51 protein-coding genes, 2 tRNA genes and 1 pseudogene (1 of these 54 only partly in view) are annotated in these 55,946 nt (G+C 72.4%); 32 read left to right on the top strand and 22 right to left on the bottom strand.

All coding sequences use genetic code 11. The annotated features are described in order from the left end of the window. Positions 1–72: 72 nt before the first annotated feature. From AB0B39_RS07120 to AB0B39_RS07110, 3 genes are all read left to right on the top strand, one after another. Positions 73–146, top strand: a tRNA-Ile gene (locus AB0B39_RS07120). A gap of 42 nt (positions 147–188) precedes the next feature. Next, positions 189–317, top strand: coding sequence for a DLW-39 family protein (locus AB0B39_RS07115; protein WP_007453934.1), 129 nt, complete (start codon positions 189–191; stop codon positions 315–317). Positions 318–359: 42 nt separating this feature from the next. After that, a tRNA-Ala gene (locus tag AB0B39_RS07110) sits at positions 360–435 on the top strand. 192 nt (positions 436–627) lie between these two features. Here the strand turns inward: AB0B39_RS07110 and AB0B39_RS07105 are convergent. Together AB0B39_RS07105 and AB0B39_RS07100 are read right to left on the bottom strand one after the other, a co-directional pair. Further along, positions 628–1,299 (bottom strand): hypothetical protein, encoded by a 672-nt coding sequence (locus AB0B39_RS07105; RefSeq protein ID WP_357573708.1) that lies wholly within the window; start codon positions 1,297–1,299, stop codon positions 628–630. 124 nt (positions 1,300–1,423) lie between these two features. Then, positions 1,424–2,152 (bottom strand): LPXTG cell wall anchor domain-containing protein, encoded by a 729-nt coding sequence (locus AB0B39_RS07100; protein WP_357491693.1) that lies wholly within the window; start codon positions 2,150–2,152, stop codon positions 1,424–1,426. A gap of 114 nt (positions 2,153–2,266) precedes the next feature. Between AB0B39_RS07100 and AB0B39_RS07095 the strand changes: the two genes are divergently transcribed. Beyond that, positions 2,267–2,593: a hypothetical protein gene (locus AB0B39_RS07095; RefSeq protein ID WP_357573707.1), complete on the top strand. Its 327-nt coding sequence runs from the start codon at positions 2,267–2,269 to the stop codon at positions 2,591–2,593. 41 nt (positions 2,594–2,634) lie between these two features. Continuing rightward, complete coding sequence (locus AB0B39_RS07090) at positions 2,635–2,943, top strand: hypothetical protein (RefSeq protein WP_357491689.1); 309 nt, start codon at positions 2,635–2,637, stop codon at positions 2,941–2,943. Between the two features lie 12 nt (positions 2,944–2,955). On the opposite strand, the gene AB0B39_RS07085 is transcribed toward AB0B39_RS07090, so the two are convergent. The 3 genes from AB0B39_RS07085 to AB0B39_RS07075 are packed head-to-tail and all read right to left on the bottom strand — an operon-like array spanning position 2,956 to position 8,779. Continuing rightward, the gene (locus tag AB0B39_RS07085; protein WP_357573706.1) at positions 2,956–3,414 is read right to left on the bottom strand and encodes a hypothetical protein; all 459 of its coding nucleotides are present in this window, start codon (positions 3,412–3,414) and stop codon (positions 2,956–2,958) included. A gap of 9 nt (positions 3,415–3,423) precedes the next feature. Further along, positions 3,424–4,260: an MBL fold metallo-hydrolase gene (locus AB0B39_RS07080; RefSeq protein ID WP_357573705.1), complete on the bottom strand. Its 837-nt coding sequence runs from the start codon at positions 4,258–4,260 to the stop codon at positions 3,424–3,426. 49 nt (positions 4,261–4,309) lie between these two features. Further along, complete coding sequence (locus AB0B39_RS07075; protein ID WP_357573704.1) at positions 4,310–8,779, bottom strand: HAD-IC family P-type ATPase; 4,470 nt, start codon at positions 8,777–8,779, stop codon at positions 4,310–4,312. Between the two features lie 162 nt (positions 8,780–8,941). Between AB0B39_RS07075 and AB0B39_RS07070 the strand changes: the two are divergent. The 6 genes and pseudogenes from AB0B39_RS07070 (at position 8,942) to AB0B39_RS07045 (ending at position 13,119) form a co-directional block, all read left to right on the top strand. Further along, positions 8,942–9,258, top strand: a pseudogene (locus tag AB0B39_RS07070) (hypothetical protein). Between the two features lie 58 nt (positions 9,259–9,316). Further along, entirely contained in the window at positions 9,317–10,705 is a 1,389-nt protein-coding gene (locus tag AB0B39_RS07065; protein ID WP_357573703.1) for an MFS transporter, read from the top strand. Between the two features lie 52 nt (positions 10,706–10,757). Next, a complete protein-coding gene (locus AB0B39_RS07060; protein WP_357491679.1) occupies positions 10,758–11,411 on the top strand; it encodes a GAP family protein in 654 nt (217 codons plus the stop codon). Positions 11,412–11,475: 64 nt separating this feature from the next. After that, entirely contained in the window at positions 11,476–12,255 is a 780-nt protein-coding gene (locus AB0B39_RS07055) for an NAD(P)H-binding protein (RefSeq protein WP_357573702.1), read from the top strand. Positions 12,256–12,292: 37 nt separating this feature from the next. Next, positions 12,293–12,487 (top strand): hypothetical protein, encoded by a 195-nt coding sequence (locus AB0B39_RS07050; protein ID WP_234584465.1) that lies wholly within the window; start codon positions 12,293–12,295, stop codon positions 12,485–12,487. 83 nt (positions 12,488–12,570) lie between these two features. After that, positions 12,571–13,119: a YbaK/EbsC family protein gene (locus tag AB0B39_RS07045; protein ID WP_234584466.1), complete on the top strand. Its 549-nt coding sequence runs from the start codon at positions 12,571–12,573 to the stop codon at positions 13,117–13,119. Between the two features lie 52 nt (positions 13,120–13,171). On the opposite strand, the gene AB0B39_RS07040 is transcribed toward AB0B39_RS07045, so the two are convergent. The 6 genes from AB0B39_RS07040 to AB0B39_RS07015 are packed head-to-tail and all read right to left on the bottom strand — an operon-like array spanning position 13,172 to position 18,791. Continuing rightward, the gene (locus AB0B39_RS07040; protein ID WP_357573701.1) at positions 13,172–13,807 is read right to left on the bottom strand and encodes a DsbA family oxidoreductase; all 636 of its coding nucleotides are present in this window, start codon (positions 13,805–13,807) and stop codon (positions 13,172–13,174) included. A gap of 20 nt (positions 13,808–13,827) precedes the next feature. Then, entirely contained in the window at positions 13,828–14,256 is a 429-nt protein-coding gene (locus AB0B39_RS07035; protein ID WP_234584468.1) for a SufE family protein, read from the bottom strand. A gap of 25 nt (positions 14,257–14,281) precedes the next feature. Next, the gene (locus AB0B39_RS07030) at positions 14,282–14,707 is read right to left on the bottom strand and encodes a CBS domain-containing protein (RefSeq protein ID WP_357492087.1); all 426 of its coding nucleotides are present in this window, start codon (positions 14,705–14,707) and stop codon (positions 14,282–14,284) included. A gap of 57 nt (positions 14,708–14,764) precedes the next feature. Next, positions 14,765–16,534: a proline--tRNA ligase gene (locus tag AB0B39_RS07025; RefSeq protein ID WP_357573700.1), complete on the bottom strand. Its 1,770-nt coding sequence runs from the start codon at positions 16,532–16,534 to the stop codon at positions 14,765–14,767. 53 nt (positions 16,535–16,587) lie between these two features. Beyond that, positions 16,588–17,766, bottom strand: coding sequence for a hypothetical protein (locus AB0B39_RS07020; RefSeq protein WP_357573790.1), 1,179 nt, complete (start codon positions 17,764–17,766; stop codon positions 16,588–16,590). Further along, complete coding sequence (locus AB0B39_RS07015) at positions 17,652–18,791, bottom strand: transporter substrate-binding domain-containing protein (protein WP_357573699.1); 1,140 nt, start codon at positions 18,789–18,791, stop codon at positions 17,652–17,654. The genes AB0B39_RS07020 and AB0B39_RS07015 overlap by 115 nt, the downstream gene beginning before the upstream one ends. A gap of 238 nt (positions 18,792–19,029) precedes the next feature. Between AB0B39_RS07015 and AB0B39_RS07010 the strand changes: the two genes are divergently transcribed. From AB0B39_RS07010 to AB0B39_RS06995, 4 genes are all read left to right on the top strand, one after another. Beyond that, complete coding sequence (locus AB0B39_RS07010; protein WP_234584472.1) at positions 19,030–19,797, top strand: SGNH/GDSL hydrolase family protein; 768 nt, start codon at positions 19,030–19,032, stop codon at positions 19,795–19,797. Positions 19,798–19,799: 2 nt separating this feature from the next. Next, the gene (locus tag AB0B39_RS07005) at positions 19,800–20,246 is read left to right on the top strand and encodes a hypothetical protein (protein ID WP_357573698.1); all 447 of its coding nucleotides are present in this window, start codon (positions 19,800–19,802) and stop codon (positions 20,244–20,246) included. 198 nt (positions 20,247–20,444) lie between these two features. Continuing rightward, positions 20,445–22,502 carry a hypothetical protein gene (locus tag AB0B39_RS07000; RefSeq protein ID WP_357573697.1) on the top strand — a complete coding sequence of 686 codons (2,058 nt, stop codon included), beginning with the start codon at positions 20,445–20,447 and terminating at the stop codon, positions 22,500–22,502. A 115-nt stretch (positions 22,503–22,617) separates the two neighbouring features. Further along, complete coding sequence (locus AB0B39_RS06995; protein ID WP_357573696.1) at positions 22,618–23,520, top strand: sulfurtransferase; 903 nt, start codon at positions 22,618–22,620, stop codon at positions 23,518–23,520. A 49-nt stretch (positions 23,521–23,569) separates the two neighbouring features. Here the strand turns inward: AB0B39_RS06995 and AB0B39_RS06990 are convergent, their stop codons facing one another. From AB0B39_RS06990 to AB0B39_RS06980, 3 genes are all read right to left on the bottom strand, one after another. Next, on the bottom strand, positions 23,570–24,751 hold the full coding sequence (locus AB0B39_RS06990; protein WP_357573695.1) for a hypothetical protein: 1,182 nt from the start codon (positions 24,749–24,751) through the stop codon (positions 23,570–23,572). After that, complete coding sequence (locus tag AB0B39_RS06985; protein WP_234584477.1) at positions 24,748–25,305, bottom strand: SigE family RNA polymerase sigma factor; 558 nt, start codon at positions 25,303–25,305, stop codon at positions 24,748–24,750. Before AB0B39_RS06985 ends, AB0B39_RS06990 begins: the two co-directional genes overlap by 4 nt. Before the next feature lie 68 nt (positions 25,306–25,373). Then, positions 25,374–25,955, bottom strand: a complete 582-nt coding sequence (locus AB0B39_RS06980) for a TetR family transcriptional regulator (protein ID WP_234584478.1) — start codon at positions 25,953–25,955, stop codon at positions 25,374–25,376. Positions 25,956–26,062: 107 nt separating this feature from the next. On the opposite strand from AB0B39_RS06980, the gene AB0B39_RS06975 reads away from it, so the two are divergent. Beyond that, entirely contained in the window at positions 26,063–27,220 is a 1,158-nt protein-coding gene (locus AB0B39_RS06975) for an FAD-dependent oxidoreductase (RefSeq protein WP_357573694.1), read from the top strand. A gap of 17 nt (positions 27,221–27,237) precedes the next feature. On the opposite strand, the gene AB0B39_RS06970 is transcribed toward AB0B39_RS06975, so the two are convergent. After that, positions 27,238–28,494 carry an MFS transporter gene (locus tag AB0B39_RS06970; protein WP_357573693.1) on the bottom strand — a complete coding sequence of 419 codons (1,257 nt, stop codon included), beginning with the start codon at positions 28,492–28,494 and terminating at the stop codon, positions 27,238–27,240. A 121-nt stretch (positions 28,495–28,615) separates the two neighbouring features. Here AB0B39_RS06970 and AB0B39_RS06965 point away from each other — a divergent pair, with 121 nt between their 5' ends. The 5 genes from AB0B39_RS06965 (at position 28,616) to AB0B39_RS06945 (ending at position 36,612) form a co-directional block, all read left to right on the top strand. Continuing rightward, the gene (locus tag AB0B39_RS06965) at positions 28,616–30,403 is read left to right on the top strand and encodes an HSP90 family protein (protein ID WP_357573692.1); all 1,788 of its coding nucleotides are present in this window, start codon (positions 28,616–28,618) and stop codon (positions 30,401–30,403) included. A 2-nt stretch (positions 30,404–30,405) separates the two neighbouring features. Then, complete coding sequence (locus AB0B39_RS06960; RefSeq protein ID WP_357573691.1) at positions 30,406–33,291, top strand: hypothetical protein; 2,886 nt, start codon at positions 30,406–30,408, stop codon at positions 33,289–33,291. Between the two features lie 115 nt (positions 33,292–33,406). Then, the gene (locus tag AB0B39_RS06955) at positions 33,407–34,006 is read left to right on the top strand and encodes a TetR/AcrR family transcriptional regulator (RefSeq protein ID WP_357491650.1); all 600 of its coding nucleotides are present in this window, start codon (positions 33,407–33,409) and stop codon (positions 34,004–34,006) included. A 142-nt stretch (positions 34,007–34,148) separates the two neighbouring features. Beyond that, positions 34,149–35,486, top strand: a complete 1,338-nt coding sequence (locus AB0B39_RS06950) for a biotin carboxylase N-terminal domain-containing protein (protein WP_357573690.1) — start codon at positions 34,149–34,151, stop codon at positions 35,484–35,486. Positions 35,487–35,691: 205 nt separating this feature from the next. After that, positions 35,692–36,612 carry a hydroxymethylglutaryl-CoA lyase gene (locus AB0B39_RS06945; RefSeq protein WP_357573689.1) on the top strand — a complete coding sequence of 307 codons (921 nt, stop codon included), beginning with the start codon at positions 35,692–35,694 and terminating at the stop codon, positions 36,610–36,612. Positions 36,613–36,666: 54 nt separating this feature from the next. Here AB0B39_RS06945 and AB0B39_RS06940 read toward each other — a convergent pair whose 3' ends face one another. Then, positions 36,667–37,239 carry a snapalysin family zinc-dependent metalloprotease gene (locus AB0B39_RS06940; RefSeq protein WP_357491644.1) on the bottom strand — a complete coding sequence of 191 codons (573 nt, stop codon included), beginning with the start codon at positions 37,237–37,239 and terminating at the stop codon, positions 36,667–36,669. Between the two features lie 162 nt (positions 37,240–37,401). Between AB0B39_RS06940 and AB0B39_RS06935 the strand changes: the two genes are divergently transcribed. The 3 genes from AB0B39_RS06935 (at position 37,402) to AB0B39_RS06925 (ending at position 42,997) form a co-directional block, all read left to right on the top strand. Continuing rightward, complete coding sequence (locus AB0B39_RS06935) at positions 37,402–38,934, top strand: acyl-CoA carboxylase subunit beta (RefSeq protein WP_357573688.1); 1,533 nt, start codon at positions 37,402–37,404, stop codon at positions 38,932–38,934. A 77-nt stretch (positions 38,935–39,011) separates the two neighbouring features. Further along, positions 39,012–40,160: an acyl-CoA dehydrogenase family protein gene (locus tag AB0B39_RS06930; RefSeq protein WP_357491640.1), complete on the top strand. Its 1,149-nt coding sequence runs from the start codon at positions 39,012–39,014 to the stop codon at positions 40,158–40,160. Between the two features lie 146 nt (positions 40,161–40,306). After that, positions 40,307–42,997: a helix-turn-helix domain-containing protein gene (locus tag AB0B39_RS06925; protein WP_357491638.1), complete on the top strand. Its 2,691-nt coding sequence runs from the start codon at positions 40,307–40,309 to the stop codon at positions 42,995–42,997. 429 nt (positions 42,998–43,426) lie between these two features. Here AB0B39_RS06925 and AB0B39_RS06920 read toward each other — a convergent pair whose 3' ends face one another. Next, positions 43,427–43,933, bottom strand: coding sequence for a MarR family transcriptional regulator (locus AB0B39_RS06920; protein ID WP_357491636.1), 507 nt, complete (start codon positions 43,931–43,933; stop codon positions 43,427–43,429). A gap of 99 nt (positions 43,934–44,032) precedes the next feature. On the opposite strand from AB0B39_RS06920, the gene AB0B39_RS06915 reads away from it, so the two are divergent. Together AB0B39_RS06915 and AB0B39_RS06910 are read left to right on the top strand one after the other, a co-directional pair. Then, positions 44,033–44,614 (top strand): YceI family protein, encoded by a 582-nt coding sequence (locus AB0B39_RS06915; protein WP_357491634.1) that lies wholly within the window; start codon positions 44,033–44,035, stop codon positions 44,612–44,614. Between the two features lie 285 nt (positions 44,615–44,899). Beyond that, the gene (locus AB0B39_RS06910) at positions 44,900–46,378 is read left to right on the top strand and encodes a glutamate--cysteine ligase (RefSeq protein ID WP_357573687.1); all 1,479 of its coding nucleotides are present in this window, start codon (positions 44,900–44,902) and stop codon (positions 46,376–46,378) included. 45 nt (positions 46,379–46,423) lie between these two features. Here the strand turns inward: AB0B39_RS06910 and AB0B39_RS06905 are convergent, their stop codons facing one another. Beyond that, complete coding sequence (locus AB0B39_RS06905; RefSeq protein WP_357573686.1) at positions 46,424–47,950, bottom strand: hypothetical protein; 1,527 nt, start codon at positions 47,948–47,950, stop codon at positions 46,424–46,426. A 122-nt stretch (positions 47,951–48,072) separates the two neighbouring features. On the opposite strand from AB0B39_RS06905, the gene AB0B39_RS06900 reads away from it, so the two are divergent. Both AB0B39_RS06900 and AB0B39_RS06895 read left to right on the top strand, forming a co-directional pair. Next, positions 48,073–48,771 carry a PASTA domain-containing protein gene (locus AB0B39_RS06900; RefSeq protein ID WP_357491628.1) on the top strand — a complete coding sequence of 233 codons (699 nt, stop codon included), beginning with the start codon at positions 48,073–48,075 and terminating at the stop codon, positions 48,769–48,771. A 165-nt stretch (positions 48,772–48,936) separates the two neighbouring features. Further along, the gene (locus tag AB0B39_RS06895) at positions 48,937–49,764 is read left to right on the top strand and encodes a PASTA domain-containing protein (RefSeq protein WP_357573685.1); all 828 of its coding nucleotides are present in this window, start codon (positions 48,937–48,939) and stop codon (positions 49,762–49,764) included. A 7-nt stretch (positions 49,765–49,771) separates the two neighbouring features. Here AB0B39_RS06895 and AB0B39_RS06890 read toward each other — a convergent pair whose 3' ends face one another. After that, complete coding sequence (locus AB0B39_RS06890) at positions 49,772–50,212, bottom strand: hypothetical protein (RefSeq protein WP_357491624.1); 441 nt, start codon at positions 50,210–50,212, stop codon at positions 49,772–49,774. A 96-nt stretch (positions 50,213–50,308) separates the two neighbouring features. After that, entirely contained in the window at positions 50,309–50,593 is a 285-nt protein-coding gene (locus tag AB0B39_RS06885) for a hypothetical protein (RefSeq protein ID WP_234584496.1), read from the bottom strand. Positions 50,594–51,219: 626 nt separating this feature from the next. Between AB0B39_RS06885 and AB0B39_RS06880 the strand changes: the two genes are divergently transcribed. The 3 genes from AB0B39_RS06880 (at position 51,220) to AB0B39_RS06870 (ending at position 52,899) form a co-directional block, all read left to right on the top strand. Beyond that, positions 51,220–52,095: a helix-turn-helix transcriptional regulator gene (locus AB0B39_RS06880; RefSeq protein ID WP_234584497.1), complete on the top strand. Its 876-nt coding sequence runs from the start codon at positions 51,220–51,222 to the stop codon at positions 52,093–52,095. Continuing rightward, positions 52,065–52,286: a DUF397 domain-containing protein gene (locus AB0B39_RS06875; RefSeq protein WP_007454112.1), complete on the top strand. Its 222-nt coding sequence runs from the start codon at positions 52,065–52,067 to the stop codon at positions 52,284–52,286. Before AB0B39_RS06880 ends, AB0B39_RS06875 begins: the two co-directional genes overlap by 31 nt. A gap of 211 nt (positions 52,287–52,497) precedes the next feature. After that, a complete protein-coding gene (locus tag AB0B39_RS06870; protein WP_234584498.1) occupies positions 52,498–52,899 on the top strand; it encodes a hypothetical protein in 402 nt (133 codons plus the stop codon). Here the strand turns inward: AB0B39_RS06870 and AB0B39_RS06865 are convergent. Then, on the bottom strand, positions 52,867–53,466 hold the full coding sequence (locus AB0B39_RS06865) for a hypothetical protein (RefSeq protein ID WP_357491621.1): 600 nt from the start codon (positions 53,464–53,466) through the stop codon (positions 52,867–52,869). The two genes, AB0B39_RS06870 and AB0B39_RS06865, sit on opposite strands and share 33 nt — an antisense overlap. A 216-nt stretch (positions 53,467–53,682) precedes the next feature. Here AB0B39_RS06865 and AB0B39_RS06860 point away from each other — a divergent pair, with 216 nt between their 5' ends. Further along, positions 53,683–55,239, top strand: coding sequence for a S8 family serine peptidase (locus AB0B39_RS06860; RefSeq protein ID WP_234584500.1), 1,557 nt, complete (start codon positions 53,683–53,685; stop codon positions 55,237–55,239). A 71-nt stretch (positions 55,240–55,310) separates the two neighbouring features. On the opposite strand, the gene AB0B39_RS06855 is transcribed toward AB0B39_RS06860, so the two are convergent. Continuing rightward, positions 55,311–55,946, bottom strand: partial view of a WecB/TagA/CpsF family glycosyltransferase gene (locus AB0B39_RS06855; RefSeq protein WP_234584501.1) — the 3' portion only. It continues 186 nt past the right edge of the window; the window shows 636 of its 822 coding nt (coding positions 187–822); the start codon falls outside the window, past its right edge; the stop codon is at positions 55,311–55,313.

Genomic DNA, 55,946 nt, shown 5'->3' with positions numbered 1-55,946 from the left:
GCCCGGCTCGCAGGTTCGGACCCCGATTTGGGGCCGGCAGAGCGGATGGGTTAATCTTGCTCGTCGCAACGCGGGGCTATAGCTCAGTCGGTTAGAGCGCAGAGCTGATAACTCTGAGGTCGATGGTTCGATTCCATCTAGCCCCACCGCACATCGTCCGACGCTAGTCGAGCGCGAGGGGTCGACCCATGTTCAAGAAGCTGCTGATCCTGGCCGGCGTCGTCGGCGTGGCTGCCGTCGTCTTCAACAAGGTCAAGGCCGCCAACGACGAGCGTGCCCTGTGGCACGAGGCGACCACCGCACCCGACCTGCGCTGACGTCCGACCGGCGGTGAGCGACGCATCGCCGCCGCCGCTCACGGGGCCCTAGCTCAACTGGCAGAGCACTGCCTTTGCAAGGCAGGGGTTAGGGGTTCGAGTCCCCTGGGCTCCACCAGCACTTCCCTTGGTTGATCTCGGGTCCGAGTACAGCCAAGCCGTCACGCCGTCCCCTCCTCGCCCAGCACCCGGTCGATGGCGAGGCAGCCTGACGAGCCCGCGCCGGCAGAACGTGGCCATAGGTGTCGGCCGTCATCCGAATCGCGGAGTGCCCGAGCAGCTCCATCACCGTCCGCAGCTCACCGAATCGTCAGCTGTCGCCCTCAGCAACGCCGCCGCGTAGGCCCCACTCATCAAGCCCTGAGTAGATCCGTGCGGTGCGACCCGCAGGGAAGGAAAGGCACTGTGCTTCCCCTGTGTAGATCGCCACCAGCGAGTCAGTGCCCCGCCACCAGGTGTCCGCCAGCCCCATGACCTCTCGCACCGGCTCGTGGTCCTCCAACGCGATGTCATCCACCTCATCGCCGTTGACCTTCGTGATTTGCTTTGCCCATCTGGCTGCATGGTCAGCCAATGCAAGAGACTCCACCCAACCCTCGATGGAGGCATGTAGAGGAACCCAATTCCCTGCGTGAATCCCGAACTCTCCGGCAGGTCCGATCATGAAGGCATACGGAACGGCTGTCCGCTGTGTGCCAGCTTCAAACCGCCATCCCTCAGTTGTCGACCCTTCCGGCGTATGGGCACCGAGGTACCTGGGGCCGCCGTCGTACTGCGGGGCTGGAGGCAAGACCAGACCACCCCAGCGCTCTTGATACACCGCCACCCGGTCGACCTCTGTCGAAGGAATCCCCAGCGCAACCCATCGCTCCCGGCACTGCTCGACCTGCAGGCAGTCGACCTTGACGCCGTTCGCGCGGATGAAGGACCGGGCCCGTAGCGTCAGGCCCTCGGGCACATCGTTGTAGAGATTCAGATTCACCGGGCCGACCCTACTCAGCGTGTCCGGTCAAGAGGATCAACGGACGACACCAACGGCGCGGTAACGCCCTTCAACGCAACGCGCCCGGCCCGACGAGGTGTCGGACCGGACGCGTCAGGTCGAGCTACGCCACGAAGCGGGCACGGCGCCGGCGTGCGGCCACGAAGCCCACACCGCCGACGAGCAGGAGCGCACCGCCGATGCCGGCGATGGTCGCGGTGTCGGCGCCGGTCAGGGGCAGTCCACCGCCCTCACCGCCGCCAGCGACCGGGCTGGTGGAGGTGGCCGCGGTCGGCGGGACGGTCGACGTCGCGCTCGGCGTCGCGGTGGGCTGCGTCGTCGGCGTCGTCGTCGGCGTCGGGGTGGGCTGGGACGCGCAGTCGAGCGCACGTGCGGCGTACACGCCCTCGTTCAGGTAGGCCAGGAAGGCGTCGACGGATCCGTCGTCGAGCGTCGTCTGCGCGGCCTTTTTCACGTTGGGACCGGCGCCGGTCATCGTCTGCCCCACCTTGATCCGCAGATCCACCTCCCAGATGTTCTGCACGTCCTTCTTGAGGAAGGCGCGCAGGTCGTCCGAGGCGCCGTCCAGCCGCTTCTGAACGGCGTCAGGCAGGGTGGTCAGGGATTCCTTCTTCGCCGTGGCCTGGATCTGGTTGGCCAGCACGCGGAGCTGGGTGTCGGTGGCGGTGTCCAGGTCAACGGTGAACAGCTCGCGGATGTCCTTGAACGTCTTGCGCTCGACCGTTTGGCAGCTCTCGTTGAGGCCGGGCGTAACGCTCTGCGCCACCGCCGGTGCCGCCGGGACCATGAAGGCCAGCGCTATCGCAACGCCGGCCGGGATCTTCCATCGCATGTGGATCTTCCTCCCCGCTGTCGATCAAAGCCCGGAGATACTACCGTCGTGGGTGGATCGGCAGGACCCCGAGAAGCTCGCGTTTACCTGGATCGGCGGCGGGGATCCGCGATCGTGCGGATTGACGTGGACGACCCGAATTCAGCCGAGAACTTCTGGGATGGGATGCGGGAAGCGGCCGCTGCCGCTACGCGGCACCAGGACCGCGACCTCTTCGAGGCGATCATCAAGATCGGCCGGGCGGCCCTGGCTCAGGGTGTCGAACTGGTGCCGTCGAGCGGGTTCTTCCTCCTGTGCCCAGTGTGTGCTGCCCTGTCGGGCCAACGCTGCATAAACGTTCCAGGCCACCCCCTGGACGACAGCAGGCTCCACCCGGAGCGCGTCGAGTTGGCCGAGAAGGCTATGCGAGGAGAGGTGCCGCTTCCCAGACCGCTTCGGTAATGACCTGTCGGGTCGCACATCGGGCTTGCCATGATCCGCGGATGGATGAGCAACCAACTCCCGTCACCGTGCACATCTACTGTCGGGTCGAGGTGGTCGTCACCGACCCGGCAGCGGTTACCGGTCGTGCCGTCGCCGAATTGCGGGGAGCCGACATCGACTGGTCCCAGGAGGAGGGCGACGTCGAGTCGGCGGCCGAGGAACTGCGGTCGGACCTCGTCACCTCGTTGGCGGGCGTGGTGGACATCAGCCGACTCGGTGACGGCATACCGGGGGTGGAGTTTCGTGGCGGTCTCTGTTGGGCCGAGCAGGGGCCGGCTCGGGACCCGTTCCGTGCCGAAGAGCGGTGACTGTCGCATCAGTCAGGAGCGGGAGCGCCGCCGGCGGGACAGCCGCTGGAAGCGCGGACCGGCCCAGAGCCAGAGGAGCGACACCGTCAACCCGATGGCCCCCATGGCGACGATCACGCCTCGGGGCATCTCGGTGTTGACCGGCTTCGGCATGCACCTGGCCGGGGTGTAGTCGACGGTCAGTCGCTCGTCCAGCGGCGGCAGCCGTCGGTCCGGGAACGACCGCTCGTAGATGCCGCAGGTGGTGGGACCGTCGACCGGATTGACGCGCAGCAGCACGTAGGGGCCGTCAGCGGTCTGGGCCGGTTCCACCGCGATCACCGTCGCCGGCAGCAGCACGCCGACCGGTGGGGGCGGCTCGCGGTCGTCCGTGACACCGAGCAGAATCAGCAAGCTGCACGGCAGCAGCAGCGCGAGCGGCAAACTGGGCCAGGCCTTCGGGCGGGTTCCGTTGGCCAGGAGCGACGGCATGGCGTCAGGCTAGTCAGCGAGATCAATCTCGTCGGAACGACCTTCGACGAGAGTCGGGGCGAGCGACGCGGTCTCGCCGCGCGCGATGGTGCGTACCTGCTTGACCCAGCCCCGGCGGCGGGCCTCGTCGACGAAGTGCGCCAGCGGGGAGCGGAAGACCCGGTAGTCGTCGTAGTGGATCGGCACCGTCAGCTTCGGGCGGATCAGCTCCACCAGGTCGGCGCCCTGGCGGGCGTCCATGGTGAGCAGGATTCCGGCGACCTTCGTGCCACCGAGGTGGATCAGCATCGCGTCGATGTCCGGATAGCGCTCAGGGATGTCGGTGAGCAGCGGACGGTTGAGCGTGTCGCCGGTGACGTACAGCCGGAACCCGCGCCGCCCGTCGCGTTCCACGTCGATCATCGTGCCCATCACGTCGGGCAGCAGCCGGTCCAGCGGGCCGGGGCCGTGCTTGCCGGGCATCGAGGTCAGCCGCACTGTCGTACCGTCGCGGTGCAGCTCTCGTGACGACCAGGTCGGCAGGCCCTCGGCGGCGTGGAAGCCCCAGCGGCGCAGTTTGCGTTCGGCGGCGGGCGTGGTGACGATGGGCAGGTCCCGGTCCAGCTCCCGGCGGGCCACCCGGTCGAAGTGGTCGCCGTGCAGGTGGGACAGGACCACGGCGTCCAGGTGGGGAAGCTGGGCGATCCGCAGCGCCGGGTCCGTGCGTCGGCGCGACCACAGACCCTTTCCGAGGTACGCCCGCTGGCCGCGGTGCAGGAAGTTCGGATCGGTCAGCAGGGTGAACCCGCCGATCCGCAGCACAGCCGTCGCGGTGCCGATGAATGTCACCTGTGGATGCTCGGCCATCATGCCCACCTCCCCCGGCTCCCGTACCCCAGCCGGCCCCGCTCAAGCGTCAGCCGTCCGTGGCCGTCTCCTCGGCCGCGGAGGCGGGCCGCGCGAGGTCGGGTCGTGCCGACGGAAGGTGCTCCACCAGTCTGGTGAGCGCGCCGTTGGCGAAGGTGGCACCGAGCGCCGATCCGGCGCCGATGGTCCAGCCGACCGGGCCCAGCGGCGTGCAGCCGAAGAACTGGCTCACCCCCGGCGTCTGCACCACCACGACCAGCACTCCCAGCGACGCCGCCGTGGACGCCAGCACGGCGGGGCTGGTGCCGCCGGCCAGGATGGTCTGGCCGAGCTGGGTGCCGACGAGCGAGACGAGGGCGACAGTTCCGGCCCGGCGCTGGCGGCCCGTGTACCGGGCCAACGTCCAGCCGACTGTCGCGCCCAGCGTGGTGGACGCCGCGCGGAGCCCGATCTCCCGGCTGAGGGACGCACCGAGCGACGCGTCCGGGCCCTCCCGGAGCAGAGCGTCGGTGCGGTCCGAGGCGGGTGGGCGGACCGCGATGGCCAGCGCCGGCGCCAGGTCGGTGAGCAGGTTGACCAGCAGCAGTTGCCGGCCGGTGAGGGCGGAACGGCCGGTCACGGCGGCGCTGAGCACGCTGAACGCGATCTCGCCGAGGTTGCCGCCGACGAGGATGCTCAGCGCGTGGCGGACCGACGACCACATCGCGCGACCCTCGACCAGGGTGGCGATGATGGTCTCCAACCGGTCGTCGGTGACCACCAGGTCGGCGGCGGCGCGCGCCGCCGGCGTGCCGCGTTGGCCGAGGGCGATGCCGACGTCGGCCAACCGGATCGCCGGGGCGTCGTTGGCGCCGTCACCGGTCATCGCCACGGTCCGCCCGCACTTCTGCAACGCCTGGATGATGCGCACCTTGTGCGCCGGGGTGCAGCGGGCCACGACGTCGGTGTTGGCCAGCCGTTCGGCGAGCGCGTCGTCGTCCAACTGGTCGAGTTCGGTGGCGGTGACCACCCGCTGCTCGTCGTGTTCGCTGATGGTGGCGGCGATCGCCTCGGCGGTGGCCGGGTGGTCACCGGTGATCATGATGGTGTGGACCCCGGCCTGCCGGATCCGGCGTACCGCGGGGGCCGCGCTCTCCCGGACCCCGTCCGCGAGGGCCAGGAACCCCACGAAGGTCAGACCCCGGACGTCGGAGTCGGTGATGTGCGCGGCGTCCACCTGGCACTCCGCGACGGCGAGGATCCGGTGCCCCGCCCCGGCCCGGTCGGCCAGCAGGCGGTGCAGTTCCGCGCGACCGGCGTCGTCCAGAGGCTCCTGCCGGCCGTCGACACGCCGCGTCGCGCAGCGTGGCAAGACCGTCTCCGGGGCGCCCTTGACGCTCAGCAGCAGGCGACCCCCGGTCTCACCGATGCTCGCGTGGTAGCCGCGCGACGGTTCGAACGGCAGCCCGCCGGCAGCCCGCCAGCCGGCGGCGCCGGTCTGCTCCACCACGTGAGCCGTGGCGGCGCCCCGCCGGACCGCCCGGTCGGTCTGCAACGCCAGGTCCTCCGGATTGGCCGCGGCGGGCGTGGCCCGCAGCGCCGTGGCGAGGGTCAGTCGGAGCCGGTCGTCGAGCCGGTCCACCGGGGCGTACCGGTCGCCGACGCCGTCGCCGACCCCGGCGAGCAGCAACTTGCCCTCGGTGAGGGTGCCGGTCTTGTCGAAGCAGAGCACGTCCACCCGACCCAACGCCTCGATCGTGCGTGGGTTGCGGACCAACGCGCCGTGCTCGGCCAGCCGCCGGGCGGCGGCCAGCTGCGCGGCACTGACCAGGAACGGCAGGCCCTCCGGCACCGACGCGACGGCGAGGTTCGCGGCGGTCGCCGCCGTTTCGGCAAGTGGTACGCCCCGGAGCAGCCCCGCACCGGCCACGGCGATCGCCGAACCCGCCGCCAACGGAATGGCGCTGCTGGTCAACGAGCCGAGCCGGGCCTCCACCCCGCTGGTCGGGGGCGCCTGCCGGATCAGCGCCAGGCTGCGTCCGGACTCGGTGTCCACGCCTGTCGCCACCACCACGGCGGTTCCGTGGCCGGCGGCGACGGTGGTGCCGTCGTACAGCATCGAGTGCCGGTCGGCGATGGCCGCGGCGACGACCGCCCGGCTGCTCTTGGCGACCGGCAGCGACTCGCCCGTCAACGACGACTCGTCCGCCTCCAGCCCCACCGATTCGAGCACCCGGCAGTCGGCCGGCACCGCGTCTCCCGGTTCGAGGCTGATGACGTCTCCGAGGACGAGGTCCTCGGCTGCGACGACCCGCTCGGCGCCGTCGCGGCGGACCCGCGCGGTCACCGCCGAACGGGACAACAGCTCCGCCAGCGATCGTTCGGTGTTGCGTTCGTGCACCGCCCCGATCAGGGCCGACCCGCCGACGACGCTGCCCACCAGCGCGGCGTCGACGAGCGAGCCGAACGACGCGGAGAGCACCGCCCCGGCGGCCAGGACGGGGGTGAGCGGATTGGACAGCTCGTCCAGGAACGCCCGCAGCAGGCCACCGCCGGCGGGTGAGTTGCCGCCGCCAGCCCCCTGGCCGTCGTGTCGGCGCTGCGCCTCCGCGCTGGTCAGCCCGTCCGGCGTGGTGCCCAGGCGGTCGAGCACGGTCCGGACCGGCATCAGGTGCCAGGCGGTCGCCACCGGCGCCGGCGTGTCCGACCGGTCGGGCAGCCGGTGGGCCCGCCAGACCCCGTTCGCGAAGGCCAACCCGGCCGCGCCGTTGACCGCGACAAGCGTCCGGAAGGGAAGATCGGCAGGTGGGGCGGTGAACGCCCCCAGTGCCCCGAGCCCGGTGCCCGCCATCGAGAGCCGGATGTTCTGCTGCGTCATCCGCCGGGCCGCCCCGGTCGCCTCGATCATCAGGGACACCACCCGCAGGTCGCTGCCGACCAGCAGGTGCGCCCCCCACGGCGGCAGGTCGTCCGGAGCGGACATCCCCAGCCCGCAGTCGGACGCGCCGAGCGCCGCCCGGTCCCCGGACACCAGCATCACGACCGCCCCGTCGCGCTGCAACGCGCGTACGGAGTCGGCCAGCCGATCCCCGCCGGGCAGCAGCGCGTCGGCGAAGCCGTACCGCTGCTCGTCGCCGCCGGCCACGATCAGCTTCAGGCCGGCGTGGCGGGCAGCGGCCGGCAGGCCGTCGACACCCGGCGCGGGTTCGGGTTCGACCCGCAGCAGCGCCGTGAACCGACCGGAGTGGGTGAGCCCCAGCAGTTGCCCGCCGGCCGTGCGCAGCCGCTCGCCGTCCGGCACGTCGCCGGGACCGCCCGCCTGGAGTTGGTCCAGTGGTGCCAGCCGCCAGCCGTCCCGCTCCTGTGCACCTGTCGGGTCGCTCGGATCGAACAGCGCGAACGCCCGCTCCGCCACCTCGTCGACGTCCGCGTCGGCCGCCGGGGCGAGGTCGGCGAGTACGCCCCGCTCCGAGCCGAGCACCGCGGCGTCCAGCACCAGCGTGTCGATCCGGTCCAGTTCCCGCAGCACGCTTCGGTCCATCGCGATCACCCCGCGCCGGGCGAGGACCCGGCCGAGCTGTGCCGCGTACCCCTCCCGTCCGCTGCCCGGGGCCTTGGGCAGCGCGGACAGGCCGAGCGCGGTGGCTCGCTTGCGTCCGGCGAGCGGTGTCGCCGCCACGCCGGCGGCCACGCCAGCGGCCAACATCCGGTTGATGTAGCGCTCGGCCGGGCCGTCCGGTTTCGGGCGGGGACGTTCAGCCGCCGGCCACCGAGCGATGGCGCGCTCGGGGTCGCCGGTCAGCTGCGGCTCGGCCTTCTCCCACGCGGCGAGTTGGGCCCGCGCCTCACCCCACTGCACCAACCGTTGGGCACCGTCGAGAACGATCCCCGTCCAACGGCCGGTCAGGCCCTGCGCCACCGCCTCGGCCAGCGGAAAGATGATGTCGGCACGGGGGTCGGAGCGCAGCCGCCTGCCCACGAACGCGTGCAGCTTCGGTTGCAGGTCCGCGGCCGTCAGCAGGCCGGCGATCTCGGCGGGCATCGGCGCGAACGGCAGGAGCCGGGTGGCCGCCGAGATGGTCAGGCCCAGTGCGTCCGAGGCGAGGCCGCCCAGGGTGCGCGGAGTGCGCGGCCCCTCCTCCGGCGGATGCGGGGGCGGGATCTCCGGATCCGGTTCGTGGTCGCAGGTTCCCTCGATCTGCCCGATCGTGGCGATGAGGTCCCGCAATTTTGGTTCGGGGGCCTGCACGGCCACCACCACCCGGCCGGACGGGGCGTTCACCCGGGCCCAGGCCACCCCGGGCAACCGTTCCAGCGCGGCCTCCACCTGCCGGGCCAACCGGTCGCCACCGTCCTGGCAGACGCCGTGCACCTCGATGTGGTGCCGGCCGGGGCGGGACCAGACCCGCCGCCGGGTCAGCCCGACGGTCCGGGCCAGCCGGGTCGCCGCCGACCCGAAGGTCCGGGACGCCTCCCCGACCAGGTGCGGCACGCCGATGGACGGCAGGAGGCGGCCGGCGGCGCGACCAGCCGCCGTCATCGAGGCGTACGGCCGGACGGACGCCGACCCGACTCTCCGTTGTCGCTGCTGGTGCCGTCGGTCATCTCGTCCTCCCACCGCCTCGCGTCCGGCGGCCTGGCTTCCCGACCTGCCGTCCGTTATGCCCCTTCGAGCACCGGAACTTTGCGGGCCGGGCCGCGCATGGACGGGGTGGGTGGTGGAACCCGACAGCCATCACCGGACACGGGGAGGCCGGAATGAGCACCTTCACGCGACACCTCAACGGTTCACGCGAGAACATCCGGATGTATCGCCGCCGGGTCGCTCTGCCAATGCTGGGTGAGATGGCGGTGCCACCACCGGACAAGATCGCCTATTACGCCGGGCTCGGCGTGCTGGCCGCGTTGCAGGTGATCGAATGGCCGCTCGCCGTGGTGGTCACCGCCGGGCATCTCCTGGCGGACCAGCACCTGTCGGGACTGGTACGCGGCGTCGGAAGGGCATTCCAGGACGCCTGACGAGAGCCGGGTCACCGCCGGTTGACATGAATCCGGGTTGAGGTCGCAGGCTCGGTGCATGTCGAGCCGAACCGTCACCCCCGTTCCGATCCCCGCCGGGCTGTTCGCACCCCGGCTGCGGGCGATGACGGTGGGCAGCGTCGCGCTGGTGTCGCTGCTGGCGTTCGAGGCGTTGGCGGTCGGCACGGCCATGCCGACGGTCGCGCGCAGCCTGGACGGGCTGGCGCTGTACGGGATCGCGTTCGGTGGCCCGTTTGCCGCAGGTGTGCTGGCCATGGTGGTTTCCGGGATCTGGTGTGACGCACGGGGGCCCAGCGGGCCGATGTGGCACGGCGTCGGCTGGTTCGTGGTCGGGCTGCTGATCGCCGGGACCGCGCCGATGATGACGGCGCTGGTGGTCGGACGGGTCGTGCAGGGGTTCGGCTCCGGGTTGCTCTCGGTGGCGCTCTACGTGATCGTCGGGCAGGCGTACCCCGAGGAGTTGCATCGGCGCATCTTCGCCGCGTTCGCCGCGGCGTGGGTCGTACCGTCGCTGGTCGGGCCGGCGTTGGCCGGCCTGATCGTCGAGTACCTGGGCTGGCGGTGGGTCTTTCTCGTGGTGCCGGCGGTGGCCGTGCCGGCGGTGTTGCTGATCCATCCGGGCTTGCGGTCGCTCGACCGGACCGTGCCGACCCGGCCGCCGGCCGGCGCGATGGCCCGCATCGGCTGGGCCTGTGGGGCGGGCGTGAGCGCCGCACTGCTGCACATCGGGGGTCAGCAGCGTGGCGTGGTGGCCCTGGCGGTGATCGCGCTCGCCCTGGCCGGCCTGCTGGTCTGCGCTCCGCGCCTGCTGCCGCCGGGGTTCCTGCGGGCGGCCCGCGGGCTGCCCACGGTGGTCGGTCTGCGTGGGCTGGCGTCGGCGGCGTTCGTCGGCGCCGAGGTGGTCATCCCGTTGATGCTCTCCCGGGAGCGGGGGTTGTCGCCGACCGCCGCCGGGCTCGTCCTCACGGTGGGCGCCCTGGCCTGGTCGGTGGGCTCCTGGGTGCAGGGCCGTTTTCCCGTGCCGGCCTCCCGGGCCAGCTTCCCCCGCGTCGGGTTGTGCTGCATCACGGCCGGCACCGCGACTGTGGCGTTGGCCGTACGGCCGGAGCTGCCGGTGGCCGTCGCCGTGCTGGGCTGGGCGGTGGCGGGGCTCGGTATGGGGCTGCTGTACCCGTCGTTGTCGGTGCTCACCCTGGAGCTGTCCGCGCCCGGCGAGCAGGGGCGCAACAGCTCGTCGCTGCAACTGGGCGACTCGCTCTTCGCGGCGACCGTGCTGGCGCTCACCGGTGCCGTCCTGGCCGCCGGGAGTGCGCCCGGACCGGCCAGCTACGTGGTGACCCTGGTGGTGGCGGCCGGTCTGGCGCTTGTCGGCGCGCTGCTGGCGGGTCGCGTGGTGGTGGGCGGGGCCACCCGGCCGGGCGGGTGATCGGCTGAGGATCCGCCATGGCGGTACCGGGCGGGCGCGAGGATGGCAGGCGATGAACTTCCTGACCGTCCTGCCGCTGGCCGTGGTGATGGTCGCCGGGACCCAACTGGTCGTGGCGGTCTTCCTCGCCTCGTCCGACCGGCCCCGGGCCGCGTCGCTGGGCTTCCTCGCCGGCGCGGGCCTGGTGGTCGCCGCCGGGGTGACCGTGAGCTGGTTGTTGACCCGGTTGCTGGGCGGGTTGGCGACCGACGCCAGCGCGGCCGCCAGCAGGATCGATCGCGGTCCGGTCATCGATCTGGTGGTGCTCGCGCTGCTGGTGAGCCTGGCCCTGGTGGTCTGGCTGCGCCGTAACCGGTCCGGGCCGCCGCGCTGGCTGGGCAGCGTGGGCCATGCCGATCCGCGCTGGGCCTCGCGGATGGGTGCCCTGCTCTTCGTGGTGACACCCACCGACGACCTCACCATGGCGACGGTCGGCGCGACAGTGGCCCGACACAACCTCCCCTGGTGGCACCTGGTGCCGTTCGTGCTGCTCACCGTGTTCCTGCTCGCGGTGCCGCTGCTGGCGTTGGTGCTGCTCGGGCAGAAGGCGGCGCGCGTGCTGGCCCGGATGCGGAAGTGGGCCGAGGGGCACTCCTGGATCGTCAACGAGATCGTGATCGCGTTCTTCGCGCTGCTGACCGTGCTGGACCTGATCCGTTCGAAGTGAGCCGTCACGTGTGGCGTCGCGCGGCCGTCATCAGCACGACGGGTCCGCGGAACAGGAGGGGACGATGAGGGTTCTGGTCACCGGGGCGGGTGGTCGACTCGGGAGCCACGTGCTGGCGCGGCTGAGCGACGACGGGATGAGCGTCCGGGCCAGCAGCCGCCGGCCGCGTACCGGCTCGGACGTGGAGTGGGTCGTGGCCGATCTGGCCAGCGGTGCCGGGGTGGCCGAGGCGGTGACCGGCGTGGACGCGGTGCTGCATCTGGCGTCCTCGCCCCGGGGGCGTACCTACCAGGTGGACGTGCTGGGCACCCGTCGGCTGGTGGTCGCTGCCGGCGCGGCCGGCGTGGGGCATCTGGTCCACATCTCGATCGTCGGGGTGGACCATGTGCCGTTCCCGTACTACCGGCACAAGCTGGCAGCCGAGCAGGTGGTCGCCGCCGGCCCGGTGCCGTGGTCGGTGCTGCGCGCCACCCAGTTTCCCCAGTTCCTCGACGATCTGCTGACCACCAGCGCGCGGCTGGGCCCGGTGGTCGGCGACCGTGCGGTGCTCGCCCAGCCGGTCGACCCGGGTGAGGTGGCCGCCCGGCTCGCGGCCCGGCTGGCCGCCGGCCCGCTCGGGGGTATCGAGGAGTTCGGTGGGCCGCAGGTGCTCCGCTTCGACGAGGCCGTCCGTGCCTGGCGGGAGGCACGCGGGTCACGCCGGCCCCTGCTGCCGGTACGGATTCCCGGCCGGCTCGGCCGCGAGCTGCGCGCCGGTGGACTGGTCACCGAGGCGCTGCCTCGCGGTGTGCGTACCTGGGCCGATCACCTCGCGGACACGTACGGGGGAACCGAGCGGAGATGAGAGGGATGCCGGTTCACGTTCGTCTTACGGTGACGCCATGTTCGTTGTCGTCACCACGGTGATCCTCTACGTCTTCGGTTTCGTCTTCCTCTACGGCGTGATCCGGCTGGGTGTCCGGCACGCGCTGGAGGACCTGGAGCTGCAGCGGGCCCGAGCCCGACGCGAGGAGGAGTTGGCGGCCGCCCGCGACCGTTCCTTCCTGCGCGACAACGCCTTCCTCGCCGGCAGTTGAGTCGCGACGTGGAGGTGGCGTCGCGGGACGGCTCGGGAGTCGGCGGGCGGTCCGGCGGTACGGGTGCGAGGATCGCACCCGTGATGGGAACGCTGAAGACCGAACCGGCCCGTGCCCGCCTCGATCTGCTCGCCGCGCCGGTGGCGGAGGCCATCGCCCAGTGGCCGGCCAGCGCGCCGGTGGACGTGGACGACGTGCTGGTCGCGCCGATCGACGCCGACCTCGCCGACACGGCGGCGTTCTGCGAGGCGTACGAGGTGGGGCTGGACGTGTCGGCCAACTGCGTGGTGGTGGCCGGTAAGCGCGAGGGCGTGGTCCGCTACGCGGCGTGCATCGTGCTGGCCACCACCCGGGCCGACGTGAACGGCGTGGCCCGGCGGGCACTGGACGTGCGCAAGGCGAGCTTCGCCCCGATGACCGACGCGGTCGAGTTGACCGGCATGGAGTACGGCGGCATCACCCCGATCGGGCTGCCGGCCCAGTGGCCGATCCTCGTGGACGCGCGGGTGATCGCCACCCCGCACGTGATCATCGGGTCCGGCGTACGGCACAGCAAGATCGCGCTGCCGGGCCCGGCGCTGGGCGCGCTTCCCGGCGCGCAGGTGGTCGAGGGCCTGGCCAGACCTGCCTGACCAGGCACCGACATCGATACCGTTGCACGTGAAACATCACGCCGGTCAATGTCTACCGCGCGGTGGCCTCCCGCTGCTCGACCTCGGCCAGCGCGGCGAGGAGCGTGGACGTCTCCTGGGCGCCGCTGACCGCGTACTTTCCGGCAAGCACGAACGTCGGGACGCTCGTGATGCCCAGGTCGCGGGCGGCGGCCAGCTCGGCGGCGAGTTCGGCGGTCCCCTCGTCGGAGTCGAGGAAGCGTCGGGCGTCGGCCGCGTCCAAGCCGATCCCGCCGGCGACAGTGGCCAGCGCCTCCCGCGAACCGAGGTCGACGCCCTCGGTGAAGTGCGCCCGGTAGAGGGCGTCCACCATCTCGGCCGCCCGGCCGTGCTCGGTGGCGTAGGCCACCAGCCGGTGGGCGTCGAAGGTGTTCGCGGCCACCGCACGGTCGTAGTCCAGCCGCAGCCCGTCACCCGCCGCGGCCTGGGTCACCCGCGCGACCATCTGCCGGGCACGCTCCGGGCCGCCGAACTTGTCCCCGAGCGCGTCGAGGATCGGGCGGGGCTCGGGAACCGGCGACGGGTCGAGTTGGAACGGCCGGTACCGGACGGTCACCTCGCCCTCGTAGCGGGCGAGCGCCTCATCCAGTCGGCGCTTGCCGAGGTAGCACCACGGGCAGACGACGTCGGCGTAGATCTCGATCTCCATGATCGGTGCCAACTGCCCGCTCAGTCGAGTTGTTCCCGGACCTGCCGCTTGAGCCGGCCCAGGATCGCCGTGCCGCCACGCACCCGCAGCGGGCTGATCGCCTGCGCCAGGCCCATCCGCTGATAGAGGTCGTCCGGCACGGCCAACACCTCCTCGGCGCTCGCGCCGGCCAGACCCTCGGCGAGGATCCCGGCGAACGCCCGGGTGGTGGGCGCCTCGGGCGGGCAGTCGAAGAGGGTCTCGACGGTCCCGTCCGGCGTCACCCGGGCGCGCAGGAAGAACGCGGTCTGGCACTCGGGCACCTGCTCCATGCCCTCGTGCCCGGCGGCGTCGGCGGGCAGCGGCGGGATGACGTCGGCGTACTCCAGCAGCATCTCCAGCACCAGGTCGCGTGGCGCGGCAGCGAACTCGTCGACGATCTCGGCCAGTCGGGCCGGCATGTCAGCCATGTGTCGAGGCTACCGCCGGCGATTTCTAAACCGTCGGTGACTGTTCGCTGATCTCACTCAGGGCGCTGGTCGGATCGAGCTGCATGGCCAGGTCACCGAGCGAGACGATCCCCACCAGCTTGCGGTCGCTGTCGCAGACCAGCACCCGACGGATGCCCCGGTCCCGCATGAGGGCCGCGGCCTCACCCGCCGTGCAGTGCTGCTCGATCATGACCACCTCGCGGGTGACGATCGAGCCGATGGTGGTGGCCGCCGGCGAGCTGTTCTCGGCCACCGCCCGCACCACGATGTCCCGGTCGGTGAGCATGCCGGCGAGGGTCGCGCCATCGGTGACGACCACGTCGCCGATGTCCGCCTCCTTCATCACCCTGGCCGCCTCGTCCAGGGTGGTCTCTGCCGACAGGTACACGACCTGCTTGGTCATCACATCGCTGACCCGGTAAGCGGTCATGAGGTCCTCCGAAGACGTATCCACCCGATCCCCTTGCACTACCCCGTGACGCGGTGGCTACACCAGGTTCGCACGCTCGCGGCGAGCCTCGTCGACGATCCGCTCCACCACGGCGTCCACCGGCAGCTCCGCGCGCCCGTTTCCGGCCCGCTCGCGCAACTCCACGTACCCGTCGGCAAGTCGGCGCCCGACCACTACGGTGCGGGGGATGCCGATCAGCTCCGCGTCGGTGAACTTCACCCCGGCCGAGACGTGCGTCCGGTCGTCGACAAGCACCCGCAGGCCGGCGGCGGCCAGGCGCCCGCCGAGGTCCAGCGCCGCGTCGAGCTGGGGGCCCTTGCCGGCGACCACCAGGTGTACGTCACACGGGGCGACCGCCGCCGGCCAGATGAGTCCCCGCTCGTCGTGGTGCTGCTCGGCGATGGCCGCGACCGCTCGGGAGATCCCGATGCCGTAGCAGCCCATGGTCGGCCGCACCGGCTTGCCGGCCGGGCCGAGCACGTCGACCGCGAACGCGTCGGTGTACCGGCGACCGAGTTGGAAGATGTGCCCGATCTCGATACCCCGCCGGATGGTCAGCTCGCCGTCGCCGCAGGCGGGGCACGGGTCACCGGCGCGCACCTCGGCCGCCTCGACAGTGCCGTCGGGCGTGAAGTCCCGCCCGCAGACCACACCCGTCGCGTGTCGACCCGGCTCGTTCGCCCCGGTCAGCCACGCGGAGCCGGCCACCACGCGAGGATCGACCAGGTAACGGATGCCCAGCTTGCCGAGCATCTGCGGCCCGATGTACCCGCGCACCAGCTCCGGATGCTCGGCCCACTCCTCGAAGACCGCCACCTGGGCCGGCTCCAGCGCGGCACCCAGCCGCTTCAGGTCGACCTCCCGGTCACCGGGCAGCCCGACCACCAGGGGTTCGGCTCGCTCGGCGCCCGGCTGACGCACTGTCAACACGACGTTCTTCAGGGTGTCGGCGGCGGTCCAGTCATCGCGGTCCCCGAGCCGGCGGCTGTTCGCCAGCTCGACCAGGCTGGCGATGGTCGCGGTCTCCGGGGTGTCGTGCACCTCGGCCTCGGGCGCGCTGGTGGGGTCGCCGGCGGCGGGTGCCCGGGTGACGACGGCCTCGGTGTTCGCCGCGTAGTCGCAGGCGGTGCAGCCGACGTACGTGTCCTCACCGACCGGGGTCGCGGCCAGGAACTCCTCCGACGCCGAACCGCCCATCGCACCGGACATCGCGTGCACCACGGTGTGCTCCAGGCCCAGCCGGTCGAAGATCCGCTGGTACGCCGCCCGGTGCCGGGCGTACGCATCCCGCAGCCCCGCCTCGTCCAGGTCGAAGGAGTACGCGTCCTTCATCAGGAACTCCCGGCCGCGCAGCACGCCGGCCCGGGGTCGCGCCTCGTCGCGGAATTTCGTCTGCACCTGGAACAGCGTCACCGGGAAATCCCGGTACGAGGTGAACACGTCCTTGACCAGCAGCGCCGCCATCTCCTCGTGGGTGGGCGCCAGCAGGTGCTCGGCGCCGCGCCGGTCGGCCAGGGTGAAGAGGAGGTCGCCGTACTCCGTCCACCGGCCGCTGGTCCGGTACGGCTCGGCGGGCAGCAGAGCCGGGAAGTGCACCTCCTGGTCTCCGATCGCGGTCAGTTCGGCGCGTACGACGTCGGTGATCCGGTCCAGCACCAGCTTGCCCAGCGGCAGCCACGTGTAGCCGCCCGGCGCGGCGCGACGGAGGTAACCGGCGCGCAGCAGCAGCCGATGGCTCGGCACCTCCGCGTCGGCCGGATCCTCGCGCAGGGTCCGCAGCAACAGAGTCGACATGCGTAGCAGCATTCGCGCAGCCTAAGACCGCCGGTCCCGCTGCGGCGATCCAATTCGGTGGTGGGTCACGTGTCGCCGGGAAGGCGGCCCTCGCAGCGGACGTCCGGGTCGGCCACCGGACGCCGGGGCATCATCCAGTTCAGCGCGGTCTCCTCCACCGGCCAGCCCCGCACCGACACCAGGCTGTACGGAACGGCCGCGGGCTGGGGGCAGAGGACCTGCGACTCGACCCACCCATTCGGCAGGAACCGCACGGTGGCCGTCCGGTCCAGCACGATCGTCGACGTGTCGGTCACCGTGATGAGCGCGCCGAGCACCACCTTCCGGCCGCCGTCGGCCTTCGGCGGGCCGTCCCCACCGGCCAGGCTCGCCGTACCGCCGCCCGTCGGGGCAGCGCCCGGGGTCGCCGGGGCCGGGACGTCCGGGGCTGTCGAGGTCGACTGCTTCGGGACCACCTCGACCGCGGCGGTGGGCAGCAGCGGCACCCGGAGGAAGACCGCGCCCATCACCACCGGGAGCACGGCGGCGACCGTGAACGCCAGACCGTGGGTCAGCGTCGGGGCGATCCAGCCGGGGATCGGGCCGGTGAGCAGCACGGTGGCGGCGGGCGGCACCGCCAGCAGCGCGGCCGTGGCAATCTCGCCATCCTGGTACGCCGTCCAGATGGCCGGGCCCAGCACGGTGTACGCCAGAACCGCCGCGGCCAGCGGCAGGGCCACGCTTACCAGCAGGACCCGGGTCGGCTGGTCAGGATGCAGGTAGCGGGTGCGCAGCGCGAGCAGCCAGAGGCCGAGCATCAGCAGTGACGGCAGGAAGCGGAGCTGCCAGGTGAGCGCCCCCAGCGCGACCGCCGCGCTGATCACCCAACCGGGGGTACGTGCCGTCCCGGAGGCCAGTAGTGACCGTTCCGGGTCGAACCGGTCCGGAGCGCTGAGCCGGAGCAGCCGACCGAGGACACCGAAGGTGAGCACGACCACGGGGAACGCCCACACCAGGGCGATCAGCAGGGCACTGAGCAGGCCGAGCGGACTGACGTACTGGACCAGCAGCAGCATCGTGGACATGTCCTGTTGGCTGAGCTGCCACAGCCGCAGCACCAGGAGCAGGACGGGGAAGGTGGGAAGGAGGGTCAGCAGCCACTGCTGCGCCTGCCGCGCCCCCGCCATCCGGCGCGGGCGGACTGCCTTGGCGGAGCTGGTGGTGAGCCGGGGTACGCCGGGGGCGGTAGCGCGATCCTCTCCCACGGCCACTGTCGCACCTCCACCTTCCTCGGATCGGGTTGCTGCTGTTCCGCGACCGGCTGCGGGAGGTTGTATCCCTGCTGCCAACGGAGGTTGGCGTTGTACGCGTTCTCCCAGGCCGAGTCGTTCTCGTCGTTGGCCGACTTGTAGAGCGCGAGGTCGACCAGGTCGAGCAGCGCCTGGTTGGGGCCGGTGTTGATGCCCCACCGCTCCTGGGGCGACGAGCCGATGTCCCAGTGCCGCAGCGGTTTGACGTTCTTGAGGGTCACCGGGAAGTGTTGACCGTCGTCGTCCGGCTGATCGCCGGTGACGAAGCCGGCGAGGATCGCCGCGTCGGTGGTGACGGCCTGCACCTTGCCGTCGTACAGCTCCTGGATGCATTCGCTGATCCGGTTTCGACCCACCGGGGAGGCGCCGGCGTCGGCGAGGCGCTGGATGGACGTCGACGTGGTCAGCGAGCAGACCGTCAGCCCACGCAGATCCTCCAGGCTGCTCACCTGCTTCTGGTAGCTCTTCAACGTCACCACCGACTGCTCGGTGTTCAGGTAGGGGGCCGAGAAGACGGCGCCCTCCTCCCTGCGCTTGTCGTTGATGCTGTACGAGGCGATGACCAGGTCGACGATGACGAACCCCTCGCCGTCCTGGGCCTGTCGACGGGCCCGGTCCTCGCTCTCGATCGGCACGAAACGCACCTGGGAGTGGTCGAACCCGAGGTAGCTCGCGATCATGTACGCGATGTCGACGTCGAAGCCCTTCCAGACGTTGTTCGTAAGGCGCTGCGAGATGCCCGGCTGGTCGTCCTTCACGCCGATGACGAGCTGCTGCTTGCCCTTGAGGTGGGCGTCCTCCAGCAGCTCGTCCCGGGTCGGTGGGCCCGCCGCGAGGACGATCGGGACCAGGGCGGCGGCCAGGACGGCCAACGCGACGATCAGCCCGACGAGTCGGATCTGACGGGTCCGTACAGTGCGCGGCGACACGGGTGCCGCCGGGGCTGGCCCGGCGGGGCTCGGCTCGCTTGCCTGACTCACCTGGGCCCTCCCCACTGCGCGGTCCGGTGACCGGCCCCTCATTGTGAGGCCTCAATGCGAGCCACGGCACTCCACCACCAGCCGGATAGCCGACACGCCGCCCGGCGTCGCGGGTGATTGTCGAAACTGGTCCGCTGACGCATGACGTCCGCCACCTCGGCCGGTCGGGGCACCGGCCGCCGTGCCTCCGGTGACAGACTGGTCGCCGCAGGCAACGGGTGGCGTGAGGGGGGCGCGGGTGCGCTGGCGCAGTTTTGTCGCGGTCGGGGACAGCTTCACCGAAGGTATGGACGACGCGTACCCGGACGGCACCTACCGGGGCTGGGCGGATCTGGTGGCGACCCGTCTCGCCGCCGAGGCGGGCCCCGACTTCCGGTACGCGAACCTGGCCATCCGGGGCCGGCTCTTCCCCAGCGTGGTGGCCGAGCAGGTGCCCTCGGCGGTGGCGATGAAGCCCGACCTCATCAGCTTCGCGGCCGGCGGCAACGACGTGCTGCGCCGCACCTTCGACCCGGACACGTTGGTCTCCCGCTTCGACGAGGTCGTCCGGCAGCTGCGCTCGGGTGGCGCGGACGTGCTGCTCTTCCGGTTCGCGGACGTGATGGCGCGGCTGCCCGGTCAGCGTCTCGTCGCCCCCCGGGTGGAGCTGCTCAACCAGGCGGTCGGTGAGACCGCCGAGCGGCACGGCGCGATCCTGGTCGACCTGTACGCCGACAACACGTTCCTCAACCCGATGCTCTGGAGCACCGACCGGCTGCACCTCTCCGCGGCGGGGCACCGGCGGGTCGCCGGGCAGGTGCTGAACGCGCTCGGGGTGGGCTGCGACGAGGAGTGGCTGATGGTCCCGCCGCACCCGGCGCCGTCGCCGTGGCTGGCCGCCCGCGCGGCCGACCTGCGCTGGGCCGGGCAGCACCTGGCCCCGTGGATCAGGCGGCGACTCACCGGCCGGTCGTCCGGCGACACGGTGACGGCGAAGCGTCCGCTGCTCGGCCCGCTCGTCGACTGAACGTGCGCACCCTGCACACCGCGCCGCTGCTGCGGCGTACCCCCGACGGCGAACCGGTGCCGGGCCAGGCCGTGCTGGTCGGCGGCGACCGCGTCGAGGCCGTCGGTCCGCTGGCCGAGCTGAGCGAGACGTACGCGGGGGTGCGGGTACGCCGATGGCCCGGCGTACTGGGTCCGGGCCTGCTCCACGACGGCCCGCTGCCGGCGGCGCCCACCCCACGCGAACGGGTGTACGCGTTGCTGCGTACCGGGGTGACGGCGGTGCTGGCCGAGCACCTGGCCGACCCGGTGCTGCGGGCCGCCGTCGACCGGAGCGACCTGCTGGTGTTGCCCGCCGCCGTGGCACCGACGCTGCGTCCGGGCGGGCGGGCCGACCTGGCGGTCCACGACGCCAACGGCGCCTGCCTGGTGACCGTGATCGCCGGTCGGATCGCGCACCGTCGCGCCTGAACGGACCGTCGTAACTCCTCTGTGGAGGCCGTTCATCGAATCGGGTTCGCCCGATGTCCCCCGTCCCCGATAGCATCCGCTGCCCCCGCTGATCGGAAGGCGGGGACATCGGGGAAAGGTGGATGGGGGATGGCCCTCATGCGCAGCACGACGACATCCGGAAGACCGGTCCGAGCCCTGCTGGCCACAGCGCTGTCCATGACTGTCGCTGGCGGGATGCTCACGCTCACGGCCACGCCGGCCGCGGCCTACGACATGCGGTACGAGAAGAACACCTCGTGGGCCTACACGGACGCGCACCGGCCCACGAAGATCACCATCGACCAGGCCGGCGACGTGCCGGTCGGGTCCTGGAAGGACGCCCAGGGGCGCAAGCACACGGCCCGCGCCTACTTCACGTTCGACATCTCCCGCTACCGGGGGGCGGAGATCGAGTCGGCCGTGTTCTCCGTCAAGGAGACCTCGGTCATCGATTGCACCAAGCGGCCGGCGGTGGAGCTGTGGCGCACCGCGGCGTACACCGCCACGTCGAGTTGGGCGAAGCCGCCGGTCGAGGTGGCGAAGCTGCACACGACCACGCTGCCGGCCGAGGCCGGCTGCCCGGCGCCGTACGTGGAGTGGAACGCGGTCGAAGGGTTGCGGCAGGCGGTGGCCGAGGGCGCTTCGACGCTCACCCTGGCGCTCCGGTTGCCGGCCGGGGCGGAGGCCAATCCCGCGTTGGGTCGCCGCTACGCCAGTGCGGCAGGCATCTCCATCGACTTCAACTACCCGCCGGGCGTGCCGACCGAGCAGCAGACCTCCGGCACGCCGTGCACGACTGCCGAGCCCTACCAGTTCCAGCGAAGCGGTGATCTTGCGCTTTCGGCGATCCTGCACGACCAGGACAAGAACGCCTCCGGTGGCACCGACATGCTGACGACCACCTTCGCGCTCTGGCCGGTCGACGAGCCGTCGGCCCGGGTCGAGCGGATTGGAAACGGTCGGGACGGCGAGCGGGCCAACGTCATCTTCGACCGCGACACCCTGACGCACGACCGTGTGTACGCCTGGCAGGTGCGGGCGGCGGACAGCCGGGCAACCGGTGGGTGGAGCGGCCTCTGCTACTTCCGTACCGACTTCCAGGGCCCGGCGACCGCGCCGATCGTCTCCTCCACCGACTTCCCCGCCGACGGGAGCTGGCATCCGGCGCTGCCCGGCCAGTTCACCTTCGACGCCGGTGCGGCGGCGGACGCGGTCGGCTTCCGGTACCGGCTCGACGGAGGCGTCGAGGGGACGGTGTCGGCGGATCGCCCCGGCGGCACGGCCACGGTCACCATCACCCCGGACGCGGGGCCCAGCAGCCTCACGGTGGTGAGCGTGGACGCGGCCGGAAACCGTTCGCCCGAGTCCCGCTACGAGTTCCGGGCCAGCGACGTCGCGCCGACCGTCACCGGCAACCTGACCGCGATCGGCGTGCCGACCACGTTCACCGTCGCGCCGCAGATGCCCGGGGTGGTCAGCTACCGCTTCAACCTGGACGGCGACCCGGAGCAGACGGTGCAGGCCGGGGCCGACGGCACCGCCACGCTTACCGTCACCGCGACCCGGGCCGGCAACCGCACCCTCTCGGTGACCAGCGTCACCGCCGACGGCGTAACCGCGACGGCGACGCGAACCTTCCGGCTGAGCACCGCGCCGACGATCTCCGCGACGGTCTACGAGCAGGGCGGCACCAGCGGAGGTCAGGGTGTTCCCGGGATCTTCACCTTCACCCCGCGTCAGCCCGACGTGGTCAGCTACCGCTACCGCTTCGGCACCGTGACCAGCACCGTGGCCGCCGCAGCCGACGGGACCGCGTCGGTGACCTGGACGCCGACCACGCCGGGCTTCACCTCCCTCACGGTGTGGAGCGTCAATCGGGACGGAGTCCAGTCGGACTCGACCAGCTTCGTCTTCTTCGTGCGTGACCTGCTGCCGGTGATCCAGGGTTTCCTCTACGACCCCGGCTACCCCGCCGGTGGCCCGGGTCAGCCGGGTGACTTCTGGATCAACTCGGAGGTGGCCGGCACGACCGAGTTCCGGTACCGCTTCGACGACGGCCCCGAACAGGGGATCGCCGCCGACGTCAATGGCAGCGCCATCGTCACCTGGACCCCCGAGCAGGCCGGCACGCACACCCTGACCGTTCGCAGCCTCTTCGCCGACGGGACGGCGTCCCCGGAGCGGACGTACACCTTCCTGGTCGCCGACGCCCCGGAGGCCACGTCGGGGCACTGACCGAGACGCGCTGGGAGACGTACGTCCCAGTGGCCCGGCCCACCATCCCGTGCCCGGTGGTGGGCCGGGCCCGTTACAGCGGTCGCGGGCGGCGATCCGGCGTACCTTGGGGATCATGTCTGTGCCGAACGATCCTGATCCCCGCCTCCAGTCGTACGCCGACCCGCAGCGGTTGGTCACCACCGACTGGTTGGCCGAGCACCTGGGCGACGAGGGCCTCGTCGTGGTCGAGTCCGACGAGGACGTCCTGCTCTACGAATCCGGTCACATTCCCGGTGCCGTCAAGGTCGACTGGCACCTCGACCTGAACGACCAGGTCACCCGGGACTACCTCGACGCCACGAGCTTCGCCGAGATGTGTGCCGCGAAGGGCATCGGCCGGGGCGACACGGTGGTCTTCTACGGCGACAACTTCAACTGGTGGGCCGCGTACGCCCTCTGGGTGTTCTCGCTCTTCGGCCACGCGGACGTGCGCCTGCTCGACGGCGGCCGGCAGAAGTGGATCGCCGAGGGGCGCGAGGTGACCCGCGACAAGCCGGCCCGGCCCCGCGCCGACTACCCCGTGCCGCTGCGGGACGACGCGCCGCTGCGGGCGTTCCGCGAGCAGGTCATGGCGCACATCGCCGTGGGGCGGCCGCTTGTCGACGTCCGCTCCCCGGGCGAGTACACGGGCGAGATGCTGCACATGCCCGACTACCCGCAGGAGGGCGCACTGCGCGGCGGGCACATCCCGGGCGCGGTCAGCAAGCCGTGGAAGTCCGCCGCGAATGAGGACGGCACGTTCAAGTCCGCCGACGAGCTGAAGGCCATCTACGCCGACCAGCTCGGGCTGAGCCCGGACGACGACGTGATCGCGTACTGCCGCATCGGCGAGCGCTCCAGCCACACCTGGTTCGTGCTGCGGCACCTGCTGGGCTACCCGCAGGTCCGCAACTACGACGGCTCGTGGACGGAGTGGGGCAACCTGGTCCGGGCACCCGTCGTCAAGGGCGACCAGCCCGGCGGCATCGTCGCCTGAGCGTCGCGCGGGAGCTGGCCGGCTGAGCGTTCGACCCGTTCGACGGCCCTCAGCCGGCCAGCGCCAACACGCCGCGCAGGTCCCGGATGACCCCGGTGATCTCGCCGGTCTCCGGGTCCCACCGCGCGAGGGTGGCCGGTTCCAGGCGGAGCAGCACCGCGCCCTTGTTGTCCCAGCCCAGCACCGGGCAGCAGCCCTTGCCACGCTCCCGACCGAGGTCGAGCAGATGGGTCACCTCGCCGGTACGGGAGTCCAGCACGGCCACCCCCTCGGCGCCGTCGATCTCGTTGCTGGTGATCCACGCGGCGCTCGCCAACCGGCCGCCGTGCAGCCAACCCCGGCCGTAGAACTCGTTGACCTGGTACGGCGGGGGCAGCGCGTCGTGGGTGATCCGTTGTTCGGAGCGGATCGTGGCCTCGCGGGCGCTCCGACTCCGCAGCGTCAGGCCACCCCGTTCGCCGGTCAGCTCGATCAGCGCCGCCTCGCGGCCGGCCTCCGGGTCGGGTGCCACCACGTCCCAGGCCGACACGTCGATGGTGCCCGCCGCCTCGGTGTCGCGCTCCACCGCGTACGTCCGGTTGTCGCCGCCGACCAGCACCCGGTCGTGCGCCCAGACCACCAGCTCCAGGTAGCCGTCGAGCGGGATCCGGCGTACGCCCGCAGTGGTGAGATCCACCATGATCAGCTCATTGGTCTGCGCGAAGGCCGCCCACCGGCCGTCCGGCGACAGGACTCCCGGCTTCACGGCGGTCGCCTCGTTGCCGCCGGCGTCCCGGGTGGGGGCCAGCGTCACCACGTCGAGACCGCGCACGACACCGTCGTCGCCGAGGATCCGGACCGGTCCGTCCGCGCGGTTCTCCTCGTCCACGGGCTGGAACAGCGCCAGCGCCCGCTGGACCGGTCGCTCGGACAGCGGCACCGTCGCCGGGCCGCTCAGCCGGTTCAGCGGATCGGGTGGGAACGTCAGCTCGGCCGGCGGACGCTGCACGGGATCGGCGTGGGTGGGCTCGACACTCGGCGCCACCGTGTGGTTCAGGGGCGGATCGGGGGACGGTTGGCGGACGGCCATCGTGCCACCGCCGAGCAGCGCCACGGCCAGGACGGCCGCGCCGAGCACCCGTCGGGTACGACGCGTGCGCCGCGCCCGGTCCCAGCCGGCCGTCGCGGGTCTGCTGGGCAGCACGTCCTCCACGCTGACGGCGAACAGTCGACGCAGATCCTGCTCGTTCACTGGTTCACCTCCAGGCCGGCGGTCGGGTCGTCGGAGCGGGTCGCGCCCCGGCTCGGTCGGCCATCTCCGGTGAGATCGGGGGCGACCTCGCGGAGCCGGCGCAGCGCCATGTGGCACTGGCTCTTCACGGTGCCGACGGTCACCCCGAGCGCCTCCGCGGTGGCGACCTCGGTCAGGTCCTCGTAGTAGCGCAGCACCAGCACGGCCCGCTGCCGGGGCGGCAGCAGCCCCAGCGCGTCGTGCAGGGTGAGCCGCAGCGCGCCGTCCCGGTCGGGGGCCACCTGCTCCGGCGGTGCGGCGCTGAGCCATTCCCGGCGTCGACGCCGCCACCACGACACCGCGTCGCGGTAGAGGATGGCCCGCACATACGCGGCGGGATCACCGTCGCGGACCGAGGGCCAGCGCAGCGCCAGCTTCAGCAGGGCGTCCTGGAGAAGGTCCTCGGCCTGGTGCCGGTTGCCACAGATCAGGAAGGCCGCACGCAGCAGACGGTGCTGGTTGCTCTCCACGAAGGCGAGGTAGCCGTCGCGGCCGTCGTTCGCCGTCGATCCCATCCGCACCCCTTCCGGCCGCCGCGGTGCGCGTCACCCGACAGACGCATGGGGAGGGGGAAAAGGTTGGGTCAGGTCTGCGGCAGCCCGGTCAGGTAGCGCTGGAGGGTCGGCGCGATCCAGGAGACCAGCTCCTCGGGCTCGGCGTCCACCATCGGTGGGAGCCGGACGACGTAGCGGGTGAAGGCGAGGCCCAGGATCTGGCTCGCCACCAGGCCGGCACGTCGGGCGGTCAGCGCCGGGTCGGTGCCGAAGGCGGCCACTGCCGCGGTGAGCTGGTCGGCGAAGATGCCGCGCATCCGTTCGGCAGCGCCCGGGTTGGTGCTGGCGGCCCGCAGCAGCGCCACAAGCGTCTCGTCGCCCTCCCACCGGACGAGGAAGTGCCGCACCAGCACCTCGCCGAGCTGCTCGGGTGACACGGCGGTCAGGTCGGGCAGGCGGAGGTCGAACTCGGCCGCCGCCGCGAACAGGCCCTCCTTGCTGCCGTAGTACCGCATGACCATCGATGGGTCGATCCGGGCGTCGGCGGCGATGGCCCGGATCGTGGCGCGCTCGTATCCGTCGGCGGCGAACCGCTCGCGGGCGGCGCGCAGGATCGCCGCGCGGGTGGCGTCCGAGCGGCGCGGCTGGGTCGGGTGGGCGGGCGCGGTCATGCCAACGACCGTATGCCAACGGCTGTTGACACACAACGACAGTGGTCCTAGCGTTGCCAACAACCGTTTGCCAACACCCGTTGGCAACAGTCGTCGCGGAGGTGGCCATGCTCCCCACGAGCACCGACGTCCTGGTGGTGGGTGCCGGCCCCACCGGCCTCGCCGCCGCACTGACGCTGGCCCGGCGCGGGGTCGACGTGACAGTGCTGGACCAGCAGGCCGAACCGCCACAGACGTCTCGCGCGGCAGTCGTGCACGCGTACACCCTGGAGGTGCTGGACCGGATCGGCGTCGCGGCGCCACTGGTGGCCCAGGGGGTGCGTGCGCCGCGTTTCACGGTCCGCGACCGGGACCGGACGCTGCTGTCGGTGCCGTTCCACCGGCTGCCGTCCCGGTTCCCCTACGCGCTGCTGATCTCCCAGGCGGTCACCGAGGCCGTGCTCGTCGGGCAGTTGGCCGACCTCGGCGTCCGGGTACGACGGCCGTGCCGGCTGACCGACCTGAGCGTGACCGCCGCCGGGGTGCTCGCGCGGGTCGACGGCGCCGACCTGCGCGCCCGGTACGTGGTCGGCGCGGACGGCCTGCACAGCACCGTCCGGCAGGCGGCCGGCATCGGCTTCGCCGGCCCCAGCGACGAGGAGTCCTTCGTGCTCGCCGACGTACGGGTCGACAGCGCGCTGCCCCGCGACGAGGCCGCGCTGTTCCTCGCCCGCCCCGGGCCGCTGGTCTGGGCGCCACTGCCGGGCGGCGTGGTCCGGCTGGTCGCCGCCGTGCCGACAGCACCGCCCGAGCCGGACGCGGCGTACCTCCAGGCGCTGCTCGACGAGCGCGGTCCGACCCGCCGGCCCGATCGGGTGACCGAGGTGCTGTGGGGTTCCCGGTTCCGGGTGCACCACCGGATCGCCGACACCTTCCGGGCCGGGCCGGTGCTGCTGGCCGGGGACGCCGGCCACGTGCACAGCCCCGCCGGCGGGCAGGGCATGAACCTCGGCATCTGCGATGCGGTGGCCCTCGGCACGGCCCTTGCCGAGGTGCTCGCCGGTGGCCCGGAGACGCTGCTCGACGACTACACCGCGCGGCAGCGCCCGATGGCCGAGGACGTGGTGAGTTTCGCCGCCGGGCTGACCCGGCTGGCCACCACCTCCCCGGCCCGCCGACCGGCCCGCGACGCGCTGCTCCGGCTGCTCGGGGCCGTACCCCCGGTCCGGCAGCGGATCGCGCTGCGCCTGTCCGGGCTGTCCCACGCCGAACGCCGCGCGGGCTGAGGTGCACGACGTGCTGCTCAGCGCGACGGCTGGGGTGCTGTGCTGTCGTCGGTGGGGGCGACGACCGGCGGCACCGACGCGACCGGCCGGAGCGTCCGCCACGCCACCAGCGTGACAAGCGCGAACGTGCCGGCCGCGGCGCCCGCCACCGGCACCGTCCCGTACGCGGCGGCGGCCAGGCCGGCGAGCGCCGCGCCGACGGGTGCGGTGAGCAACCCGACCATCCGCTGCGCGGCACTGACCCGACCGAGCAGCCCGCCCGGCACGTGCCGCTGCCCGTACGACGCCGACAGGCTGTTCCACACGACAGTGCCGGCGGCGAAGACGGCCAGGGCGATCCCACCCGGCACCGGTTGCCGGGCCAGCGCGAACACGACAAGCGCGACGGTCTGCACGGCGAGCACCACCCGCAGCGCGGGCACCGTACCGAGCCGGGCGGCGAGCCGTCCCGCGGCGAGCGCCCCGCCCACGCCGCCGAGAACGGCACCCGCCGCGAACAGTCCGTATCCGGCCGGCGGCACGCGCAGCACGTCCAACGCGTAGAGCACCATCACCGCCATGAGACCGCTGATCGCCAGGTTGCTCGCGGCGGCCAGCAGGGTGACCCGCCACAGTGTCCGGTCGCCGCGCAGCCACCGCACACCCTCGGCGACCTCGCTCCACACCGACAGGCGCCGGACAGCCGACCCCCTGTCCACGGTGGGCGTCGGAGTGAGGGCCAGCACGAGCAGGGCCGCCACCGCGAAGGTGACCGCGTCCAGAGCGAACGGCAGGGCGGGGGCTGCGGCGAAGAGGACACCGGCGGCCGGCGCACCGAGGAAACCGCCGGCCACCGCACTCCCCGCCTGGAGCCGTCCGTTCGCCCGGGGCAGCGCGGCCGGCGACACGACGGTGGGCAGCAGCGCGAACGAGGCCGAGTCGAAGAGGGAGCCCAACGCGGCGAGGAGGAACGCGGCCGCCAGCAGCGTCACGACGGTCGCCCGGTCCAGGACGACCGCCACGGCCAGCGCCGCCACCACCGCCGCGCGTACGCCGTCGATGCAGGCCATCGTCCGTCGGCGGTCCCAGCGGTCCGCGTACACGCCGCCGAGCAGACCGAAGAGCAGCGGGGGCAGCTGCCCGGCCACGGTGACCGCCGCGATGATCCGAGGGTCCCGGGTCAGGGTGGCGGCCAGCAGGGCCAGAGCCGGCGTACGCAGCGCGTCCCCGAACCGGGACGAGACCGCGGCGGACCAGAGCAGCCGGAAGTCCCGGCCCAGAGCGGAGGAGGTCATGCCGCCGAACGTGCCCTCTCGACCGGGTCGAGGGTCAAGCCGCCGGGCGAAAGGGGGACGCGAGCCGTCGGTGATCATCGGTACGGTGGGCGCCGGCATCGGGACCGGGGAGAACTCAGGCGTGGACCACACTTTCCAGGTCGACCTGCGTGGCGTGGTCGACCTGCTCAGCCATCACCTCTACGGCAGCCCACGGGTCTACGTCCGTGAGCTGCTCCAGAACGCCGTCGACGCGATCACCGCCCGGCGTACGACCGATCCGGACGCGCCGGCGCTGGTCCGCATCGAACCACCGGAGATCACCGGCGACGGCACCCTGCGGGTGCACGACACCGGCATCGGGCTGACCGAGGCGCAGGTGCACGAGCTGCTGGCCACCATCGGTCGCAGCTCCAAGCGCGACGAACTGGGCTTCTCCCGGCACGAGTTCCTCGGCCAGTTCGGCATCGGCCTGCTCTCCTGCTTCCTCGTCGCCGACGAGATCCAGGTGCTCACCCGGCACGGCGACAACCCCACGGTCCGGTGGACCGGGTACGCCGACGGCCGCTACGCCGTGACCGTGGCCCCGCCGGAGGCCGCCCGCGTCGAGCCGGGCACCACTGTCACGCTGGTGCCCCGCCGCGACGCCGACCAGTGGTTCGCCACCCCGACCGTCACCGACCTGGCGCGGCTCTTCGGCTCGCTGCTGCCGGTCACCGTCCGGGTCGGCGACACGGTCACGACCACCGGCGAACCCCCGTGGGCGACCGCGCCGGGGGCACCGCTCGACCGCGCGGCGCTGATCAGGTACGCCCGGGAGACGCTCGGCGTGGAGCCGTTCGACGTGCTGCCGCTGGCCGTGCCGGAGGCGGGGCTGACCGGTGTCGCAGTCATCCTGCCCACCCCGGTGAACCCGGCGGCCCGGGCCGGGCACCGCGTCTACCTCAAGCGGATGCTGCTCACCGAGAACGCCGACAGCCTGCTGCCGGACTGGGCGTTCTTCGCGCACTGTGTGGTCGACGCGACCGAGCTGCGCCCGACGGCCAGCCGCGAAGCTCTCTACGAGGACACCCTCCTGACCGCGACCCGGGAAGCGCTCGGCGACCAGGTACGCGGCTGGCTGGTCCGGCTGGCGCGGCACGACCCGCACCGGCTGGCCGAGTTCCTCCAGGTGCACCACCTCGGCGTGAAGGCGCTGGCGCTGCACGACGACGAGATGCTGCGGCTCGTCGACAGGTGGTGGCCGATGGACACCAACGTCGGCACGCTCACGCTCGCCGAGTTCCGGGAACGCCACGGGGTGGTCCGCTACGCGGCCAGCCTCGACGAGTTCCGCCAACTCGCCGCGGTGGCCGCCGCACAGGACCTGGCGGTGGTGAACGCCGGCTACACGTACGACACCGAGCTGATCGAGCGGCTGCCGGCGGTGGACCGGTCGGTGCTGATCGAACGGCTGGAGCCGAGCGACCTCACCACCCGGTTCGAGGCCCTCGACCCGCCTGTCGAACTGGCGCTGCGGCCGTTCCTCACCGCCGCGCAGCGGGCCGTCGAGCGGTCCGGCTGCGAGGTGGTCATTCGGGCGTACGACCCGGTTTCGCTGCCCGCGCTGTACCTGGTCAGCCGGTCGGCGGCGTTCAACGACCAGCTCGCCGCCAGCCGCGACCGCGCCGACGAGCTGTGGGGCGGAGTCCTCGACGCGCTCGCCGCCACCGCCCCACCGGACCGCCCGCAACTGGTGCTCAACCACCGCAACCCGCTGGTCCGGCGGGTCACGATGCTCGGCGACCCGGAGCTGGTCGGCCTCGCCATCGAGGCGCTGTACGGGCAGGCGCTGCTGCTCGGCCACCATCCGATCCGCGCGGCCGACGCCGCGCTGCTGAACGATTCCTTCCTCGGCCTGCTCGGCCGGGCCGTGCCGGGACGGGAGTGACAATGAGCGACGAGGACCTGTGGCGGGTGCTGCGTGGCATCGCCGACATGCCGTACGGGGCGGGGCAGATCGCCGCGCTGGAGCAACTGCTGCGCCGGGTCGACGCCGCCGACGACCGGCACCTCGCCTTCGTCACCCGCATGCAGGCCACCACCGGGTACGTCTACGGCGGTGAGCCGGCGAAGTCGTTCGTGACCTTCTCCTGGTGCCTGTCCGAGTTCGACCGCGACCCGCAGCCCTACCACCAGCGCCACCTGCACCAGTTGCTGTGGCACTTCAAGTACATGGTGTCCGGCCTGCTGAAGTTCCCCGAGGTGCCGCTGGACCGCACGTACGCGGTGCTCGACGACATGGAGCGCCGTTACCGCGCCGGCGGGCACAGTCTCCAGACCGTCCACAAGCACCGGTTCCGGGTCGCCGACCACGTGGGCGACGCCGAGGCCGCCGCGCACTGGTACCGGCTCTGGCAGACCACGCCCCGCGACGAGCTGTCCGACTGCGCCGGCTGTGACCCGACGAGCCAGGTGGGCTACCTCGCCGACACCGGGCGGGACGCCGAGGCCGTGGCACTTGCCGAGCCGGTGCTCGCCGGCAGACTGACCTGCACCGAGCAGCCGCAGGCGATCCTCACGGCGCTCCTTCTGCCCTACCTGCGTACCGGTCGGGGTTCCTCGGCGCGCGACGCGCACCGGGAGGCGTACCGCAAGCTGCGCGGCAACCTCGCCGACCTGTGGGACATCGGCGACCACATCGAGTTCTGCACGATGACCGGTAACGAGGCGCGGGCGGTCGAGCTGGTCGAGCGGCACCTGGACTGGCTGGACCGGCCGCCGTCGCCGGCCGCCGCCATGCACTTCGCGGCGACCGCCGCCGCCGCGCTGCGTCAGGCGGGTGCGGCGACGGTGTACCGCCGGGCCGCCGAGGGCCGGCCGGCCGCCGAGGTGCCCGCGCCGACGCTTGCCGACGAGTTGGCCGCTACCGCGACCGGGCTGGCCGCCCGCTTCGACACCCGCAACGGCACCACCCACCAGTCGGAGTGGATCGCCCGCCGGCTCGCCGTACGGCCCGGCGGCGAGCACCTGCCGCTCTCCGCGAGCGTCCGCCGCCGTCCGGCCCGCCCGACCGGGGACGAACCGACAGTCGCTCCCGGTGCGGCCGCGTCCGCGCCCGCCGACCGACCTGCCCGGGAGCGGGGCGGCGCGGCCACCGTCGCCCTGCCCGCCGACGCCGACGCCGACGAGTTGCTGACCCTCGCCGAGGAGAGCTGGGGCCGACACGACCGGGCCACGTTCCGGGCGGCGCTGGCCGCGTGCGACGAGCGGTTCGGCACCACCGACCTGCCGGCGGGCACGGTCGCGCACCGGCTGGCGTTGCGGGCCGCCGAGCGCGGCGACGAGGACGACATCGAGGGCGCGGTCGAGCTGAACCGCGAGGCGCTGGACCTGTACCGCTCGGCGGGTGAGGAGGTGCCCGCCCAGGTGGTCGCCGGGCGGCTCGGCGTGCTGCTGACCAGCATCGACGAGCACGCCGAGGAGGGGCTCGCGCTGGTCCGGGAGGCCGCCGAGGTGCTGGACCGGCTCGGTGACGCCCGGCAGCGGGCCGCGGCGCACGACCGGCTCGCGTTGGCGCTGCTGCACCAGCAACGGTGGGCGGACGCCCTGGCGGCGCTGGACCGGGCACCCGCCGACGCGGGTGGCGACCGGCACCTGGCGGCTCGGATGGCGCTGCACCGGGCGCACCTGCTGGAGCAGTCCGACCGCGTCGACGAGGCCCGCGCCGCCGCCGAGGAGGCCCGCGGCATCGGTCGCGAGCTGGGCATCGGCGAACTGCTCACGGCGGCCTGCCTGGCGTGGGCGCGGACTGTCGACGACCCGGCCGACGCGGTGGCCGCCTGCGACGAGGCGCTGCGTGTGGCGCCGGCGGACGCGGAGCTGCCCGTGCGGGTCGCCCGCGCGCGGGCGCTGCTCTCCGCCGGTCGGGCCGCCGACGCGGTGGACGATTTCGTCGAGGCGGTGACGCTCTGCGTGGAGCGCGGCGCCGAGGGGGACGCGTTCCTGCGCTGGGAGCTGGCGAACGCGTACCGGGTGGTGGGCCGACTCGCCGAGGCGGCCGAGGTCGCCGAGGAGGCAGTGCTCGGCCTGGACCGGCTGGGCGCTCAGGCGGAGGCCGACCGCTGTCGGCACCTGCTGGCCGGCGTGTACGCCGGGCTCGGCGAGATCGATCCGGCACTGGCCCTGCTGGAGCAGTTGTCCACCAACCTGGACGGCCCGGACAACCTCCCGCACCGGGCACAGGTGCTGGAGGAGGCCGGCGGGATCCTCTACGACGCCGACCGGGATGCGGTTGCCGCCGAGCGGTTCGCCGCCGCCGCCACGGCGTACCGGCTGGCCGACCTGCCGTTGGACGAGCTGCGTGCCCGTCGGCGGGAGGCGTACGCCTGGTTCTGGTCCGACGACCGACCGGCGGCGGTACGTGCCGTCGAGGTGATGGACGGGTTGGCGGCCGCGGTGGCCGGGCAGCCGGAGCCGGAGCCACCGGTGATCTACGAGCTGGCGATGGCGGCCGAGGCCGGTGCGCGGGTGCTGGTCGGCGAGGGGCGGCCGGACGAGGCGTTGGACCGGCTCGCGGGTGTGCCGGACCGGCTGCGGTCGATCGAGGCGTTCGGCGAGGCGGCCCAGGTCGAGGTCCTCGTCGGTGAGCTGCTGCTGCGCCTGGACCGGCCGGCCGAGGCGGAGCCGCTGCTGCGCCGCGTACTCGGTGGGCTCCCGGCCGGCTCGCGACCGGTCCGCCAGACGGCCTGGCTGCTGGCCCGCGCCCTGGACCTGCTGGACCGACAGGCGGACGCCGCCGCGCTGCGCGCGGAGCACGACCTCGACCCGGACGAGTGACCTCTGCGCCGACCGGTCGGCCCCGCCCGAGCGGGTGCCGGCCGGTGGCGTGGCGCGCGCAACCGACCGGTAACCGCCGCCCCACCGCGGTCAGCTCGCGGTCTACGCTTGCCCGGTGACGGTGGAGCAGCAGGCACGGGGTGCGGCGGGTGCGGGCCGGCGCCGGTCCCGCAAGGACGAGATCCTGGAGATCGCGGTCGGTCTGTTCGCCGCCCGTGGCTATCACGGCGTGTCGATGGACGACATCGGTGCGGCAGCCGGGGTGACCGGCCCCGCGCTCTACCACCACTTCGCCGGCAAGGAGGCGATGCTGGCCGCGGCGCTGATCCCGGTGAGCGACGGGTTGTTGGCCGGCGGTCGGGAACGCGCCGCCGGGCATCCGGACGACCCGCGCGGCGTGCTGGAGTCGCTGATCGACTTCCACGTCGAGTTCGCGCTGGCCAACCCGGCGGTGATCGCGCTGCACCTGCACGAGCTGGATCGCCTGCCGGAGGAGCCGCGACGACGGATCCGCCGCCTGCAGCGGATGTACGTCGAGGAGTGGGTGACGGTGCTGACCGCGCTGCACCCGGGCATGCCCGACGGTGAGGCGCGGGTGTTGGCGCACGCCGCGTTCGGCCTGATGAACTCGACCCCGTTCCTGGGCGGCGAGGTGGACCGACGGCGTCGCGCCGAGCTGCTGCGCGGCGCGACCCTGGCCGCGCTGCTCGCCTGAGCCCGACCGCGCTGCGGCTCTGATCCCGGTCGCGCTGCGGCTCTGAGCCCCGCCGCGCTGCGCGTCTGAGCCCCGGCTCGTCAGGAGTGGGCCGGTCGTGGTTCCCTGGCATCGTCCCAACATCCGGACGCCGGGAGGAAACATGATCGAGTCACTGCTGGTCGCCAATCGGGGCGAGATCGCCCGCCGGGTCATCCGGACCGCCAAGCGGCTCGGCATCCGCGCGATCGCGGTGTACTCGGAGGCCGACGCCGACCTGCCCTTCGTCGCCGAGGCGGACGAGGCTGTCCTCATCGGCCCGCCGAACCCGGCCCAGAGCTACCGCAACGTCGAGGCGATCCTCGCCGCCGCGAAGTCGACAGGCGCGCAGGCCATCCACCCGGGCTACGGGTTCCTGTCGGAGAACGCCGACTTCGCCCGTACCGTCGAGGCGAGCGGCCTGATCTGGGTCGGGCCCGGCGCGGACGCGATCACCGCGATGGGCGACAAGATCAACGCTCGGAACCTGATGGCGGCTGCCGGCGTCCCGGTCGCGCCCGGCACCACCGACCCGGCCGCCGACCTGGAGGCGGCGGTGACGGCCGCCGCCGAGATCGGCTACCCGGTGATGGTCAAGGCCGCAGCCGGCGGTGGCGGCATGGGCATGGGCGTGGCCGTCGACGAGGCCGCGCTGCGCACCGAGTACGACAAGGTGCGCGCGTTCGCCGAGCGGATGTTCGGCGACGGTTCGGTGTTGATCGAGCGGTATTTCCCCCGGGTGCGCCACGTCGAGGTGCAGATCCTCGGCCTGGCCGACGGTCGGGTGGTGGCGCTCGGCGAGCGGGAGTGCTCGGTGCAGCGGCGCAACCAGAAGCTGGTCGAGGAGTCGCCGTCCCCGGCGGTCTCGCCGGAGCTGCGCGCACGCCTGCTGGCGGCGGCCGTGCGGGCCGGTGAGGCGGTGAACTACCGCAACGCCGGCACTGTCGAGTGTCTGCTCGATCCGAGCACCGGTGAGTTCTTCTTCCTGGAGATGAACACGCGGCTTCAGGTGGAGCACCCGGTGACCGAGTACGTCTACGGCGTCGACCTGGTGGAGGAGCAGTTGCGGGTGGCTGCCGGCCTGGCGCCGACGTTCGACCCGGACGCGCTCGCGCCGAGTGGGCACGCCATCGAGCTGCGGATCAACGCCGAGGACCCGAAGCGCTTCCTGCCCGGCCCCGGCAAGGTCACGACCTGGGTGGAGCCCACCGGCGAGGGCATCCGGGTGGACTCCGGCTACACCGAGGGCAACACCGTCACCCCGTTCTACGACAGCCTGCTGGCCAAGCTGATCATCAGTGGTGCCAGTCGTGACGAGGCGATCGCCCGCGCGCGGGACGCTGTCGCCGGGTTCCAGATCGTCGGCCCGAAGAACAACCTGCCCTTCTTCGCCGAGTTGCTGGAGAACGACGAGTTCCTCTCCGGCGCCTACGACACGGCGATCGTCTCCCGGATGCGCTGAGCCCTCGCCGGTCGCCGGCCGTCGCGCTGTCGTCCTCCGGCGGCGCGGCGGCACTGGCATCCGCGTCCTTTGCTCTGCTTACCTGGAGGCAACAGGGGATGTCCGGATACCGGACGATCGGTGTTGCGTCAGTTGAAGCAGTGCAAAGGGCGCGCGTGGCACCCCGACCCTCCGTACCGATCCGACGTCACAGCGAGGTGACCGAATGAGCCAGTTGCCAGATTCCGTCTCGATTCGTGAGGTCGGGCCGCGGGACGGGCTGCAGAACGAGGAGCCGATCCCCGCCGACGCCAAGGTGCGGCTACTCGACGCGCTCTCCGGCACCGGCGTACGTCGGATCGAGGCGGTGTCGTTCGTGCACCCGAAGGCGATCCCGCAGATGGCCGACGCCGACGAGGTGTGGCGGCGGGCCACGAAGGCCGACGGGGTGCGCTACTCGGCGCTGGTGCCGAACACCCGGGGCGCGCAGCGGGCCCTGGCCGCCGGGTTCACCGAGATCGAGGTGGTGGTGTCGGCCAGCGACACGCACAACCGGCGCAACGTCAACCGCTCGACCGACGAGTCGTTGGACGACATCGCCGAGCTGATCGACCTCCTGCACGGGGCGTCCGCACGGGTCGAGGTGATCGTGGCGACCAGCTTCGGGTGCCCGTACGAGGGGGACATCGACCCGCGGCGCGTCGCCGGCATCGTCGACCGCGTGGTCCGCGACGGCGCGGACCGGGTGGCGTTCGGCGACACGACCGGCATGGCCACTCCGCGTCGGGTCCGTGAGCTGCTGACCGCGGTACGCGACCGCAACGCGCACGTGCCGGTGCTGCTGCACTTCCACAACACCCGGGGTACGGCGCTGGCCAACCTGCTGACCGCGCTGGAGCTGGGGGTGACCGAGTTCGACGCCAGCGTCGGCGGCCTGGGCGGCTGCCCGTACGCCCCGGCGGCCAGCGGCAACCTCGCCACCGAGGAGGCCGTGCACATGCTGCACGACATGGGCATCGACACCGGCATCGACCTGGCTGCCCTGATCGAGGTGGCCGAGCTGGCCGAGGAGCTGCTCGGCAAGAAGCTCCCGTCCGGTGTGCTGCGGGCCGGGCCGCGTACCCGGCTGACGCCGATGCCGGGCTGAGGACGCGACGAAGGGGCCGGCGAACACGCCGGCCCCTTCACCGTGCCAGGTCGGTCAGCTCACCGGGGTGAGCACGCTCGGCCAGCTGTCGCGGAAGATGTCCGCGCTGCGGCCGGTGCTGCGCTCGGTGGCGCTGAGGGTGCCGGCGAAGAGGTTGCTCACCCGGTTCGCCTCGGCGCTGCTCGGGTACGGGTTGGTGCAGCTGGTGCCGGCGCTGCCGCCGGACATCAGGATCGAGCAGTTGCCGTTGTAGTTGTCCGGCAGGCCGAGGATGTGCCCGATCTCGTGGGTCATGATCCGCAGCGGGCTGTACTGCGCCGCCTGCTGGGTGTCGATGTAGACCCGGCCGTTGCCGAGGCTGGTCCGCTGGGCGTAGGAGCCGCCGCCGGTGATCTGGTAGATCCGCAGGTTGGAGCCGCAGTTCGCGGAGAGCGTCAGGTTCGTGGTGGCGTTGTTCCAGATCGAGGCGGCCTGGCTGGCAGTGCCGGCGTAGGCGCCCGCCTGGCTGGTGTTGTAGCAGATGGTCATCGCGGCGGACGCGGGCGCGGGGTTGGCGACCGTGATGCCGAGGGTGGCAACTGCCGTCGCGACAAACGCGACAGCGAGCCGACCGAGTCGTGAGGTCATCGCTGACTCCTATCCGAGAGGGGTGCCAGGAGCCTATCCACAGAGATTAATAGATTTCAATGTTTCGTTCGAAGAAGCGTCGCTCGGTCAGCGGGTCGCCGGGAGGTGCGCGAATGCGATAGCCTAACGATCGTTCAGGTCAACACGGGCGAGGGAGTCGGCGTGACGCTCGACGGTGAGGCGCTGGAGCAACTGCGCAAGCGGGCCCGGTCCGGCGGCGCGGACAAGTACCACGCGGCCAACGAGGCCAAGGGCAAGCTCTTCGCCCGCGAACGCGTCGCGCTGCTGGTCGACGAGGGTTCGTTCGTCGAGGACGGCCTCTACGCGAACGCGCTAGCCGACGGGCTCCCCGCCGACGGCGTGGTCACCGGCACCGCGACGATCGACGGTCGACAGGTCTGCCTGATGGCCAACGACTCCACAGTCAAGGCCGGCAGCTGGGGCGCCCGGACCGTCGAGAAGATCATCCGGATCATCGAGCGGGCGTACGGCGCCGGCGTGCCGATGGTCTACCTGGTCGACTCCGCCGGCGCCCGGATCACCGACCAGGTCGACCTCTTCCCCGGCCGACGCGGCGCCGGCAAGATCTTCTGGAACCAGGTCCGCGCCTCCGGCTCGATCCCGCAGGTCTGCGCGCTGTTCGGGCCGAGCGCCGCCGGTGGGGCGTACATTCCGGCGTTCTGCGACGTGGTGGCCATGGTCGACGGCAACGCCAGCATGTACCTCGGCTCCGACCGCATGGTCGAGATGGTCACCGGGGAGAAGACCACCCTGGAGGCGATGGGCGGGGCCAAGGTGCACACCGCCGAGTCCGGCGTCGGGCACTTCCTCTGCAAGACCGAGGCCGACGCGCTCGACGTGGTCAGGACCTACCTGTCGTATCTGCCGGCGAACTGGACCCAGGCGCCGCCGGCCGCGCCGGCCGTCGCCGCGCCCGCGAAGGCCGACCTGGCCGCGCTCGTGCCGGCCAGCGAGCGGCAGGCGTTCGACATGCGGCGGTACGTCAAGGGCCTGCTCGACGAGGGTTCCTTCTTCGAGATCCAGGCGCTGTGGGCCAAGGAGCTGACCATCGGGTTCGGCCGCCTCGACGGCCAGGTCGTCGGCGTGCTCGGCAACAACTCGATGTTCAAGGGCGGCGTGCTCTTCGTCGACTCGGCCGACAAGGCGACCCGGTTCGTGCAGCTCTGCGACGCGTTCAACGTGCCGCTGCTCTTCCTCAGCGACGTACCCGGCTTCATGGTCGGCAGCGCCGTGGAGAAGCAGGGCATCATCCGGCACGGCGCCAAGATGATCACCGCGATCTCCGAGGCGACGGTCCCGAAGATCTGCGTGGTGGTCCGCAAGGCGTACGGCGCTGGGCTCTACGCGATGGCCGGCCCCGGCTTCGAGCCGGACGCGACGATCGCGCTGCCCACCGCGAAGATCGCGGTGATGGGCGCCGAGGCCGCCGTGAACGCCGTCTACGCCAACAAGATCGCGGCGATCGGGGACCCGGACGAGCGGGCCGCCTTCGTGGCCGCCAAGCGGGCCGAGTACGAGCAGGACATCGACGTCGTCCGGCTCGCCAGCGAGCTGGTGGTCGACGCCATCGTCGAGCCGCACGACCTGCGTGGCGAGCTGGTCCGCCGCTTCGCCGCCGCACGTACGAAGGACCGGCACTTCTCCCGGCGTCGGCACGGCGTCACCCCGGTCTGACCCCCGCCCCACCCCCCACAGCGATCCGCCCTGCGGCGTCACGAGCGCCGGGGCGGCCGTCCCCACAGGAGGATGAGATGGACTTCCGGCTCACCGACGAGCAAACGGCGCTGCGGGAGAGCGTGCGGGACTTCGCCCGCGAGGTGGTCGCCCCGGTCATCGCCGAGCACTACGAGCAGCACACCTTCCCGTACGAGGTGATCCGGCAGATGGGCAAGATGGGCCTGTTCGGCCTGCCCTTCGGCGAGGAGCACGGCGGGATGGGCGGCGACTACTTCGCGCTCTGTCTGGTCCTGGAGGAGCTGGCCCGGGTCGACTCCAGCGTCGCCATCACGCTGGAGGCGGCGGTCTCGCTCGGCGCGATGCCGATCTACCGCTTCGGCACCGACGAGCAGAAGGCCACCTGGCTGCCGAAGCTGCTCAGCGGCGAGGCGCTGGCGGGCTTCGGGCTCACCGAGCCGGGCACCGGCTCCGACGCCGCAGGCACCCAGACGCGCGCCGTGCTGGACGGCGACGAGTGGGTGATCAACGGGTCGAAGGCGTTCATCACCAACTCGGGGACCGACATCACGGCCCTGGTCACCGTCACCGCCGTGACCGGCACGAACGCGGACGGCTCCAAGGAGCTGTCGACGATCATCGTGCCCACCGGCACGCCCGGATTCACTGTGGCCCCGGGTTACTCCAAGGTCGGGTGGACCGCCTCCGACACCCACGAGTTGACCTTCGACGACTGTCGGGTGCCCGCGGCCAACCTCCTCGGCGCGCGCGGCCGAGGGTTCGCCCAGTTCCTGCGGATCCTCGACGAGGGCCGGATCGCGATCGCCGCGCTGGCCGTCGGCCTCGCCCAGGGCTGCGTCGACGAGTCGATCAAGTACGCGCAGGAGCGGCAGGCGTTCGGCCGCCCGATCGGCACCAACCAGGCCATCCAGTTCAAGATCGCCGACATGGAGCTGAAGGCGCACACCGCCCGGCTGGCCTACTACGACGCCGCCGCCCGGATGCTGGCCGGCGAGCCGTTCAAGCGGCAGGCCGCCATCGCGAAGCTGCACGCCAGCACCATCGCTGTGGACAACGCCCGCGAGGCCACCCAGATCCACGGCGGCTACGGCTTCATGAACGAGTACCCGGTCGCCCGGTTCTGGCGGGACTCCAAGATCCTGGAGATCGGTGAGGGCACGAGCGAGGTTCAGCGCATGATCATCGCGCGCGACCTGGGTCTCTGAGCCCGGCCCGGCACCGGCCTGCTGGCTGACGTCGGCCTGCCGTCGCGGGCCGGCCAGCCGTTCGGCTGTCGGATTTCGGCGAGCGGACGTCGGCAGACCGACGTTCGACTGCCGATGGTCGGAGTCGATCCGTACTCTTCGTGGCCATGACTCCGGAGCATGATCGGTCGCGGAGCCCGGCCGGTCGTACCAGGCTGCCGGAGCTGCTCCGTGCGCACCGGCGCGCGGCCGGCCTGACGCAGGCGGAGCTGGCGTCCCGCGCCGGGGTCGGCGTGCGGACGGTGCGGGACCTGGAGCGCGGCCGATCGGTCCGGCCGCAGCGCACCACCGTCGAGTTGCTGGCCACGGCGTTGGAGCTGGCCGGCGGGACCCGCGCGGCGTTCCTGGCCACGGCCCGTGGCGCTGCCGGCGGTGAACCCCGGCCGGACGTCATCTCGGGCACGCCCGGGGTTGGCGCCGGTGGCACGTCGACAGCCGGAGCAGCCCGGGCCGGCGCTCCGGTGGCCCTCCCACCACCTGTCGCCCTGATCGGCCGCGACCGCGACGTCACCGAGCTGGCCGGAATGCTGACCGCGGAACGCGGCCCCCGACTGGTGAGCCTGGTCGGGCTGGCCGGGGTCGGCAAGACCGCGCTCGCGCTCGCCGTTGCCCACGCAGCGGCCCGCGCCCATCCGGGCGGTGTGGCCGGCGTGCTGGTCGGCGAGGGCTCGGACGGACCGGACGTGCTCGCCGCCACGATGACCGTCCTCGGCGCGGCCCGGCTGCCGGAACTCGTCGCCCGGCTCGCCGGCCGGCCGGCGCTGCTCGTCATGGACGCGGTCGAGCGCGCTCCCGGCCCGGTGGCCGAGACGCTGCACCGGCTGGGCGTCGTGCTGCCGTCGTTGCGGGTGCTGGTCACCGGACGGCACCCGGTCGGGCTGCCCGGCGAACGGGTGTGGCCGGTCGCGCCGCTCGAGGTGCCGCCGCCGGACGCCGAGCACTCCGGACCGGCCACGCTCGGCTCGTGGCCGGCGGTCGCCCTGTTCACCGCGCGGCTCGCCCAGGTCCGTCGGGAGCCGCCGACTCCCGACGAGCTGCCGGCGTTGGCCGCCCTGGTCCGTCGGCTGGGCGGCCTCCCGCTGGCCATCGAGCTGATGGCCGCCCGGGGCCGGCTGCTCGACCTCACCGAACTGCTCGACCGGTACGGCGATCGCGTGCTCGATCTGACCACCTCGGCCGACCCGGCGGCCCGTACCAGCTGGGACGGGCCGGAGGCGGCCACCCGCCGTCCGTATGCCACCGATGCGACCCGGGCGGCGGTGGCGGTGACCCTGCGGGACGCGGTGGCGACCAGCTACCGGCTGCTCGCGCCGGATGAGCGCGACGCGCTGCGGCGGCTCGCCATGTTCGGCAACCGCTGGTCGGTGGAGCTGGCCGAGGAGATGCTCGTCGACGAGGCCGACCGGGACGGCACTGTCGCCATCGATCCGGTCCCACTGCTGGACCGCCTCGTCGAGCTCGGTCTGCTGAGCGTTCGCGGCACCGGGCCGTTCCGGTTCCGCCTGCTCGACGCGGTCCGCGACTTCGCCATCGAGCAGGCCGTGGGTGGTGGTGAGCTGGCCTGCGTACGACGTCGGCATGCGGAGGTGGTCGCTCGCCTCGTGGCGCGGACGGCCTCCGAGCTGGCCGGCCCCCGGATGCTCGACGCGGTGCACCGGCTCGACGAGGTGAGCAGCGACATCAGTACGGCCCTGGCCCACGCGGCCAGCGACGACCCGCTGACCGCGCTCCGTCTGGCGGCCTGCCTGCCCCGCTGGTGGCGCTTCCGGGGGCGCGATGTCGCCGGGCGGCAGTGGCTGCGGCGGTTGCTGGCCGACCCGCGAACCGCTGACGCGGACCCGATCCTGCGCGGCTGGGCCAGCCTCGGGGTGGCCCGGCTCGCTGCCGAGCACGGTGCCGAGGCCGACGAGTTGCCGACGGCGCGGGCCGCGTTGGAGACGTTCCGACAGGCCGGCGACGTGACCGGCGAGCTGGAGGCGCGCAGCGTTCTCGGCGCACTGCTGACCACCGTCGGGGAGCACGCCGAGGCCCGGGAGCAGGCCGAGGCGGTGCTCCGGCTCGCCGCCCGCAACGGGCGGACCCGGGACCTGGCGGTGGCGCAGAACAGCCTCGCCTGGCACGAGATCCGGATCGGTGACCTGGGCGCGGCACGTCGTCGGCTGGCTGCCGTGGACCGGCTCGCCGCCGAGGGTGGTGAGCAGCGGTTCCGGGTGCTGGCCTGGGCCAACCGGGCCGAGGTGTCCCGCCTGGAGGGCCGGTACGCCGACGCCGTCGACCAGGGCCGGCGCGCGGCGGCGGCCCTGTTCGAGTTGGGTGACCCGGGGCATCGACGGCGGGTGCTCGGGACTGTCGGCCTGGCGCTCGCGCAGGACGGGCGTGCCGTGGAGGCGACCGAGGTGCTCACGGAGCTGCGCGCGGGGGCCGCCGAGGCGACGGTTGTCGTGCCGGGTCAGCAGTGGGTGGAGCGAATCGGACTCCCGCGACCGCGCTCGGACGACACCGTGTTGTCCTGGGGCGGCCCGGAGGCGGGAATCTGTGCGTTGATCGAGGGCAACCTGGCACTGCACCGGGGCGACCGGGAACTGGCGGCGGAGTGGTTCACCGCAGCTGTCGAGGCCGGTCACGATCGGCGGGACGTCGTGGAGGCGCTGGTGGGCCTCGCCGCGAGCACCGCGGACCCGGCTGTCCTCGATCGCCTCGACCGGGTCTGCGAGGAGAGCGGCATCCGACTGCTGCCGCAGGAGTCCGGGCTGCTCTATGCGCTGATGGCCGCGCGGGGCGGGTCCGCCGAGCGCTAGTGCGGCACCCGTCGGCGGCCGGCCCGACGGAGAGTGGCGCGAGCGAAGAGCCCCCTTGGTGCTACCCCTCGCTGTTCGCCCGCGCCGTCACCCCCCGGTGATTCCCCGGTGGACGAAAGCCTGCCACCGCTGCCGGGGCAGAAGGTGCTCTTCAAGAAGTTTGTCCCGTCTGCAACGTCAGTTCTGCCGGTCTTTCTGCCGGTACTCCCGGCCCTTGCCGTACCCGCCGCCGATCGCCCGGACGTCGCCCCGACCGGGCTCCGCCGTCGCCGGCAACGCGGCTCGGAGCTACCGACAACGCGGCTCGGAGCTGCCGACAACGCGGCTCGACCACCGCCGACGGCGCGGCTCGGCGCCGCGGACAACAACCGGATGAACGCCGCCGGGCAGGCCGGGTCGCCACGATGCGCCAGGCCCGGGCGTCAGCGGTCAGGCCGGGTCGCTGTCGTCCGCGGCGGCGATGTCCTGATCGGTGCTGCCGGCGGTGGCACCGGGATGGACGGCGTCCCGCACGCGGCGCAGGCCGTCGAGCAGTGCCGCCAGCGCCTCGGGGTCGAGCTGGCCGGTGAACCACTGCTCGATGATCCGCAGATGGCCGGGCAGCGTCTCGTCGAGTCGCTGCATGCCGGACGCGGTGACCACCGCGTACGAACTGCGGCGATCGTTCGGGCAGGCTCGGCGGGTGAGCAGCCCGTCGCGTTCCATCCGGTCCACCACACGGGTCACCCCGCTGGTGGACAGCGACGTCTGCGCGGCGAGGTCGGTCATCCGCAGCTGGTTGCCCGGCGAGCGGGCCAGTCGGGTGATCACCTCGAACTCGACCACGGAGAGGTCGTGCTCCTCTAGTTGGGCGGCGAACCGGGCCGAGAGCCCGGCGTGGACCTCGTAGAGGAGGCCAACCGCGGTGATCCGGGGGTCGTCGAACACGTTGGTCACTCGTTAACCCTACCAGTACTTGACAGAGGGAATGTTGTTGCGGTTATATTTGCTCAAGCAGTCGTTGGGCTACTAAACAATCTCCTGGAGGACAGCAGCATGACCAGCAGCACCGATGCGGTTACCCGCGACTGGGACGGCCTCACCATCCCGACGGCCGGCACCTACGTGCTGGACGCGGCGCACAAGCGGGTCGGCTTCGTCGCCCGGCACATGATGGTGAGCAAGGTCCGCGGTGAGTTCAACGAGGCGACCGCCACCATCACCGTTGCCGAGGACCCGCTGCAGTCCTCGGTCGTCGCCACCATCCAGGGTGCCAGCATCGACACGACCCAGGGCGACCGGGACGCGCACCTGCGCAGCCCCGAGTTCCTGGACGTCGAGAAGTACCCGACCCTGGAGTTCCGCAGCACCGGCGTCAAGTCCCGCCGCGGCAACGAGTTCGTGCTCACCGGTGAGCTGACCATCAAGGACGTCACCCGTCCGGTGGAGCTGGAGGTCGAGTTCGAGGGCGTGGGCCGTAGCCCGTTCGGCCAGGACATCTTCGGCTTCTCCGCGAGCACCGAGATCGACCGCGAGGAGTTCGGCCTGACCTGGAACGTCACCCTGGAGACCGGTGGCGTGCTGGTCGGCAAGAAGATCAAGATCGAGATCGAGGGCGAGGCCGTCCGTCAGGCCTGATCCCACTGATCACCGGTACGCCGGGCCTGCGCCGCATGTCGGCGCGGGCCCGGCGTCGTCCGTACCCAGCGCGTGTGAATTGTCACGACTTGTTGGCACCGTCACGGGGTCCGGCGCGGCAGCGACGGGGTAGAGATGGCGCCACGAGCGCATCCGCTCCGGCCGGCGTCGGGTCATCGTCGTCGGCCTCTGGCCCTGGCCAGGCGAGCGCTCTTAACGTGGATGGTTCACAATGCGCTTTCCGGGACGGCAGGATCCCGACCGCGCCGGTTGTCGGGAGGACACATGGGCAGGGACGTCTCGCAGGGCGCCTTCACCCCGGAGGACCGCGTCCGCTACCGGCAGAAGGTCCGACGGTGCCTGGACGTCTTCGCCCTGATGCTCGACGACTTCGGCTTCGACGCGGACCGGCCGATGACCGGCCTGGAGATCGAGCTGAACCTGGTCGACTCGCGAGCCGAGCCGGCGATGCGCAACGAGGAGATCCTCGCCGACATCGCCGATCCGCTGTTCCAGACCGAGTTGGGGCAGTTCAACCTGGAGTTGAACGCCGAGCCCCGACTGATCGAGGGCACCGGTTTCGCCGACTACGAACACGACCTGCGCAGCAGCCTCACCCGGGCCGACGAGCGCGCGGCCAGGTCCGACGCGAAGATCGTCCTGGTCGGCATCCTGCCCACCCTCACCGAGGGTCACCTGGTCGAGGACAATCTCTCCACCAACGAGCGCTACCGGGTGCTCAACGACCAGATCGTCGGTGCCCGGGGCGAGGCCATCGAACTCGACATCCGTGGCGTCGAGCAGTTGCGGACCCACACCGACTCGATCGCCCCCGAGGCGGCCTGCACGAGCCTCCAGTTCCACATCCAGGTCGCGCCGGACAGCTTCGCCGACTACTGGAACGCGTCCCAGGCCATCGCCGGGGTGCAGGTCGCGGTCGGAGCGAACTCGCCCTTCCTGTACGGCCGTCAACTCTGGGCCGAAACCCGGATCGCCCTGTTCAAGCAGGCCACCGACACCCGCCCGGAAGAGCTCAAGGCTCAGGGCGTACGTCCCCGGGTCTGGTTCGGCGAGCGGTGGATCACCTCGATCTTCGACCTGTTCGAGGAGAACGTCAGGTACTTCCCGCCGCTGCTGCCGATCTGCGAGGACGAGGACCCGGTGGAGGTGCTGCACGCCGGCGGAGTGCCCAAACTGGGCGAGCTGCGGCTGCACAACGGCACCGTCTACCGCTGGAACCGCCCGGTCTACGACATCATGAACGACCGCCCCCACCTGCGGGTGGAGAACCGTGTGCTGCCCGCCGGTCCGACGGTCGTGGACATGCTGGCCAACGCGGCCTTCTACTTCGGGCTGGTCCGCGGCCTGGCCGAGGCGGACCGCCCGATCTGGAGTCAGCTCACGTTCAGCTCGGCCGAGGAGAACTTCCACGCGGCGGCCCGACGTGGTCTGGACGCCGTGCTGCACTGGCCCCGGTTCGGTGACGTGCCGGTCACCAAGCTGGTGCTGGAGCAGCTGCTGCCCGTTGCCGCGAGCGGCCTGGACGGGTTCGGCGTCGACCCGGCACAGCGGGACCGGCTTCTCGGCATCATCGAACAGCGCTGTCGTACCGGCCGTAACGGCGCCGTCTGGCAGACCGAGACGGTCTGGGCGGCCGAGCGCCACCGGGGCATGGACCGCAGCGCCGCCCTGCACCACATGGTGCAGCGCTACGCGGAACTCCAGCGCACCAACGAGCCAGTCCACACCTGGCCCGTCAACTGACCCTCCCCTCCACCCGACGGAGCGCAGCGGGGGTGAGACCCGGGGTCAGGTGGTGGGGCGGCGGGGTGGGCGTGCTCGGTGGGGGGTCGGGGCGTCGGTGGGGGCTGCGGCGTCCGGGGCGGGGCGTGGGGCGGGGACGCGGGGCGGGGTGGTGGTCGCGTCGTCCGGCTGGGTCTCCGGCGTGGCCGGTGCCGCGGCGGTCCTGCCTCGCCGGGTTGCCGTACCGGTCGCGGCGTCGCTCACCGAGCGGGCACGACGTCCCGGCCGGGTGCCGCCCGCCCCGCCCTCTTCAGTGGCCGTGGGTGTCGGGCTAGAGGTCCTGTCGAGCCCCGCGCCCCGGCTGGAATCCGCCGGAGAGGTCGACGCCGGTTCGGGTGAGCCGGCCGCAGGAGCCGACGTCGGTCTGCGTTGTCCAGTCGGCGTCGGTTCCGGTTGGTCGGCCGCCGTGGTCGACGCCCGTTCGGGCTCGTCCGCCGGAGCGGTCGGTCGTCGGTTGGCAGCACGTCGGCGGCCAACCCGTTCCGCGAGTCGGGCGGCCAGGATCGAGCCGCCGACGCCGGCGATCACCGCGTACGGGGCGATGAGCTGGGTGGAGAACTGTGCGGGCCCCGGGGTCGCCCAACGTGGCACGGTGGTCAGGTAGGCGAGCGCGACGAGCAGCGGGCCGGCCGCGCCGGAGGCGGCCGCGCCGATCCGGTGCCCGCCCGACCGCGCGGCGCCCCGAGCGGCCAGGGCACCGATCACAAGCGCGGGTACGAGCGCCAGCAGCGCACCGGGCCAGTAGAGCTGGCCTCCGATCCAGTACCGCGCGTGGTCCGGGTCGAGCTGCCACGTGCCGAGCTGAGCGCCGGTGAGCCCGCGCCCGACGCGTACTCCGTCGATGACCGACACCATCGCGAGCAGCCAGAGCCAGGCGGCCGTCGCGGTGACGTTCAACGCGGCGGCGCGGGAGCGCAGCGCCCAGAGCGCGACGAACACGCCGATCAGGATGCCGAGCACCGCGTGCAGAGCGGCGATCCGCTGTGGCGCGTCGGTGTCGGCGCCCACGGCGACCCGGGCCGGTACGGCGACCAGCAGCACGGTGACCAGTCCACCGAGACCGGCGCCGAGCGCGAGGGACAGCCTGCGGAACAGGCCGCCTCGCTCGTCGGGCAGCGTGCCGGCCACCGGCGCCGATCGATCGACCGCCGAGGTCGGCTGAGCCGGTACCGCGTCGGTGTCCTCGACCCCGCTCGGCGAGCCCTCTTCGAGCGCCGCCGGCTGTGGTGGGGCCGCCTCGGTCGCCGGAGCGGGTGCCGTCGGCCCGGCGACGCCGGTCGGCTGGTCACCAACCTGGGGTACGGCACGCTGGTGCAGTCGCTGCGCGCAGACCGCGCCGAGCACCGTCGAGCTGGCGGCGAGCCAGGTGGCCCAGGCCAGGCCATCGGCCCAGGCCGTGTCGTTGGCCCCGGCGTCGGTGGGCGTCCAGGTGATGACGCCGAGCCCGTAGCCGAAGCCGAGCTGCGCGGCGCCCGCGCCGGCAGCGACCCCGATCGCCGTCACGATCGATACTCCCCAGCCCCGTCTGGCCATGCCGGGCAGCGTAACGTCCCGTCGTCGGTGCGGCGAGTCGCAGTGACCCGCCGGTACGGACCGTCGGCACAACGTGATGGGCGGCGAACGGTACGGTCGCCGGTGATGAGGCGGTGGGCGGTATGACGGACGCGAACACGGGTCGGCAGGATTCCGCCGGCGGCCAGGCCGGCGGCGGAAGCCGGGCCAGCGTGCTGCTCGGTGGCGGGCTGGTCGCGGTGCTGCTGGCGGTGGTCGGTGCGACAGGTGGCTGGCTGCTGGCCGGCGAGGATGACGAATCTCCGGTGAACCCGCAGGCGGTGGCCACCACGGCCGGTACGCCGACCGACCGGCCCACCTCGTCCCGGCCGACCACCGGCCGGACCACGCCGTCCGCCCCACGGACGACCGCCGCCACGACGAAGGGGACCGGGCTGACCGTGCCACCGGTGGTCGGCACCGACTTCGTGCAGGCACGCGAGATGCTGCGTAAGCAGCGGTTGGGCTGGCGTCTGGTCTTCGGCGGTGGCACCGGCCGCACGGTGGAGAGCGCCTCGCCGGCCGTGGGCACCGAGGTGACCCGGGGCACCACAGTTCAGTTGCAGGTGGCCGGTCCGGCCCCCGCCGCCGAGGTGCCGGACGTGGTCGGCGACGACTGCGCCGAGGCGGCCGACGAACTGGTCGAGGAGGGGCTCTACCCGCGTTACCGCAGTGGGCGTAGCGGGAAGGTCAGCCAGCAGGAGCCGGCCGAGGACGGCCCGGCCCGCTGGAACGACGAGGTGAGCATCTGGTGCGGGGCGGCGGCCCCGCCGAGCCAGCCGACCGTGAAGCCCACCCTCTGACCCGTACCGCTGAGCGCGGCGACCCACCCCGGCCTGGCCCGTCGGCACCACCTGACCTGACCGCGGCGCGCGGTTCGCGCCACCGATACCGGCCGATGTCGACGTGGGCGGTTAGGTTGACGGTCGAGGGCCACGGCGCCCGCCCGGTTCGGGAAAGGACGTGCGATGAGCGACGACCGCCAGGAGCCGCCCGCCGGGGAGCCCGAGGACGACCGCACGCGCCCCCTGCCGCCCTCCGGCGGCAGCCGTCCGCAGCCGCCGGACCGCCCCGCGTCGCCCGACGAGACGATGCCGATCGACCGGGCCGCTTCGGGTGGTCGTGGTGGGTCGCCGGACGAGACGATGCCTATCGACCGGGCCGCCTCGGGGCCGTCGGGCGATCGGACGGCGCGGATGCCGCTGGAACGGTCGACGACGCCGCCGTGGTCCGGGCGGGCCGAGGTGCGCGCGCCCCGACCAGCCGAACCGGCCCCGGACTGGTACGTCGAGGAGCAGGGTGGCCGGCGTTGGTGGCTGCCGATCCTCTGGGGCGTACTCGCTCTGCTGCTCGCCGGGTTGCTCGGGGCGGCTCTGTGGGTGGTGCTCAACGCCCGGGACGACGACCCCGACAACCCGGCGACGCCCTCCGTCCCGCCAACCAGTGCCACCGCCGCGCCGAGCAGCAGCGCCCCGACCTCGGCGGCGCCCAGCAGCGCGACGCCGAGCAGCCCGGCGGCCACCACCGAGGAGGCGCAGATACCGGTGCCGCCGCTGACCGGCCTGACGCAGGCCACCGCCGAAGGGCTGCTGGAGCGGCTCGGCCTGAGCTACCGGGTGGTGTACCGCCCGTCCGAGCTGCCGCCGGGGACCGTGGTCGGCACCGATCCGGAGGCCGGCGCGACGGTAGGTGCCGACGAGGAGGTGCTACTGGTGATCTCCCAGGCGCGACCCTCGACCCCAACCAGCCCGACCAGGCCGACCAGGCCGAGTCCGACGGTGACGACAACGCCGTGACGGTTGTTCACCACATCCGGCGGCGGGTGCCGACGAGGCCGAGGCCGGCGAGCGAGATGGTGAGGCCGAAGATTCCGGACCAGAACAGCGAGCGGCGGACGTCCGTGGCGGCGTGCCCGGCGGGCGCTGCCTCGGTGAGTTCCTGCTGTCCGTCGGACTGACCACCCGCGCCGGCCCCGGCTGCCGGGCCGGGCGTGTCGGCCGCTCCGACGCGTCCGTCGGGGGCGTCGGCGCTGATCCAGCCGGGTTCGTCGGTCGGCGGGTCGGAGTCGACCACGGTGATCTCCGGAGCCGGCACCGGAACGGCCAGCCGGGTGGACGACAACGCCGGGTCGCGGACCAGGACCACCATGGTGGTCACTGCGCCGAGGAGAGCGAGTAGTCCGAGAGCGTAGGTGATACTCCAGCGGTGGTGCCGCCGCACGGCGGGCTGATTGACCATGACCATCCCAGGCTCAGGGTCCTGGACGTGCGGTGAAACATGCCGGGGTGGGCGTACCAATTCTATGGCGACGGCACGCCTACCCGCGGCGGTTCGCGCTGGTCAGCCGACTCTGACCGGCGTACGAGAGACAGGGCGTCGGGTCCGTACGGTGTGCGGGCGGGGCTCCGGTGCGGCCTGCACCTGTTGCAGCCCTTCCCGTTGTACGAAGATCGACCGGCGGCTGACGGCGTCGCCGGCGGCGTTGAGCTCGTAGCCGTCGAGCCAGAGCCAACCGTCGTAGGTCGGCCAGTCGAGCACCCGGATCACCCGGAACATGATCGGCCTGAGGAACTGGACACTCGCCGCGCGAGTCACGTGCAGAACGTCACCGGAGCGGGGAAGCACATGGGCTCCTGGGGAGGGAGAGCCGGCGTGGTGCCGGCGGGGTGACTGGTCTGGGATGTCTCGGCCCGGTGACGGGATCGCGCCTCGTGGACCGGTTGGTGCGTGATGGTGGTCGGGCCGTACCCGCTGGTGGCGTGCCGCCACCCGACCATCACCTGACTGCTTCCGGGAACCGCGCCCACCGCCGCAGTCAGCTGGCTTGCAGCGGTGGGGTCATCACCCCGGCGCAGGTCTGGGTGGCGCCGGCCGGGCCCGCGTGCCGCCCGGCCGTCCGGGGTCGGTGGGGTCACCACACCCGGAGAGCGGACGGAGACGCTGAGTGATCCGTGCCATACGGACAGACTGCATCAGCGACGTGCTTCATGCAAGTTGCACGTCGACTTTTGCCGATACGTGAGTCCGCCACGCAAAGCGGCGCTTGAAGCCATCCGCGTACGGACGGCACACTGAGGGCCGGTTTCGCCCGTCGCGGCCGGCCGATGACCGGCACCACCCCTCGTCGCGAACGCTCGCCGGTCGACGGTCGCGCCCCCGGTGAGCGGCAGCCAGTGGCGCGTCGACCGGAGGTAGCCCGAGAGTGGGGTCGAGCAACCAGCGGCGAGGACCAGAAACACCGAGGCCGCGCAATGAGTGAGCGGCGCAGCCCGACGATCCGACGGCGGCGGCTCGGTGCCGAGCTGCGCCGGCAGCGGGAGTCGGCCGGCATCACCATCGAGGTTGTCGCCGAGCAGTTGGAGTGCTCGGCGTCCAAGGTCTCCCGGATCGAGACGGGGCACACCACGGCCACCCCGCGCGACGTGCGGGACATGTTGAGGATCTACGGCGTCGTGGGTGCCGAGAGCGACGAGCTCGTCCAGATCGCCCGGGAGGCGCGGCAGAAGGGCTGGTGGCACCCGTACAGCACGGTGCTGGTCGGTGCGTACGTCGGGCTGGAGGCGGCGGCGAGTTCGATCCGGGCGTACGAACAGCAGGTCGTGCCGGGCCTGTTGGAGACCGAGGAGTACGCCGGGGCGATGATCCGGGCCGCCCGTCCGGACTTCACCGCCGATCAGGTACATCAGAGGGTGCGTGTCCGACTGGGCCGTCAGTCGTTGTTGACGCAGGACGATCCGGTCGATCTGTGGGTGGTGCTCGATGAGGCGGTGGTAAGTCGGCCGGTGGGCGGGGACGAGGTGATGCGCGGCCAACTCAGGAGGTTGGTCGAGGTGGCCGAGTTGCCGAACGTGACGCTCCAGATCCTCCCTTTCGAGGTGGGTGCGCACGCCGGCATGGACGGGACCTTCACGATCCTCAGTTTTCCCGAGCCCGGTGATCCGGATGTCGTGTACGCGGAGAACGCCACGGGTGGGCTCTTCCTCGAGAAGAGCGACGAACTGCAGAAGTACAGCTTCATCTTCGATCACATCCGCGCTGCGGCCATTCGTCCAGAGGAGTCCGTCGCACACATCGCAAAACTGGCAGAGGAGCCGAAATGGCGACCAAGGGGTTCCCCGTGGACCTGACGCAGGCGACGTGGTTCAAGAGCTCGAAGAGCGGGCCGAACTGCGACAACTGTGTGGAGGTGGCGTACGTGACCGGGGCGGTCGGGGTGCGGGACTCGAAGGACAAGGCCGGCCCGGCCCTGGTCTTCGCTCCCGGCGACTGGCACGCCTTCGTCGCCGGCACCAGGGATGGTGTGTTGGGCTCGGTCTGACCGAGTGAGCAGTCGAGTCCCCGTCCGGTCCCGACCGGACGGGGACTCGCCGTGTCCCGGAGCGCCGCCGACCCGGGGCCGACCCGCCGGCTCAGCGATGTTCCGCCGGGATTCCCGTCGCCACAGCGGGTCCGCCTCGTTGAACCCGTCGGTACGGCGCTGGTCGACGACCCGCCGCACCGACCCGCACCCGAGCGAGGTAGGCGAGACGATGACGACGATCGGTTCAGAGAACCTCACCAACGGTCCGGGCAAGCCGGAACGGTTCGGTGGCAAGTACCGCGGGGCGCGTCGGGACACCGTACTGACCGAGGTGGTCTCGACCGACCAGGATCTGAACGGGCGGGAGGCGGCGAACCCGGAGGCGGCCGACGCGCCGCTCTCGCTGCCCTCACTGGACCCGAATCCGCTGGTCGAGCCGTCGTTCCCGCCGACCGGCTGGCCCATGGAGCCGACCGGTTCGCTGGCCGACCACCCGCTGCTGCGCGGCCTGCTGCTGGAACTGCCGCCGAAGGGCAGCATCCCGCCGCCGGGCTGGCTGGACCGCTGGTTCGAGGCGACCCGCGCGATCCTCGAACTGCTATACGTGCAGGGGTCCGGCCGCTCGCGCTGACCGGGGTGCGGCAGGCTGAGCCCGCTCGGTGAGCCGGCTGTGCCGCAGCGCGTGCCGGACACCGATCGCCGCCACGGCGAGCGCGCCGACGGTGATCGCCGGCCCGGTGACCCCGGGCTCGGCGCCGAGGTCCGCGCCGACCGCCGCGATCACCGCCGGCACCGTCGCGAGGGCGGTCACCTGCAACGGCAAACCGATGAGCGGGTGTGCCGCGGCGGCGCGCAGCCCGTGCGGGGCGGGTGTACCGGGTGCGGTGTCGAACGCGCCGGCCCCGGCCCACAGGCGACGGATCCGTCGTACGGAGCAGACGGCCACCACGAGCGCCGGCCCGGTGGCGAGGGTGAGCCCGGCGCCGGCCCGGTCGAACGGCGTGGTGCCGGCGCTCAGCAGCCCGCCGACGGACACGGCCGCGACCAGCGCCACGCCCGCCAGCGCGAGCGCCAGCAACCATCCGGTACGCCGACGAAGCGCACGCGCGTCGCGCAGCCGGGGCAGTCGATCGGCCAGGACCCCGGCGGCCAGCCAGACGGCGGCGACCGGCAACAGGATGGTGAGCTGACTCTCCATGTCGGAGAGTCTTTTCCGTCCCCGAGCGCGGCGAATCCGGGCCGGACCCCCGTTGGCCCCGGAAGCCGGCCCGTAGGGGACATCCCATCGACGTGATGGACGTTTCGACATGTTTATCTGCCGGGGCCGTCGATCTACTCTCGGCTCGATCGGCAAGTGTCGATCAGTGTGGTACCGGTGGTCGCGCTTCGCCGCCGGTCGGAGGGAGGTAGGGAGATGGGTCTTCCACGCAGGTCCGTACTGGTCGGGGTGACCGCCGCGACCGTACTGGCCGTCGGCACCCCGGCCCTGGCCGCCGAGCCCGTCGGCGTCGTCCGGGAGGCCGGTGGAGCCACCGCCGTGCCGGACAGCTACATCGTCGTCCTCAAGGACACCGCCGTGGCCCCCAGCCGGGTCGGTGACACCGCACAGCGGCTGACCGGCCGGCACGGCGGAAGGGTGGCCCGCACCTACGGCACGGCGCTGCGTGGCTTCGAGGTCACCGTCAGCGCGGGCGCGGCGGCACGGATCGCCGCCGACCCGGCCGTCGCGTACGTCGAGCAGAACCACACCGTGTCGATCTCCGGAACGCAGGCCAACCCGCCCTCCTGGGGCCTGGACCGCATCGACCAGCGCAACCTGCCGCTGGACAGCTCCTACACCTACCCGAACACGGCGAGCAACGTGCACGCCTACATCATCGACACCGGCATCCGCTTCACCCACAACGACTTCGGCGGCCGGGCCACCTCCGGCTACGACGCGGTGGACGGCGGGTCGGCCGACGACTGCAACGGGCACGGCACGCACGTCGCCGGCACCGTCGGCGGATCCTCGTACGGGGTGGCCAAGGGCGTCCAGCTGGTAGGCGTACGGGTGCTGAACTGCTCCGGCAGTGGCACCAACGCCGGCGTGATCGCCGGTGTCGACTGGGTCACCCAGAACGCGATCAAGCCGGCGGTGGCGAACATGAGCCTCGGCGGTGGCGCGAACAGCTCGCTGGACACCGCCGTCCGCAACTCGATCGCGTCAGGTGTCACGTACGGCCTCGCCGCCGGGAACGACAACGGCGCGAACGCCTGCAACACCTCGCCGGGGCGTACCGCGGAGGCGATCACGGTCGGCTCGACGACCAGCTCGGACGCCCGGTCGTCGTTCTCCAACGTCGGCACCTGCCTGGACATCTTCGCGCCGGGGTCGTCGATCACCTCGGCCTGGTACACGAGCAACACCGCGACCAACACGATCAGCGGCACCTCGATGGCCACGCCGCACGTGGTCGGCGCGGCGGCGCTGCTGGCCAGCGCCAACCCGAGCTGGAGCCCGCAGCAGATCCGCGACCAGATGGTGGCCAACGCGACCCCGAACGTGGTGGGCAACCCTGGCTCGGGCTCGCCGAACCGGCTGCTCTACGTGGGCAGCGGCGGCACCACCCCGCCGCCCACCGGCTGCACCGGCACCAACGGCACCGACGTGTCGATCCCGGACGCCGGTGCGGCGGTGACCAGCTCGATCACGATCGCGGGCTGCGGGCGCAACGCCTCGTCGGCCTCCACCGTGGCGGTGAACATCGTGCACACGTACCGCGGTGATCTGGTCATCGACCTGCTCGCCCCGGACGGCAGCGCGTACCGGCTGAAGAACAGCAGCACCTCGGACAGCGCCGACAACGTGAACACCACGTACACGGCCAACGTGTCAGGTGAGGCCGCCGACGGCACCTGGCGACTTCAGGTGCGCGACACCTACTCGGCCGACACCGGCTACATCAACAGCTGGACCCTGACCGTCTGACCGGTCCCTCTCACGAGCGAGGCCCCACCCGGCTGTCCGGGTGGGGCCTCGTGTCGTACGGGATCGGAGGGTCAGACCGCGAAGGTGGCGGGCCGTTCGGTGGCCGGGGCCGGCGGGCGGGCCTTCCACAGACCGGTCTTCTGACCGGCGAGCCGGGTCAGGTAGGCGGGGTTGAGGATCACGTAGCGGCGCCAGAGTCGTTTCGGCTCCAGACCGAGCCGCCAGAACCACTCCAGACCGGCGCGCTGCATCCACGGCGGAGGCTGCCGCAGCAGCCCGGCGTGGTAGTCGAAGGCCGCGCCGACCGCCATCAGCGGCATGTCGAGCAGCGGGCGCATGGCGTACGTGAAGACCTCCTGGCGCGGGCAGCCGAGCCCGACCAGGACGAGCCGGGCGCCACTGGACCGGATCCGGTCGGCGATCTCGGCGTCCTCGCCCGGCTGGACCGCGCGGAACTTCGACGGCTCCACACCGGCGATCTTCAGCGCGGGGAACATCCGCTCCAGCGCCGGGATCAGCTTGGCCAACGTCTCCTCGGTCGAGCCGTACAGGTAGACCGGCAGCCCCTCGTCGGCGAAGCGGGAGAGCACGTGCAGGGTGAGCGTCGGCCCGTAGACGCGGTCGGTGAGCCCGGCGTGGTGCAGCAGGTTGAGCGCCCAGCGCACCGGCTGTCCGTCCGGGGTGACCACGTCGAAGGAGTTGAGCCG

The sequence above is a fragment of the Micromonospora sp. NPDC049114 genome (assembly GCF_040648635.1).
Classification (GTDB): Bacteria; Actinomycetota; Actinomycetes; order Mycobacteriales; family Micromonosporaceae; genus Micromonospora.
The sequence above is the reverse complement of the archived record's forward strand: the minus strand, read 5'-3'. Positions and strand labels throughout refer to the sequence as shown.

Coding starts and splice junctions, on each gene's coding strand:
- AB0B39_RS06870 (WP_234584498.1), top strand. CDS start 52,498: ATGACGACGATCGGTTCAGAGAACCTCACCAACGGTCCGGGCAAGCCG.
- AB0B39_RS06930 (WP_357491640.1), top strand. CDS start 39,012: ATGGACTTCCGGCTCACCGACGAGCAAACGGCGCTGCGGGAGAGCGTG.
- AB0B39_RS07090 (WP_357491689.1), top strand. CDS start 2,635: ATGGATGAGCAACCAACTCCCGTCACCGTGCACATCTACTGTCGGGTC.
- AB0B39_RS06985 (WP_234584477.1), bottom strand. CDS start 25,305: ATGGGATCGACGGCGAACGACGGCCGCGACGGCTACCTCGCCTTCGTG.
- AB0B39_RS07035 (WP_234584468.1), bottom strand. CDS start 14,256: ATGGCTGACATGCCGGCCCGACTGGCCGAGATCGTCGACGAGTTCGCT.
- AB0B39_RS07050 (WP_234584465.1), top strand. CDS start 12,293: ATGTTCGTTGTCGTCACCACGGTGATCCTCTACGTCTTCGGTTTCGTC.
- AB0B39_RS06960 (WP_357573691.1), top strand. CDS start 30,406: ATGAGCGACGAGGACCTGTGGCGGGTGCTGCGTGGCATCGCCGACATG.
- AB0B39_RS06880 (WP_234584497.1), top strand. CDS start 51,220: ATGAGTGAGCGGCGCAGCCCGACGATCCGACGGCGGCGGCTCGGTGCC.
- AB0B39_RS07115 (WP_007453934.1), top strand. CDS start 189: ATGTTCAAGAAGCTGCTGATCCTGGCCGGCGTCGTCGGCGTGGCTGCC.
- AB0B39_RS07065 (WP_357573703.1), top strand. CDS start 9,317: ATGTCGAGCCGAACCGTCACCCCCGTTCCGATCCCCGCCGGGCTGTTC.
- AB0B39_RS07060 (WP_357491679.1), top strand. CDS start 10,758: ATGAACTTCCTGACCGTCCTGCCGCTGGCCGTGGTGATGGTCGCCGGG.
- AB0B39_RS06940 (WP_357491644.1), bottom strand. CDS start 37,239: ATGACCTCACGACTCGGTCGGCTCGCTGTCGCGTTTGTCGCGACGGCA.
- AB0B39_RS06900 (WP_357491628.1), top strand. CDS start 48,073: ATGACGGACGCGAACACGGGTCGGCAGGATTCCGCCGGCGGCCAGGCC.
- AB0B39_RS06915 (WP_357491634.1), top strand. CDS start 44,033: ATGACCAGCAGCACCGATGCGGTTACCCGCGACTGGGACGGCCTCACC.
- AB0B39_RS07040 (WP_357573701.1), bottom strand. CDS start 13,807: ATGGAGATCGAGATCTACGCCGACGTCGTCTGCCCGTGGTGCTACCTC.
- AB0B39_RS07075 (WP_357573704.1), bottom strand. CDS start 8,779: ATGACGGCGGCTGGTCGCGCCGCCGGCCGCCTCCTGCCGTCCATCGGC.
- AB0B39_RS07030 (WP_357492087.1), bottom strand. CDS start 14,707: ATGACCGCTTACCGGGTCAGCGATGTGATGACCAAGCAGGTCGTGTAC.
- AB0B39_RS07000 (WP_357573697.1), top strand. CDS start 20,445: ATGACTGTCGCTGGCGGGATGCTCACGCTCACGGCCACGCCGGCCGCG.
- AB0B39_RS06975 (WP_357573694.1), top strand. CDS start 26,063: ATGCTCCCCACGAGCACCGACGTCCTGGTGGTGGGTGCCGGCCCCACC.
- AB0B39_RS06865 (WP_357491621.1), bottom strand. CDS start 53,466: ATGGAGAGTCAGCTCACCATCCTGTTGCCGGTCGCCGCCGTCTGGCTG.
- AB0B39_RS06970 (WP_357573693.1), bottom strand. CDS start 28,494: ATGACCTCCTCCGCTCTGGGCCGGGACTTCCGGCTGCTCTGGTCCGCC.
- AB0B39_RS06995 (WP_357573696.1), top strand. CDS start 22,618: ATGTCTGTGCCGAACGATCCTGATCCCCGCCTCCAGTCGTACGCCGAC.
- AB0B39_RS06875 (WP_007454112.1), top strand. CDS start 52,065: ATGGCGACCAAGGGGTTCCCCGTGGACCTGACGCAGGCGACGTGGTTC.
- AB0B39_RS06910 (WP_357573687.1), top strand. CDS start 44,900: ATGGGCAGGGACGTCTCGCAGGGCGCCTTCACCCCGGAGGACCGCGTC.
- AB0B39_RS07085 (WP_357573706.1), bottom strand. CDS start 3,414: ATGCCGTCGCTCCTGGCCAACGGAACCCGCCCGAAGGCCTGGCCCAGT.
- AB0B39_RS06950 (WP_357573690.1), top strand. CDS start 34,149: ATGATCGAGTCACTGCTGGTCGCCAATCGGGGCGAGATCGCCCGCCGG.
- AB0B39_RS06890 (WP_357491624.1), bottom strand. CDS start 50,212: ATGGTCATGGTCAATCAGCCCGCCGTGCGGCGGCACCACCGCTGGAGT.
- AB0B39_RS06905 (WP_357573686.1), bottom strand. CDS start 47,950: ATGGCCAGACGGGGCTGGGGAGTATCGATCGTGACGGCGATCGGGGTC.
- AB0B39_RS06980 (WP_234584478.1), bottom strand. CDS start 25,955: ATGACCGCGCCCGCCCACCCGACCCAGCCGCGCCGCTCGGACGCCACC.
- AB0B39_RS06925 (WP_357491638.1), top strand. CDS start 40,307: ATGACTCCGGAGCATGATCGGTCGCGGAGCCCGGCCGGTCGTACCAGG.
- AB0B39_RS07055 (WP_357573702.1), top strand. CDS start 11,476: ATGAGGGTTCTGGTCACCGGGGCGGGTGGTCGACTCGGGAGCCACGTG.
- AB0B39_RS07100 (WP_357491693.1), bottom strand. CDS start 2,152: ATGCGATGGAAGATCCCGGCCGGCGTTGCGATAGCGCTGGCCTTCATG.
- AB0B39_RS07045 (WP_234584466.1), top strand. CDS start 12,571: ATGGGAACGCTGAAGACCGAACCGGCCCGTGCCCGCCTCGATCTGCTC.
- AB0B39_RS06895 (WP_357573685.1), top strand. CDS start 48,937: ATGAGCGACGACCGCCAGGAGCCGCCCGCCGGGGAGCCCGAGGACGAC.
- AB0B39_RS07080 (WP_357573705.1), bottom strand. CDS start 4,260: ATGGCCGAGCATCCACAGGTGACATTCATCGGCACCGCGACGGCTGTG.
- AB0B39_RS06860 (WP_234584500.1), top strand. CDS start 53,683: ATGGGTCTTCCACGCAGGTCCGTACTGGTCGGGGTGACCGCCGCGACC.
- AB0B39_RS07025 (WP_357573700.1), bottom strand. CDS start 16,534: ATGCTGCTACGCATGTCGACTCTGTTGCTGCGGACCCTGCGCGAGGAT.
- AB0B39_RS06945 (WP_357573689.1), top strand. CDS start 35,692: ATGAGCCAGTTGCCAGATTCCGTCTCGATTCGTGAGGTCGGGCCGCGG.